Below are 57,494 nucleotides of genomic sequence, written 5' to 3'. Positions count from 1 at the left end.
GCGCCGAGGCCGAGATGCTGTTCAAGATCAATGAGCGGACAGCGGCAGCCAACAACGATCCGTCATGGAATGATCTGTTCGTCAAAGCGATCGCCAATTTCGTCATGTGCTCGGCCGGCTACGAAGCGCCGATGCGCGACGTGGCGCTGCGCCGGGATTCTTTCTTCGAGCAGGCGGAACCGGAGATCGGCAGTTTCTTTGGCCGCATGGTATCGGGCGGCCTCGCCGGCATCATGGAAGCCTATCGCGCGCCGGGCGATATCGAATCCGAATGGGAATCGAAGGACAAGGCAGCCGAGGCACTGGCCCGCCGCGCCGAAACCGTGGACGCCAGCGAGGCGATGTGGCTGGCTGAGCGCATCGGCCGCGACCGGCCGCTGCGCGAGAACGAGCGCGCGCTGCTGACCCTGATCAAGCATGCCTCGCCGGAAATCCATCCGGTGCTCAAACCCCTAATCGACAAGGTCGCTTGAGCAAAAAGTACTAAAACACTGATCGGAAATGGCGGAGCTATGGCCTCAAATGCCGCCGTACCAGTCGTAGCCGTTGTCCTCCCAGTAGCCACCCCTGCCGCCGCCAATAGTGGCGAAACCGTCGACCAGTTCGATCTTGCGGAGATATTTCGGCATCTTGTAGCCGATCTGGCGCTCGACGCGGACACGCAACGGCGCGCCGTTCTCGACCGGCAGCGGCTTGCCGTTCAAGCCATAGGCAAGGATCGTCTGCGGATGACGGGCATCGAACAGGTCGATCGAACCGTAATATTTGATGTCGCCGGACAGGCTGCGGTCGATCGTGTCGAGGCAGTGGAACATGACGTATCGCGCCTGCGGCTTGACCACCGCCTGATCAAGCACCAGCGACAGCGGCGTGCCGGTCCATTTGGCGATGCAGCTCCAGCCTTCGACGCAGTCGTGGCGAGTGATCTGGGTGCGGCTTGGCATGTTCATCAACTGCTCGCGCGTCAGCGACAGCGGCTTTTCGACGAGGCCGGAAACCTCGAGCCGCCAGTCGGCGAAATTGTTGGCGAGCAGGCCCTTGTAGACATCGTCGTCCGGCGCGGTGACGCCGTTCGGCCGCTGCGGCTGGCGAATGTCGGCTTCGGTGAATTCCGGCGCCAGCGAATCGCCGGCAAGCAGGCGTTGCGCGCGCCAGGTAAGGCCGTTGGCGCCTTCGAGGAAGGAGCGCAGGCCGTCGCCGACGCCAAGCTGGCTGTCGAAAGCATCGCAACCCGAAAGCATGATGCCGGAGACGCCGAGGCTGGCCGAGGTCAGGAATTTTCTTCGGCTTATCTGTAGTTTGGGGCCGATCTCAAACTTCGCCATCTCACGCACTCCTCTGGGGCGTCTTGCTGCCATGGGCCGCCGGCGGATCGGTTCGGTACCAGCCGGTGATAATGGAACGCAACTCGTTGATCGGGCCGGCGGCGAAGATCATCACGATATGGATGATGAAGAAGGCGACGAGCAGCAGCATCACGATGAAATGAATCGTCCGTGCCGTTTGCCGGCCGCCGAGCAGATCGTTGAGGAACGGTAGCACCGCGTTCATGCTCGGCGACATGGCAAGGCCGGTGATTATCATCAGCGGCAGCAGCACGAACATGACGCCGCCATAGGCCATCTTCTGCAGCGTGTTGTACTCGCGCCTATGGTGGAACTTGAGCCTGGCATGATCGGCGATGTCTCGCGGCAAACGCCTGAGATCGTCGATGCGCGGGGCAAGATCGCGGCGCAGATGGCCATTGATCAAGCTGGCGACCAGCCAGACGACCAGTGTCGTGGTCAGTATCCAGGCGAAGAAGAAATGGACGACGCGGGCGGTGCCGAGGTCGTAGTATGACGGGATCGTCGCCCAGGACGGGAAGGCGCGGGACGTCTCCCGACCCGCCGGGCCCGACCAGCCGAGCACACCGGTGGTATCGAAGCGCTTGCCGAAGATTTCGGTGTAGCCGCGCGGACCGTTTGCGGTGTTCTCGGCGCCGATGGCGAAGATGGTGTTGTTGTATGCGAATCCCGACTCCTTGCCGATATAGAGCTGAGGGCGCGCGTTGAAGATCTGCAGGCCGGAAAGCAGCATGAAGAACAGCGAGATGGCCCAGAGCCAGTGCGTCAGCCGAGTCCAGCGCGACTGCCGGTAGATCAGCGTTGCGTCCTTCGGCGCGGCAGTATCTGGCCCGACGGAGGATTGGCTCCTGACAACCGATTCCATTTTCTCGCGTCCTTCCGGCCGCTCAGTCGGCCTTTCCGATCGTTCTCCTCCCAATACGTTGCCAGCCAAAGCGATGTTTCATCCGATCACGAAATTATTACGGCCTGCTTGGTACTACCGGCTCCCGAGACTAACGGCGAGATTGACCGCGGCGGCGACGATCACTGTATTGAAAAAGAACGACACGATCGAATGCAAGAGGACGATGCGACGCATTTGCGTGGTCGAAACCGCGGTATCGGAGGTTTGTGAAGTCATGCCGACGGTGGTCGAGAAATAGAGGAAATCCCAGCCGTCCGGCCGCTCCTTACCCGCAAACACGAGGCCGCCGACGGGCTTTCTCTGCTTCGCTTTGCTGCCGGGGTCGGTCTCTTCATCGTTCAGCCAGTAAACATGGGCGTAATGCAGCGCCGTCATGGCGTGGATGGTGAACCAGCCGAGCGGGATCGACAGCAGCGCGAAGGTGAGTTCGACAGGATGCGCGCTGCGCTCGCGATTGATCAATTGGAACAACGAGATGATGGCGACGGCGACGACAATCAGCGTCACGCCAAAGATGACCAGCACCGGCTGGTCGGTGGCGCGGGCATTCTTGCTCAGATAGCGGTCGGTGAGCAGCGGCATCTGGGCGACGACGATGACGGTGTAGGCGGCGAAAAACGCATTGGCGCCGATCGAAAAGGCCAGCGGAGTGCGCAAGAGCAGCGCGATCACCAGCGCCACCACACCGATGCAGGCCGACACCGCGAACTGCATGTGGCGGTGCAGTGGTTTCTTCAGGGGCATATCGGTCGTCATGGCCCGGCTCGGAGGCGGTCCGTCTTCTATACCGCCGCTCGTCTTTAGGACGCGCAAACAACATTGTAGCACTTTTTGATTGTGCGCATGATCCCGAAAAATCCATTCGGATTTTGCTCCGCTGACCTCCGGTTCGGGTCAAGGGCTAGCCCAGTGCGGCGGAGCTAGCCCAAGGCGGCGGATTTCAGCGCACGCCGCAGGATGCGGTCGAGCTCGCCGAGAAACCGCGAGCGGTCCTGCGGCGCGAAACCGGCATTGTAGCCCTTGCTCTCGCCGGTCTCGCGCAGATGCTGCTTGAGGTCGCGCATGGCCACCGCCATGCCGATCGTTTCCGGCGTGAACGGGCGCCCGGTCGGCCCAAGCACGTGGGCGCCGAGTGCCACCGTGCGGGCGGCAAGCGGGATGTCGGCTGTCACCACAATGTCGTTGGGCTTGGCATTATCGACGATCCAGTCGTCAGCCGCATCGGCGCCCTTGGACACGACGACGTTGCGGATCATCGGATCGCGCGACGGGCGCAGGCCGCCATTGGAGACGAAGGTGACGACGACGCCATGGCGCTCCGCGACTTTCTCGACCTCGGCCTTCACCGGACAGGCATCGGCATCGACGAGAATCTGTAGGCGGCTTCGTTCTTGGTTGATGTTAGTCGTGTTCATACGGCGTGAATTTCAGCTCGTAGCCGCGCGGCTCGGTGCCGGGCGGCTCAGTGGGCTCAGTGTCATAGACGTAAATTCTTCCAGTGGAGGAGAAACCAATGTGTTGGCCGATGGTGCGTATCACATCGATCGCTTGATCCGCGTCCGACGCCCAAAGTTTCATTCCAAAGAAAGCCGGCCCGGGCTCTGTTTCAAAGTCCTCATTGGGAGATACAACCTCGCCCTCGGCCAGAACCGTGAAGTGACGGAACGCTGTCTTCATCCGCCCGTTCCGGAGCTTCAGTTTCCAATTCTTGAGAGTCTCAGGATTCATGGGAGTGCCTGATTAACTTCGCGGTGACTGCGAACGGCAATACGAACGCGAATTTGAACCTCCTTCACCTAGTAAACCACCACGCTCCTGATGCTCTTGCCCTGATGCATCAGGTCAAAACCCTTGTTGATGTCCTCCAGCTTCAGCGTGTGGGTGATCATCGGGTCGATCTCGATTTTGCCGTCCATATACCAGTCGACGATCTTCGGCACGTCGGTGCGGCCGCGCGCGCCGCCAAAGGCGGTGCCCATCCAGGTGCGTCCGGTGACCAGCTGGAACGGCCGCGTCGAGATCTCCTGGCCGGCGCCGGCAACGCCGATGACGACCGACTTGCCCCAGCCGCGGTGCGATGCTTCAAGGGCCTGCCGCATCACCTTGGTGCTGCCCGTGCAGTCGAACGTATAGTCGGCGCCGCCGATCTGGTCGGCGCCGCGCTTGGTCATGTTGACGAGATAGGGCACGATATCGCCATCGATCTCCTTCGGATTGACGAAATGCGTCATGCCGAATTTCTCGCCCCATTCCTTCTTGTCGTTGTTCAGGTCGACGCCGATGATCATATCAGCGCCGGCAAGGCGCAGCCCCTGGATGACGTTGAGGCCAATGCCGCCGAGGCCGAAGACGGCGGCCGTGGCGCCGATCTCCACCTTGGCCGTGTTGATCACCGCGCCGATGCCGGTGGTGACGCCGCAGCCGATGTAGCAGATCTTGTCGAAGGGTGCGTCGGGATTGACCTTGGCCACCGCGATCTCGGGCAGCACGGTGAAGTTGGAGAAGGTCGAGCAGCCCATATAGTGGAAGATCTTGTCCTTGCCGATCGAGAAGCGCGACGAGCCGTCCGGCATCAGGCCTTGCCCTTGCGTGGCGCGGATCGCGGTGCACAGATTGGTTTTTCTGGACAGGCAGGACGGGCATTGCCGGCATTCCGGCGTGTAGAGCGGGATGATGTGGTCACCCTTCTTGACCGAGGTGACGCCCTTGCCTACGTCGACGACGATTCCCGCACCCTCATGGCCGAGGATCGCCGGAAAAATGCCTTCAGGATCGGCGCCCGACAGCGTGAATTCGTCGGTGTGGCAGATGCCGGTCGCCTTGATCTCGACCAGCACCTCGCCGTTGCGCGGGCCTTCGAGGTCGACCTCCAGGATCTCCAGCGGCTTTCCGGCGGCGACAGCGACAGCGGCACGGGTTTTCATCGGGAATCTCCTCTCAGGGCAAAATCTGCAATCGAGGCCGAGCATTAGCGTATCTGCAGGTGCTGGACTATGGGACGAATTGACAGTTCGTGGCCGGGCTTTGGTCGTCACTAGGCGACTTGCGCCCGGGATATGCGCCAACTTGCCTTGACCGGCCGGGCGAAGCCCATAAAAGAAAGGCAGCCGAGGGAATAAGACCCGCATGTTCGCAAAAATCCTGATCGCCAATCGCGGCGAGATCGCCTGCCGCGTCATCAAGACGGCGCGCAAGATGTGCATGGCCACCGTCGCGGTCTATTCGGATGCCGATCGCGACGCCGTGCATGTCGAGATGGCCGACGAGGCTGTGCATATCGGGCCTTCGCAGGCCGCGCAGAGCTATCTGGTGCCGGAGAATATCATCGCCGCCTGCAAGGCGACCGGTGCTGAAGCCGTGCATCCCGGCTACGGTTTTTTGTCCGAACGCGCATCCTTCTGTGAAGCGTTGGAGAAAGAAGGCATCATCTTCATCGGCCCGAAACCCAAAGCGATCAGGGCGATGGGCGATAAGATCGAATCGAAGAAATTCGCAAATGCTGCGAACGTGTCGACGGTACCCGGCTGGCTTGGCACCATCGAGAATGCGGGTCATGCCGAGAAAATAGCCGGCGAGATCGGCTATCCCGTGATGATCAAGGCCTCGGCCGGTGGCGGCGGCAAGGGCATGCGCATCGCCTGGAGCAAGGCCGAGGTGCGCGACGGGTTCGACCGGGCGCGATCCGAGGCCAAAAGCTCGTTCGGCGACGACCGCGTCTTCATCGAGAAGTTCGTGGTCAATCCGCGCCACATCGAGATCCAGGTGCTGGCCGACGCGCACGGCAACGCGCTTTACCTCGGCGAGCGCGAATGCTCGATCCAGCGCCGCAACCAGAAGATCGTCGAAGAGGCGCCTTCGCCCTTCCTCGACGCCAAGACCCGGAAAGCCATGGGCGAGCAGTCGGTGGCGCTGGCCAGGGCGGTCGACTATCAGAGCGCCGGCACGGTTGAGTTCATCGTCGACGGCGAAAAGAACTTCTATTTCCTTGAAATGAATACGCGATTGCAGGTCGAGCACCCGGTAACCGAGCTCGTCACCGGCATCGATCTGGTCGAGCAGATGATCCGCATAGCCGCCGGCGAAAAGCTCGCTATCAAGCAAAGCGATGTCAAGCTGAACGGCTGGGCGGTGGAAAGCCGGCTCTACGCCGAGGACCCGTATCGCAATTTCCTGCCGTCGATTGGCCGGCTGATGAGATACCGGCCACCGGAAGAGGGACGGTTCGGCGACGTCGTCGTCCGAAACGATACCGGCGTCACCGAGGGTTCGGAAATCTCGATGTTCTATGATCCGATGGTCGCCAAGCTGTGCACCTGGGCACCGACGCGGCTCGCCGCCATCGACGCCATGTCGGAGGCGCTCGACAGCTTCGTCGTCGACGGCATCGAGCACAACATGCCGTTCCTGGCGGCGCTGATGCAGCATCCGCGCTGGCGGGAAGGGCTGATTTCGACCGCCTTCATATCAGAGGAATATCCTGATGGCTTCGCGCCGATCGCGCCTGATAGCCAGGAAAAGGCCATTTTCGCAGCCATCGCCACCGCGGTCGAACTGCTGCGCCGCGACCGGCTCGACCGGCTGGGCGGGCGGCTGGCGCCGCATTCGGGTGCCCTGAAACGCGACTGGGTGATCAAGATCGGCGAGGATTACCTTTCGGCCTCTGTCCTTGGAGGCATGATTTCCATTCCGCTGGAGCTCCACATGTCGATCGACGGTGGCAAGGCGCTGACGGTGGCGTCCGACTGGCGGCCGGGCGATCTCATCTGGCGCGGCACGGTCGGCGACCGCAGGGTTGCCGCGCAGATCAGGCCGGTGCCGAACGGATTTCGCATCGCCTGGAAAGGCATGTCGGTGACGGCACGCGCCATGCTGCCGCGCACCGCGGAGCTCGAAAGGCTGATGCCGGAAAAAGTGGCGCCCGACACGTCGAAGATGCTGCTCTGCCCGATGCCCGGCCTCGTCGTGTCGATTGCCGTTGCCGAGGGGCAGGAGGTCAAGGCCGGCGAGACGCTGGCGGTCGTCGAGGCGATGAAGATGGAAAACGTGCTGCGCGCCGAGCGCGATCTTACCGTGTCGAAACTCAAGGCTAAGCCGGGCGACAGCCTCGCAGTCGATGCGGTGATCATGGAATTCGCGTGAGGCTGAAACCCGCCTCGACGCCCGTCAGAAGTTGGCGGGACAGCGCCCTTTCTGCATCCTACGAGATTGGCGAAAGCCGAGATGACAGCCAATCCCACCACTGGAGGGGGAGATGTCAGGCAGGACAGGGGGGCACGAAGGAACGCGACTTCCAAAGCACGCTCACTGGAGGATGGACGAGGCGAGGCGGTGAGGTATTCAAATTTTCTGCTGTCGCAACGTATTTGTTCTTGCTTTGTTCCGGCAGCTATGTTACTAATCTGGGTAAGGTGCTGGTTGGCGCCGACGGTTTTTTGTTTCAGGCTTCTTTTCGACTAACGTGGTGGGTGCTGCGGACTTAACTCGGCTCCTCGCGCCACGGCTCGACGTCGCAAAGGGCGTCAATCCACGCATGAAAACTTGGTGCAACCTCATCGACGGTTCCAAAGTCGTGATCGAAGAACCAAATTGCCCGCATGCCGGCGCTGTCACCGCCGAGCTGGTCTGCATTGAAGCAGAACTTGTTTCCGGACCCATCGCTCGCGATAGCTACAAGCCGATCAGGCATCCCGATCTCACGCCAGCTAAGCGTTTCCTCAACGATCTCCTTAGGAGAATAGAAGTCATGAAGATCGTGCAGATCCAGTTCACGCTCGACGATCGCGTCTAACAGCGCGATTGTCGGCCGAGGCAACCCGACGTCAAGTACTGCTTGTCGATAGTCTTCGGGAAAGTGGACGCCCAGCTGCTCCTCAGCAGCACCCAAATCCTCCTCTGAGACTGACTCAGGGGGATATGTAGGGATGGTCCACTTCTCAACGAATCGCGAAAGTGACATGCGCGCTACTTCCAACACGGAGTAGACTTAGCAGCTTGGGAACGCATGGCAACGCCCGCTTCCCAGCCATCTCGGTGAATCCCAGTTTATGGGTTCACGGCCTAATCACTACCGCTGGACTCGTGTTACCTCCTGCCGGACAATACATTTTCCCGGCTGAGTCCTTTCAAGCGGCGCTAAAAAATACCATGGCGAATGAGACACTTCCACGCGACCCGTTGCGGCGTGAGGCCTTCATGAAGGCATCGCGGCCGGAAGCGCCTGCGCGGCCGTTCATTCATCTGCGCGTGCATTCGGCCTATTCGCTGCTCGAAGGCGCACTGCAGGTCGGCACCGTTGTCGGCCATGCGGTGAAGGATGACGCGCCGGCCATCGCCGTCACCGACACCAACAATCTGTTCGGCGCGCTCGAATTTGCGCAAAAGGCGGTAAAGGAGGGCATTCAGCCGATCATTGGCTGCCAGACCGCTCTCGCCTTTTCCGGTGAAGCCAGCGACAGCCAGCGCGACCGCAGACGGCAAGGCCCGGAAATGCGGCCCGTGGTCCTGATCGCGGCGACCGAGGCCGGCTACAGCAATCTGGTCAGGCTGGTCAGCCGGGTCTATCTCGAAACGCCGCCCGGCGAGGCCGTGCATCTGACGACCGAGATGCTGCACGGCCATTGCGACGGCCTGATCTGTCTCAGCGGCGGGCCGCGCGGCCCGATCGGCAATGCTCTGAAAGAGGACCGCCGCGACCTCGCCGAGACGCGGCTTTTGGCGCTCAAGGCGCTGTTCGGCGACCGGCTATATGTCGAGCTGGAACGGGTTTCCGGTTATGACCGGGCCATCGAAAAATCGTCAGTCGACCTCGCCTACATCAATGACTTGCCGCTGGTTGCCACCAACGAGGCGTTTTTCTCCTCGCGCGACGACTATGAGGCGCATGATGCGCTGATCGCCATCGCCGAAGGTTCGGTGGTCGCCGTGGACAATCGCCGGCGCCTGTCGCCCGACAATTTTCTGAGAAGCCAGGCTGACATGGCGAGGCTGTTCGCCGATCTGCCGGAAGCGATCGACAACACCGTCGAAATCGCGCTGCGCTGCTCCTACTATCCCAAGACCCGCAACCCGATCCTGCCCCGCTTTGCCGGCGGCGACGTCGCCGACGCCGATGCGGCGGTGAAGGCGGAGGCGCAGGAGCTTGCCAGACAGGCGCATGAAGGGCTGGAGGCGCGGCTCGCAGCGCACGGCCCGACCGCTGGCTACACAGCCGAACAATATCGCGAAAGGCTGGATTTCGAGCTCGGGGTGATCGAGAGGATGAAATATCCCGGCTACTTCCTGATCGTCGCCGACTTCATCAAATGGGCGAAGGCGCAAGGCATTCCGGTCGGGCCGGGCCGCGGATCGGGCGCCGGCTCGCTGGTTGCATATTCGACGACCATCACCGACATCGATCCGCTGCGCTTCTCGCTGCTGTTCGAGCGCTTCCTCAATCCAGACCGCGTGTCGATGCCCGACTTCGACATCGATTTCTGCCAGGACCGGCGCGAGGAGGTCATCCGCTACGTCCAGCAGAAATACGGACGCGACCAGGTCGGCCAGATCATCACCTTCGGCACGCTGCAGGCCCGCGCAGTGCTTCGCGATGTCGGCCGGGTGCTGCAGATGCCCTATGGCCAAGTCGACAAGCTCTCTAAGATGGTGCCGTCGAACCCAGCCAATCCGGTCAAGCTCGCCGACGCCATCGCCAACGAGCCGCGCTTTGCCGAAGAGGCCGAGCGCGAGCCGATCGTGCAGACGCTGCTCGACATGGCGCAGAAGCTGGAAGGGCTCTACCGCCACGCCTCGACGCATGCCGCCGGCATCGTCATCGGCGACCGGCCACTGTGGGAGCTGGTGCCAATGTACCGCGACCCGCGCTCCGACATGCCGGTCACCCAGTTCAACATGAAGTATGTCGAGCAGGCCGGGCTGGTGAAGTTCGACTTCCTCGGCCTGAAGACGCTGACGGTGCTGGAGACCGCGGTCAAGCTGATCCGCCGCCGCGGCATCGAGATCGATCTCGCCCACATTCCGCTCGATGACCCCGATACCTATGCCATGCTGTCGCGCGGCGAAGTGGTCGGCGTGTTCCAGGTGGAAAGTGCAGGCATGCGCAAGGCGCTGATCGGCATGCGCCCTGACTGCATCGAGGACATTATCGCGCTGGTCGCGCTTTACCGGCCGGGGCCGATGGAGAACATCCCGACCTACAACGCCAGAAAGCATGGCGAGGAGGAGATGGCGTCGATCCATCCAAAGATCGACCATCTGGTGAAGGAGACGCAAGGCGTAATCGTCTACCAGGAACAGGTGATGCAGATCGCGCAGGAGCTTGCCGGCTATTCGCTGGGCGAAGCCGATTTGCTGCGCCGCGCCATGGGCAAGAAGATCCGCGCCGAGATGGACAAGCAGCGCGAGCGCTTTGTTTCGGGCGCGGTCGAGCGCGGCGTCGGCAAGCCGCAAGCCGACTTCATTTTCGACCTGCTGGCAAAGTTCGCCGACTACGGTTTCAACAAGTCGCATGCGGCCGCCTATGCCGTCGTCTCCTACCAGACGGCCTATCTGAAGGCGCACTACCCGGTCGAGTTCCTGGCCGCGTCGATGACGCTCGACATGGGCAACACCGACAAGCTCGCCGATTTCCGCCAGGATGCGCTGCGCCTCGGCGTCGACGTCGTGGCGCCGTCGGTGATATCAAGCTTCCGAGCCTTTGAAGTCGGCGAGAACCGGATCTTCTATTCGCTGGCCGCGCTCAAGGGCGTCGGCGACGCGGCGGTCGAGCACATAGTCGCCAAGCGCGGTGAAAAACCGTTCAAGAACCTCGCCGATTTCTGCGAAAGGGTCGATCCGAAAATCGTCGGCAAGCGGGTCTTCGAAAGCCTGATCATGGCCGGCGCGCTCGACTGCTTCGGCCACGACCGCGCCGCGATGATGGCGGGCGTCGAGCGGATGATGGGGCTGGCGTCGCTGGCGCAGCAGAATGCAATGTCGGGCCAGCACGACATTTTCGGTGCTTCGCTTGGCGCACAGTCGCAGGCGCTCAACCTGCCGGCGACCGACCCGTGGCTTGCCGCCGACCGCCTGCACCGTGAATTCCAGGTGGTCGGCTTCTATCTCTCCGCGCATCCGCTGGACGAATACAAGGCGGCGCTGCAGAAGATGCGGGTGCAGAACTGGGCCGAGTTCTCGGCCGCGGTCAAACGCGGTGCTGCCGCCGGGCGGCTTGCCGGCACGGTCACCACCAAGCAGGAGCGCAAGACGCGCACCGGCAACAAAATGGGCGTCGTGCAGTTCTCCGACACGTCGGGCCAGTATGAAGCGGTGCTTTTTTCCGAAGGTCTGGCGCAGTATCGCGACCTGCTCGAGCCCGGCCGATCGGTGGTGATCACCGTTTCGGCCGAGGACAGGCCCGAAGGCGTCAATCTGCGCATCCAGACCGTGCAGTCGCTGGAGGACGAGGCAAGCCGCATCCAGAAGGCCTTGCGCATCTTTGTCAGGGATGACCGACCGGCGTCGGCGATTCAATCGCAGCTTACCCAGCGCGGCGATAGCCAGGTGAGCATTATCGTCATCAAGGATGAGGCGCAGGGCGAGGTCGAGATCGAACTGCCCAACCGTTACCGCGTCTCGCCACAGATCGCGTCGGCCATGCGCGCAGTGCCGGGCGTGGTGGAAGTAGAACTGGTGTGAGCTAACGGGATTGGCACAGCCTCGTGTGTTCGGACCGTGTTCCGCCAAGCCGGCGCCAGCATGCCCAGCGCCGGATTGCCCGGTGACATTGCCACTGGTATCGTGAGGTCGGCCCGCCATGCCATCAACTCGTCTTTTCGGTTGTTGGCCTGGCTCTTTCGGCGGCCGGGGGAGAGCCTCATGGACGAGCGGACAGCTGCTGCCGAACTCCAGAAAATGGTCAATGGGTTCCAGGTATCTCAGGCGGTATGCGTCGCCGCCACACTGGGCATCGCAGACCGTCTCAAGGACGGAAAACGCACCAGCGGCGAACTTGCCGCGTTGACCAATACCCATCCGCAAGCGCTCTACCGGCTGCTGCGCGCCCTGGCATCGGTCGGCGTGTTCCATGAAGCGGAAGACCGGTTTTTCTCGCTGACCCCGGTTGGTGGCGCATTGCGATCCGATGTTCAGCATTCGGTCGCACCGTGGGCGATTCTGGCCGGACGGCCGTATTTCCGTCAGGCATGGAGCGATCTGCTGCACAGTGTCAGCACCGGCGAAAATGCCTTTCGCCACGCTCATGGCAAGGGCGTTTGGGAATACCGGGCGGAGCATCCGGAAGAGTCCGCCATCTTCGACCGGGCGATGACGGCCATGTCGCGTGGCGTCGCCGCCGCGGTGATCGCCGCCTATGAGTTCCGGCCGTTCTCTGTTGTCATGGATGTCGCGGGCGGGCAGGGCGCGCTGCTTGCCGAAATTCTCTGCCGCAATCCCGGCCAGCGCGGCATTCTTTTCGATCAGCCGCAGGTCGTGGCGAAGGCCGGCCCGGTCTTTGACGCCGCGGGCGTGGCCGATCGATGCGACATCGTCGCCGGCGATTTCTTCGTCTCAGTGCCCGAGGGCGCCGATGCGATTGTGCTTAAATGGATCCTGCATGACTGGGACGACGACACAAACATCCGGATCCTGAAAACCTGCCGCCGGGCGATGCGCCCAGACGGCAAACTGCTGGTGCTTGAGAGCATTCTGGCGCCGCCCAACGAAGGCGCCGGCGCAAAATTCGGCGATCTGAACATGCTGGTCATGCCGGGCGGGCAGGAGCGCACGGCAGAAGAATTCGAGTTGCTGCTTGCGGCGTCGGATTTCCAGGTCGCCAATATCGTTGAAGCTGGACCTCGCATCAGCATCATCGAGGCGGAACCGGTCTGATCGCTTTCCGGGTCTAAAACGCTCCGGATGTTCTCAAGCCACAGCGGCTTCACCGTGCTCTGCCCCACTGGACGGCTGTCGCAGCGAGCGTTATCGCAGTTGTCATGAAGGCGCCAGACAGGGACGGAGCTCGGGATTCAGCCTTGACGCGGCTGCGCGGCACGCTGCGCAAACTCTATCACGGGCGCACGCCCGCGGCTTTCCGGTTTCAACTGGTTGCCATCATAATCGACCTTGCCATCATCGCCTTCTTCATCGCCACACCGGTGATCCAGGAGTCGCCTTCGTTCCTCTGGCTCGATTATTCCGTGGCAGCGCTTGTCGCCGCCGACATGGTTGCGCGGCTGCTTGCCTCCAACGACATGCTGCGCCTGATGAAACAGCCGGCGTCGTGGGTCGATGCATTTATCCTGCTGACGCTGCTGATGCCTTCAGCGCTGGCCAATCTGGGTTTCCTTCGCATATTGCGGCTGTGGTCGCTGTCGCGCAGCGGCGCGCTGTGGCGGTATCTCGAGATGCGCGGCCTCAGGCGATGGCGCGAGGCGAGCCACGCAGTCATCAATCTCCTGACATTCCTCCTTGTCATCACCGGTTTTGTCTACACCTTCTTCTTCCGCACTGGGGCCGGTCTCGAAGGCTATGTCGACGCGCTCTACTTCACCGTCGCCACGGTGACCACGACCGGCTTCGGTGACATCGTTCTGCCGGGTATCGCCGGCAAGCTCACCGCCATCGTCACCATGATCATCGGCATATCGTTGTTCGTCAGGCTGGCGCAGGCGCTCTTCCGTCCCAACAAGGTGTTTTTTCCTTGCCCGCAATGCGGCCTTCAGCGGCATGAAGCCGACGCGGTCCACTGCAAGGCGTGCGGGCATATCCTCAACATCCCCGACGAAGGCGACTGAGATGCGAGGTTAGAGCGCGGTTTTGGTGGAACTAAACCGCGCTCTAACTCTTTGCTTTCACGCATTTTGTCGGACGCCAAACGAAGATCCTTGGCTGCAAAATGCTAAGACGCTGCCACTTCCGCTGGTTTGCTCGCTTTTTTCTGCAGATTGAGCAGATTGCCCAACAGGATCAGCAAGGCGCCGCCGGCGGTGAAAGCATCGATCTGCTCGTGGTAGAGCAGCCAGCCGATCAGCGCTGACAGCGGCACGCGCAAAAAGTCCATCGGCGAGATGACGGTCGCGTCGGCATAGGCGAGTGCGCGGGCCATGCAGAAATGCGACGACATGCCGGTGAAGGCGATCAGCAGGATCCACGGCCATAGTTCGAGCGGCGGGTTGCGCCATTCGTAGAGCGCCGGGATAAGGCCGAGCACCGACTGTATGACCAGCATCCAGAAGATGATGGACACGACGCTGTCCGTCCGCGTCAGCGATTTGACCACGACCACAGATATGCCGAAGCAGACCGCGGCACCCAGCACGACGATATGTCCCGGATCGACGGAGCCGACGCCCGGACGGACGATGATCACCACACCGATCAGTCCGAGCACGATGGCCGCAAGTCTTGGCCGGCTTAGTCTTTCACCAAGAAAGCCGACCGCCAGAATGGCCGTCCAGATCGGCGTCGTGAATTCGATGGAGATCAGCACGGCCAGCGGGATCAGCGTCAAGGCGTATAGCCATGCCGCCTGGCCGACAAAATGGACGACATTGCGAGCGATATGAGCCAAGGGGCGTTTGGTGCGCATTGCCGCAAAACCGCCTGATATCATCACCAGCGGCAGGAGGATGAAAAGGCCGATCACCGAGCGCAGCTCCAGCACCTGGAATACGTTGAGCTCGGCCGTCGTGGCGCGGCCGGCGACCGACATCGTCAGAAACGATGCGATCGACAGCGCCATCCAGAACGCGGCCTTGGGGATCGAGGGTGAGGGTGCCATGCGCGCTATGTCGCAAGCCGGGACTTTCACCGCAACCGCTAGTCGACGCATTCGGCTGGGCCAGAAGCGTCGTGTTGCAAAACGGTCATGTTGAAGGCGGAACCTGCCGTCACGGCGGGCGTTGGTCCAACAGCCAGTTCATTGGAAATATCGTCGTTCCGATATCAACGAGGAGAGATCCCATGAAATCATTTGCACGATTTGTACTTGCCGGCTGCCTGACGGCTGCGGCTGGCGCGGCTCATGCCGACGAGGCCGATTTTCTCCGCTCGTTCGAGGGAAACTTCGCCGGCAAGGGGACCGTCAAGGTAACCACCGAGGCGCCGACGGTGAGCGTCTCCTGCCGCTTCAATTCCGACGCGACATCGAGCTCATTGTCGCTGGACGGCACCTGCCGCGGTCTCGTCGTGGTGACGCGCGCCATCAGTGCCGATCTGAAGTCCCGCGGGACGAAGTACACCGGGACCTATGTCGGGTCCCGCACCGGGCCGGCGCAGCTCAGCGGCAGGCGCTCAGGCAATGCGATCAATCTCGGCATCCGTTGGGCGAAGGAGGTCAACGGCGATCGCACGGCGCAAATGACGGTCGAGAAGAACGGCGAGGACGGCATGCGGCTGACCGTTATCGACGTCGATCCGAAAACCGGCGAGCGCGTTTTGACCAGCCGGATCGACTTGAGGCGCATCTGACAGCCGCTCTATCTTTTGTTGAGCATGATCTTTTCCGAACCGGATTCCACTTTTCGCTTAAGCGGAGCTCTCGGTTCAGAATCATGCTCAGTCCTCGATCAGCTCGGGCGGGTGGGCGTTGCGGCCCTTGCCGAAGGTGTAGCCGGTCTCCACCGCCCTGCGGCCGAACTTGTCGCGCAGCGTGTCGATGGCGCCTTCGGCCATGGCGCGCTTGCGCGACTGGATATCGACGAGGTCGGGCGGATCAGCCTTTTCATCATTCGAAAGGTCGCTGACACCGATGCCGAGCAGCCGGTATCTCGTGCCATCCGCCTCCTTGCGCAGCAGCTCGAGCCCGGTCGAAAAAATGCGGTCGGCCAGCCGTGTCGGGTCGCCGAGCTGGCGGTTGCGCGTGCGGGTCTTGAAATCCTGGGTCTTCAGCTTCAGCACGACGGTGCGTCCGGCAATGCCGGATTTCTTCAGCCGCCCGGAAACCTTTTCCGAAAGCGCTCTCAGCACCGAAACCAATTCATCCAGGGAAGCGATATCGGTGTCGAAGGTGGTCTCCGCCGATACGCTCTTCGCATCCTGGTCGGGATGGACGCGGCGGTCGTCCTCACCGCGTGACAGATGGTAGAGCCGGTTGCCCATCACGCCATAGCGGCGCATCAGGTCGCCGCGCTCCATGCGCTGCAACTGGCCAATCATCCGGACGCCGTCCCGTTCAAGCGTGGCGGCGAAAGCTTTTCCCACACCCCAGATCAGCGTCACCGGCTGCTCGGCCAAAAAGCCTGATGCCTCAGCCTCGCCGATCACCGAAAAGCCGCGTGGCTTGCGAAAGTCCGATGCCACCTTGGCCAGGAACTTGCAGTAGGAAAGGCCTGCTGAAACGGTGATGCCGATCTCCTTCTCCACGCCAAGCGCGAAGCGGGCCAGCACCACCGCCGGCGGCAAGCCATGCAGACGCTCGGTGCCGGCAAGATCCAGAAATGCTTCGTCGATGGAGATCGGCTCGACCAGCGGCGTCAGCGCCTGCATCATGGCGCGCACCTCGCGGCCGACGCGTGCATATTTTTCCATGTCCGGGGGGATGACGACCGCTTCCGGACAGGCTTCGAGCGCCTTGAACATCGGCATCGCCGAGCGCACCCCGTTGATGCGCGCGATATAGCAAGCGGTGGAGACGACGCCGCGCTTGCCGCCGCCGATGATCAACGGCCGGTCCTTCAGCGCTGGGTTGTCGCGCTTTTCGACCGCCGCGTAAAACGCGTCGCAGTCGATATGGGCAAGATGCAGCCGGTAGAGCTCCGGATGGCGGGCAAGCCGTGGACTGCCGCAGCGTTCGCAGCGCCGTGCCTCGCTGTGCTGGAAGGTCAGGCAGTCGCGGCAAAAACCGTGATCGGGATTGTTGACAGAGGCCGACATCGCTGCGAACATAAAGAGAACAAAGGCAATGGTACGTCAGGACGGACGCCACGGCAAGGCGGTGGGCCGGGAGAGAGCTCATGAATACGACCATAGCGCCGCTGGTGCCTGAACTTTGGGCTGATTTCGAAGATCTTTTCGGTAAGCAAGGCGCCTGCTACGGCTGCTGGTGCACACATTTCCGGCTGTCGCCGGCAGCGCGCCGCGCCAGCAACCGGGAGCGCAACAAGGACCACATCAAGGCGCGGATCGAGGCCGGGCCACCACCGGGCCTGCTGGCGTTCGAGGATGGCAAGGCGGTCGGCTGGATGCAGATCGGCCCGCGCGCCGACGTGCCCGAATGGAACAATAAGGGCAGGGGATCGGCGCCGGTCGATCCTGCCGACGCCACGGATCCGGGCGTCTGGGCGATCTCCTGCTTCTTCATCCGCGTCAAGGCGCGCGGCAGGGGCGTGACGCACCGGCTGGTCGAAGGCGGCATCGAGTTTGCTCGCCAGAATGGCGCGCGGCTGGTCGAGGCGTGTCCGATCGACCTGTCGAAAGATTCGCGTTCGATCGGGCTGTTCGTCGGCTCGTCGCGGGTCTTCGAGAAAGCCGGCTTCGAGAGGCTGGTCGAGCGCAAGGCGGGCCGACCGCTGATGCGATTGGTGCTTTAATCAGTGTGCTGTGCGCGCCGCTGCCGCGACGGTCGCTCGACGGCGGCCAAATCTCGTAGCCGGCCTGCATAATCAGACGGTTGACATCCAGCAGGAATAAATCCGCCTGCGGCCCGTTCCTCCTCGGATTTTTCCTTGGAGGCTATCAATGTTTCATTTTTCCCAGACCACTCGCTCGATCCGGTTTGTCTGTCGGCCGGAAGATTATGGCGTCATCGCGCCGCCAGTAGCAGCCAAGACGGTTCTGCCGGACTGGTTCCGCAAATTGCCGGCAGTCGATTCGCAGCAAGCGTCGGCCACCAACAATGGTCTGACCGTCAAGCGCTGCATGCCGTTTCTCGATGCGATGACAACCGGCTGGATCCTGCCGCTCGCGGCGACCGTCCGCCTTGAGATCAAGGACGGCGGCCGCGCCGTCGATGCCGGCTGGGAGTTCGACAGGGTGATGGTGAGCAATCATGGCGCCCATCAGGTCGCCGGCAACCCGAAGGAGCCGGCACCCCCATGCAAATTTCACAATTACTGGTCGATCCGGACCCCGCCGGGCTGGAGTTGTTTGTTCCTGCCGCCGCTCAACAGGCCGGCTCAGCCTTTCGAATGCGTCGCCGGCATCGTCGATACCGATAGGTACGCAGCCGACATCCATTTTCCGTTTTTCGCGACCGCGCCCGACGGCCTCTACGTCATCGAAAAGGGCACGCCGCTCGTCCAGGTCATACCGGTTCGCCGCGAAGATGCCGCACTCAAGGCGGAAATCCGGGCGGAGACCGGAGCCGAGGCGACGGAGCGCGAAACTGTTTATCGCAACACGATTGCGGGCGAAGGCTGGTATCGCAAATGGGCCCGCGCGGCCCGCTAGACCTTTTTGCGGAGAAGAATGCGAAACGGGGCCGCTAGGCCCCGTTTCCTGGTGAATTGCTAGCGGAACCGCCAGTTGCGCGGACCGCGATCCGAACTGTTCGAGTTCGAATTGGAGGAGCTGTTCGACGATGAGTTCGAATTCGAGTTGCTCGACGAATTGGAGCTGGAGTTCGAACTCGAATTGCTCGACGAGTTGGAGCTGGAATTCGATGAACCGTTGGACGACGAATTGGAGCTCGAATTTGACGAACTGTTGCCCGCGACGATGAAGGCACCTTCGCTTTGGCTGGTCATTGCGGCCGGCGGACCCTCGGTCTCCGGTGACGCCGCGGGATATTCCTTCGCCTGCGCCGCGGTGCTCGCGAGCGCTGCCATTCCTGCGACCAGTGTCGACTTGAGTTTCCAGTGTCTTGTCATGGTAGTTACTCCTTGTTTCAGACTGGACCGGCAGTTGCGGTCCGGCGGAGTAACGGGCGATTGCCGGCTTTATTCCATTCAGAGAAAGCCGGATTCCATTTAGAGAACGGGGGCCGTTGCAGCTTCACTTCCGGTCCTTCTGACGGACCTCGGTCAACGCTTGGACTTCCTCCTCGGCTGACATCGGAGCGCCCGCTTCGATCGCCGAAAGATAGGCGTCGAGGGCTTCGGTCGACGAGGCCGGGGCATAGCCTCCGGCGTCGCCGGGGGCCACGACCGCGAAGCTGACGCGCCATTCGTCGCCGGAACGGCAGGCGACCGACACCACCGTGGAGCGGTCCTGCGAGTCAACCTCGAATTCTCGGCACAAATCCTGCGAATTGTTGCGAAAGGTAGCGATAGCCCGGAATCGGTCACTGATCCCGGCGAGCCTGATTTCCTTGCCGGATTCGACCGTTTCAAGGGCTTGGGCCAGGGCCGGCCTAATGACGCCGGCAACCCATAGCCCGCCTTGCCTGCGTTCGTTGGTACCTGCTGCCCAATACCCGGTGAGCGCGCCGACGACGGCCGCCGCGAGAGAGGCGGCAATCGGCAGCCTCCAGTGAGACCTCGATGGAGGCGCCGCTATGCGCCCCCCGCTGAAGCGCAATACCGATGCCGCCTTCTCGCCGGCGGGCCTGGCCTCGATCATTTGCTCAACGGCGGCGACAAGATTTTCGGGAACCGGCTCGTCGAGCAGCGGCTTCAGCGCGGCCTGCGCCTGCGCTCTGGTTTCGATGAACATGGCAACCCTGGTAACCAGACCGTCATCGATCTCCATCGCCTGCTCGATCCTGGCGACCGTCTCCGGATCAAGCTCACCATCGGCGAACCGCATCAGGATCTCGTCCGAAAAGGTCTCTTCGGTCATTTGCTAGCCCCTTTTGTGACCGCAGAACGGGTGGGAGCCATGGATATTCCCGTCGCCTCCGCCAGATTCTTTCTCGCCCGGGCCAGTCTGCTCATCACCGTCCCGATCGGCACGGCAAGGACTTCCGCGGCTTCCTTGTAGGAAAGCTCTTCGACACAGACCAGAAGCAGCACGTCGCGCTGATCGCCGGCAAGTTCGCCAATGGCTTGCGCCACGCTGTTCAGCGCCAGCCGCGCCTCCATCTCGCGCTCACCGGAGATGCCGGCGATGTCATGGCGCTCGTCGACATCGTCCTGCGGGCCGGCGACCTTGCGCCTGCGGATGTCATCGATCCACAGATTTCGGAGAATTTTGAACATCCACGCGTCGAAGCGCGTTCCTTGCTCGAAACGCTGCTCGTTGGCGAGCGCCCGTTCGCAGGCTCGCTGAACGAGATCGTCCGCAATATCGCGGGACCGGCAGAGCGCAATCGCGAACCGGCGGAGATTCGGGAGAAAAGCGACAAGCTGGTCTTGGACGCGGTCGGTTTTTTCCGGCATGTTGCTCCAAGTTATTTTGGAATAAAGCGGCCCCGCACCCGTTTCCTCGCAAAGCTAGCTTATTGCCGGATAGGTCCGCTAGCCTCGCGATGTTGAAAATCGGCAACGGCGGAAATGTGAGGGAGATATGGGCGCCACCTCCTGGCTGAGACCAAGAGCCCTGCTGCCTTTCTGGGTAGCCGTCGCGTTAATGGTCGATCTTCATCCGACGGGCGGCCTGCTGGTGCTCGGAGAGTTCGGACCAAAATCGGCGTTCGCCGATGATGACGGTGGTGGTGACGATGGTGGTGGTGATGACGGTGGCGGCGGTCAACCCGGCTCGTCGTCTGGTGGATCGGGAGCGATTCCCCGCCGGTCGACCGGAACGAATCTGTTTCGCACGCTTACCGATCGGTTTCTTCCGCGTCCGCCAAGACGCGGCGGCAGACGCGCGCAACGGCCCGCCGTCCCTTTGCCGTCTCGGGCGCCGGACCAGATCGTAGCGACCGGGCTGAGTTCGGCTGAAATCGGTCGGCTTCAGGCAACGGGCTTCACCGTCCTTGACCGCACCGACATCCAGCTTCTGGGGTCGGAGCTGGTCCGGCTGCGCATACCGCCCAACATGCCGCCGGAGGCTGCGCGCGATCTTGTCATCGACGCCGCTCCGCAGTCGACAGCGGATTTCGTGCATTACTACCGGCCCGGACAAGAAGCCGAATGTGCCGGATCCCACTGCGGCGCCGCAGGCCTGATCGGCTGGCCGACCGATACCGGTCTTCCCGCCGGTTGCGGTGGCAATGTCACGATCGGCCTCATCGACACGGCGATCAATCCTGCGCATGCCGCCTTCGCGAATGGCCGGGTCGAAGTTCTTCGCCTTTCGGACCACGGCTTTCCCGAGTCCGGCCGCCAGCACGGCACCGCCGTCGCGGCGCTGCTCGTCGGCGGCGCCGACAGCCGTACCCCGGGCCTCCTGCCGCACGCTAGGCTCATCGCGGTCGATGCGTTTCACCGGGGCGATCGCCAGGATGACCGCTCGGACGTCTATGATCTTCTTCGCGCACTTGATCTTCTTTCCGTGCGCGGCGTGCAGGTGACGAATATGAGCCTGTCGGGTCCTGCGAATGCCCTTCTCGAGCAGTTTGTCCGAAAACTTTCCGAAGGCGGCATGGTGATCGTCGCCGCTGCCGGCAATGGAGGTCCCAAGGCCGGACCTGCCTATCCGGCGGCCTACGCGGAAGTGATCGCGGTGACGGCGGTGGACCGCATGAAACGCCCCTACAGGCGTGCCGGCCGCGGCGAGCATATCGACCTGGCCGCCCCCGGCGTCGAAGTATGGACGGCCGCGTCGGTCAGCGGCGCACGGCCGAAGACCGGTACCTCCTTCGCGGCGCCGTTTGTTGCCGCCGCAGCGGCGTTGATGAAGTCGGCAAACAGCAGCGCCACCGCAGCCGACATTCATGATGCGCTCGGCAAGTCGGCGGAAGATCTGGGCGCGCCCGGCAAGGACGCCGTCTTTGGTTGGGGCCTGCTCAATGCCCGCGCCGCTTGCGTCGTCACGCCGAAGAAGGCGATGTGAAGCTCCGATGACGCGAGCTCTTGCTGGGGCGACAGGCTGATGCATCGTCGATGCTGGCGAACACCGCGATCGGGCAGGGCGCATTGCATCAACCGCGTCGCGCCGCGCCGCTGCTTCATGAACGGTGACCGGGACCTAGCGCTCAGGAGGGATTGCACCTCACCCGTTTCGGCTTACGGTTGCGATTGGAGTTTTCTACCAGAAGAATAGCAACGGAGATTCTGCGTGAACCGTGTTCTGCCGGCCGTCTTTGTTCTCGCGCTCAGCGCGCCTGCCTTAGGCCAGACCGTCGATGGCGAGGGTGCGAAGCAGCTATCCGAAAATTTGTCTCGCTACATCGGCAGCAAGGCGATCGACAGCGGTTTCCTGAAGGTTTCCGTGGAAGGCGACGCTTACAAACTCGCCGTCGACTTCAAACCTGTCGTGAACCTGTTGGCGACGCAGCATTCCTTCAAGTTCGACTTCAGCCCCTACGCATTCCTCGTCAAGCCAAGCAGCAACGGGACGTGGAATGTCTCTGCGGATTTGTCGCCAAGCGGGTCCTTCGAGTTCATGGGGCCGGAAGGCCCGCAGAGCATGCAATTCTCGATCAAAGACAGCAAGTTCACCGGCGTCTATGACACCGAACTGGCGGCTTTCACCAGCGCCACACACTCGACGGCCGGGATGACGATGAAAACCCGGGACACCATGCAGCGCGCGGAGGTGAGCACCGGCGCCGGTACTGCCACTATGAACGCAAGCCAAGCTGCGAATGGCGGCGTGGATTTCACCGCGACGCAGACGATCGCCGATTTTGCCGAAACGCTTGATTTTGACGATCCCAAAAGCGGGCTGAAATTCCCGCTTACAATCAAATCGCCAGAACTGTCGGTGAATGCGACCGGCAAAGGAATGCGGACAAAGCCATTTCTCGACCTGCTGGCATTTGCCGTCGCCAATGAAGACGAAGCCAAGCTGAAGGCCAACCAGGCGCAGCTCAAATCGCTTTTACTCGCCGCGCTGCCGCTGTGGGAGCGGATCGACGGAAGCTACGGATTCAAGGATGTCACTGTCGAAAGCCCGGTCGGGCATTTCGGAGCGACGGAGCTGGGCACCAGCTTCGGGACCGACGGCATCGCCCAGAACGGAGCAGTCAACTATACGATCAAGGCCGCAGGATTGACGATCCCTCAGAATCTTGTGCCCGCCTGGGGTACGGCGCTGCTGCCCACGGACATCAATCTGAATTTCGGCGGCGCCAACATCGGTCTCGACAGCATGGCGAAAAAGGCGATCGAGGCCTTTGATCTCAACAAGAATCCGCCGTTGCCGGCCGACTTTGGCGATCAGATCAAGGCTGATTTCATGGCCAAGACGCCGAAATTTGTCATCGGCCACAGCACGATGAAGAAGGGCGACATGGAAATCGCGATGGAAGGCGAGATAACGTTCCCCGGCATGAAGCCCGAGGCAAATGTGACGATCGATATCGCAGGCTATGACAGAATTGTGGAAAGCCTGCACGCGGCGGCGAAGTCGGAGCCGGAAGCCGCGCAATATGTGCCGGTGGCGCTTGCGATCAAGGGCTTCGGCAAGACGCTGCCGGACGGTCGCATCGAATGGGTCGTCAACGGCAAGCCGGACGGTTCGGTCACGGTCAATGGTGTCATGGTGAAGCCGGCCGATCCGGTTGCGAATGATGAAGGCGACGACAGCGAAGAAGAAACGACGCCGTAGGCGTTTTCGCGATCCGGTCGTCGCTCATATCGAATGTTCATGGTCGTCGTCGCCAAGCGGCAGTGCCCGCAGCGCCTTGCCGACGGAAGCCGGCGGCGTGCCGGTCTCCGCCGCGAACCGCATGAGCGTCGGCTCGTGGGCGAGGATGAACTGCAGCACGCCGGCCAAGAAACCCGGCTCGCCGGCTGCCTGGCGGATGGAATGCGCCTCGATGCCGGTGATCGCCAGAAAACGGGGCAGAAGTTCCGGATCGGCGGCGACGAAGCCTAATGCCTTCACGGCAATGGTCTCCGCTTCCTCGCGCATTGACGCTGCGTTTGCCATCACTACCTTCTTGCGCGGTGGAATGAGTCTCTTTTTGGCAGTAATCGCAAGCGTCGCCTGCGGCAAGCCATCTAACTCTGCAATGCGGTGTCCGAGGTGAAATCCGAAGCTTTTCCGGCAGCCGGTTTCCGTTTCGTCAATTATATTGCCGTAGAGTCGAGCAGTGTTTGGTGCGTACCGGCGAGGGCGCATGACGGCAACCTTCGAGCGGAAGGCAGGCCGAGACGGGAATTTGATGCCTAAGAAGGTCATGATCGTCGAGGACAATGAGCTCAACATGAAGCTCTTTCGGGACCTCATCGAAGCGAGCGGTTACGAGACGGTACGCACGCGCAACGGCCTGGAAGCGCTGGATCTGGCGAGACTGCACAAGCCGGACCTTATTTTGATGGACATCCAGTTGCCCGAAGTGTCGGGGCTGGAGGTGACCAAATGGCTGAAGGAAGACGACGACCTCCATGTCATACCGGTCATTGCCGTCACTGCGTTCGCGATGAAGGGCGATGAGGAGCGTATCCGCCAGGGTGGCTGCGAAGCGTATATTTCCAAGCCGATCTCGGTTCCGCGTTTCATCGAAACCATCAAATCCTACCTGGGCGACGCCTGATGCGCCCTTCCAGCCGAGCCGGAGCTTTATGAGATGACTGCACGGATCCTCGTCGTCGACGACATCCCTGCCAATGTGAGGCTGCTCGAGGTCCGGCTGCTTGCCGAATATTTCGAGGTGCTGACCGCCACGAACGGGCTGGACGCGATCGAGACCTGCGAAAACGGCAAGGTCGATGTCGTGCTGCTCGACGTGATGATGCCTGACATGGACGGGTTCGAGGTCTGCCGGCGGCTGAAGAGCGACCCGGCGACGTCGCACATCCCCGTCGTCATGATCACCGCGCTCGACCAGGTTTCGGACCGGGTGCGCGGCCTCGAGGCCGGTGCCGACGATTTTCTGACCAAGCCGGCCAACGATCTGCAGCTGATGACGCGCGTCAAAAGCCTGGTCAGGCTGAAGACGTTGACCGACGAGCTGCGCTTGCGCGCCTCGACCACGCGCAATATCGGCATCGAGGAGCTGTTGAGCCGCAACTTCGCGTCCGCAGACACCACGCCGAAGGTTCTGCTCATCGACGAGCGCAAATCCTCCTTCGAGCGCGTCCAGAAAATGCTCCGCGGCACCGCCGAACTCGACATCGCCACCGATCCGCATGCCGGCTTCTTCCAGGCCGCCGAGACGCCCTATGAATGCGTGATGATCTCGACGGCCTTTGCCGATTTCGATCCGCTCAGGCTCTGCTCGCAACTGCGTTCGCTCGATCGCACCCGTTTCGTGCCGATCATCCTTCTGGCGCAGGAGGGTGAGGAGGGGCGCATCATCCGCGGCCTCGAACTCGGCATCAACGACTATCTGATGCGGCCGATCGACCAGCAGGAGCTGACCGCTCGGCTACGCACGCAGGTGCGCCGCAAGCGCTACAACGACCAGCTGCGTGCCAGCGTCACCCAGACCATCGAGATGGCGGTGACCGACGCGCTGACTGGGCTGCACAATCGCCGATACCTCGACAGTCACCTGCAGACGTTGTTCGACCGTGCCGTAGCGCGGCGACGGCCGCTGTCGATGATGATCACCGATCTCGACCGCTTCAAGACGATCAACGATGCACATGGCCATGACGGCGGCGACGAGGTGCTGCGCGAATTTGCGCGGCGGCTGCGCAAGAATGTGCGCGGCATCGATCTCGCCTGCCGTTTCGGTGGCGAGGAGTTCGTCGTGGTGATGCCGGACACGGACGGCGCCGTCGCCGAAAAGGTCGCGGAGCGCATTCGCGCCGAAATCGCTCTTATGCCGTTTGCAGTCGGTCACGACGGCAAGACGATCGAGGTTACCGTCAGCGTCGGCGTGTCGTCGGTGCTGAAGGGCGTGGACACGGTTGCCGGGCTGATGAAGCGCGCCGATCTCGCGCTCTACGAAGCCAAGAGCGCCGGCCGCAACCGCGTCGTCGCCAAGGCGGCGTAAGGCCAATTCTCCATTCAGTGCGACAGGGTTACGAATTTACCTTAATGCAAGCGATTCGCCGGCCTTGGTTAAGAAATTGTTGATTTTCACAGGCTGTTGCGCAAATGTGCAGATCAATGACGGAACCGGCGCGAGGTAGATAGCCGGATCGATCCGAAGAATACCCCATGATTCAGGTCCGCCGCATCTCCTGGGTCCGTGGGGTCGGCCGGCCGGCGCTGGCACATAGTGGCCTCCTCGTACCGCTGCCAAACGCCGACCGGCCCCCAAAATGCATCAAGACTCTGCGACAAGCATTGGACATTTTGGACTTTTTCGAGCCTTGAAAACCAAAACGCCGCCCATAGGGGCGGCGTTTTGGCTTTAAAGCAGGAAACCAGATTACTTGATCTTGGTTTCCTTGAACTCGACGTGCTTCTTGGCAACCGGATCGTATTTGCGGAACGACAGCTTGTCCGTCTTGGTGCGGCTGTTCTTGCTAGTCACGTAGAAGAAACCGGTGTCGGCGGTCGACAGAAGCTTGATCTTGATGTTTGCGGCTTTGGCCATTGTGTTCGTCCGTTATGTTCGTGGAGTTTTGGCCGCTGGAGCACGGGGAAACACCCGGACGCGGGAAACTTGGCGCGACACATAAAGAACGCGCCCGGAAAGTCAACCCCGTGAGGCTTCGGTGCAGTCGCTTGTGCAAGCCGTGGTCAATATCAGAGCGAGCCGGCAGCCGAGAATGTTCCTAACTATGCGTCTTCCCTAACCGGCGGAGCGGCCTTCTTCAAGTCTCCCGTGGTGTTCCACCAGCGGTTCGGGTTGGAGCGGTCGTCCAAGCCCTTGGAGCGGCTGGCGAGGATCGGCTGAATGCGGATCACCGGCTCCTGATAGCTGTGGGCCTGGAATATCGCTTCGACAATGCGGGCGGCCAACGCCTGGTCGTCGGGCAGTTCGAACGACACCTCCACCGTGCCATGCCGTCTGCGCAATTCCGTCTCGGCGCCTGCAGCCGCGCCTTCGAGTGGCCGGTAGCGCTCGATGCCGTGCGCCGACTGGTAGGCATTGCTGTTGTATTTGCCCATGGTCAGCGGAGCGATCGCGACCACAGCTTCCATGATGCGGTCGACATCGGAGGCCGGCGCTTGAAAGGTCACAAGCAGCAGCAATTCCATCCGCACCGATTTCGTTTCAAACCCGGAGTCGATCATGGCGGCATCCTCAAATTCGTGGCGTGTTGCTGACAATCTACCCAGGTGCTGCTGACACGGTCATGTCAGCAGCCTTGCGCCACATGAGGCATCGATTGGGTCTTTCTACAGGATTTTTCGGGCGAGCCTGGCGCCGACCAGCGCGATATAGAAGGCGAAGAACACGCCGAGCGCCCAGCCGAAGCCGGAGGGTCCGAAAAGGTCCATGCCGATGCCGATCGCCTGCGGGCCGAGCACCATGCCGACGCCATAGCAGAGCACGAAGGCAGCGTTGGCCGAGGCCAGGTCGTGACCGGAAAGCTGCGAGCCGAGATGGGCCAGGCCGATCGTGTACATGGCTGCGACCACGCCGCCCCAGACGAACAGAAGCGCCGCCATCAGATGCCAGTCCTGCGCGAAGTGCGGCATGAAGATAGTGCCGGCAAGCCCGATGGTTGCACACACCAGAAGCAGATAACGGCGGTCGCTGACACGGTCGCTGATCATGCCGAGCGGGATTTGCAACAGCACGTTGCCGAGGCCGATCATGGTGAGCAGGAGGGCGGCATCGGCCTCGGAATAGCCGATGCGGTTGCCATAAACGGGGAACAGCGCAAAGCCGCCGGTCTCGACCGCGCCGAACACCAGCACCGCGGCGGTCGCCGTCGGCACCAACCAGATGTAGCGCAGGAAGTTGCTGGTTTCGCCATTGGAGACGATCGTCGGGCTCTCGTTGCGTGCCGCCAGAACTGGGATGGCGGCCAGCGTCACCAGCGCCATGATCACGCCGAAGGGCAGGAAGCCGGTGCTGCCGAGCTGGGCGAACAGCCACGGCCCGGCGGCAAATCCGAGCGACAGCACGGTGGCGTAGATGCCGAGGACGAGACCGCGCCGGTGTGGCGGCGCCGATGTGCTGATCCAGAATTCCGACAGGATGAACAGCACCGTCAGCGCGATGTGCAGCAGGACGCGCAGCGGAAACCACATCCAGAAGTCCGGCGCGAAATGGAAGCCGACAAAGGCCAGCACTCCCGTTGCGATCATGGCGAGCATCGTCCAGGCGACGCCGAACCGCATGGCGAGCGGGGTGGCGAGCGGTGCGCCGATGATCGAGGCGAGGCCGGCGACAGCGGTGTTGAAGCCGATCATCGACGCCGAATGGCCGCGCGTTTCGAGAATGACGCTGAGCAGCGGCATGCCGAGGCCGATGGCGATGCCGACGACACTGATCGACGAGATCGCCGCGATCATCGGCAGCCAATGTACGCGTTCCTCGACCTCTTGCTGGGTATCGACCGTCATGGGATGTGAATGCTCTATGCTCTACAGAATTTCGCGAACGAAGCGATTGCGGACAAGCCGGTAGAACGGCACGGAACCACCGGGACGCAGCAGCGGATCATCGACGAGCCGCTTTTCCAGCTCCTCGAGGATGGCCCTGGTGATGTCGGGAATATCAGCTTCTCTGGCCTTGGCGAGCGGCAGCCAGACCAGTTCCTCCAGCTCGTTGGTCGGACCGCCGTCCGGCAACTCCACGGCGACATCTTCGCGCCAGGCGCTGAAGAAGCGCGTATCGAAGCGCCGCACCCGGTTTGGCGGCGTGATAGCGCGCGCGATGAAGCGCAGCGCTTCCAGCGAGGGTCTTACGCCGTGCTCGGCAAAACCCTGCCAATCGCGCCTGGTCGTGGCGAAGGCGCCTTTTTGGCCGATCAGCAGGCCGGCTTCTTCATAGGTCTCGCGAATCGCCGACAGGGCGATGGCGCGGGCGCGGGCCGGGCTGGTGCGGCCGACGCCGGCGGTCAGCCTCGCCTGTTCCTCATGGTGCAACGCTGTGGCAACGGGAATTCGGCTGTCGGCCGGATCGGTACGACCACCGGGAAAGACGAATTTCCCCGGCATGAAGGCGTGACGGGCGTGGCGCCGGCCCATCAGCACCAGGAACTCGTCGCCCTTGCGGTCGAGCAGGATCAGCGTCGCGGCGTCGCGCGGGCGTATAGGCTTGGCGTCGAGCGCGATCCGCTGAACCTTGTCGACTTCCGCCTTGGTCATAACGTCCATGCGCACGACCTAGCGGAATCTTCTCCGATGCGAAAGTGGCGTCCAGCCATGCCGATTTGCGCCAGCCTCGGTTTCAAGCCTCGGGATGCGACTCGATCAGATCTTCTTCCCCACCGAAGCCGTGCATATAGAACGCCCATTGCAGGCCGATGACGGCGCCCTTGACCGGCTGCAGCAAGACGATCGCCATGAGGATGGTCAGCGGCACCCAGATGGCGATGTGCTGCCAGGTGGACAAAGTGGAGGTCGCTTCGACACCCATGAACGCGCCGAGCACGATGTGGCCGACGATAACAACCACCAGATAGGCCGGCAGGTCGTCGGCGCGGTGGTGATGGAGCTCCTCGCCGCAATGATCGCATTTATCGACGGTCTTGACGAAAGCGCGAAACAGCTTTCCCTCGCCGCAATGGGGGCAGCGGCTAAGCGCGCCACGCTTCATCGCCGTCCACAGCGGGCGGGCGATGCGGCCCGAATGATGTTCGCCGCCGAAAACCTGTTGGTTCATGTTCAAATCGCTTGGCATTATCGTCTCCTGCCGCGCGAGCCTGGACGCGATTGCGACGCGCGGGCGCGGCCTTTGGCCTTGTGAAACGACCGTTTGGAGCCGGGCAGCGGCTTTGGGTCGGTCAGCATCTCGAAACGCATCGCGCCGGCCATAGGCGCCACCTCGATCAGGCGAACCTCGACGCGGTCGGCAAGCTGATAGCCCTTGCCGGTGCGCTCTCCGAAAAGCGATCGGGCAGTTTCGTCGTATATATAGTAATCGCCGTCCAAGCTTGACACCGGGATGAAACCATCTGCGCCATACTGCGGCAATTGGACAAATAGTCCCGATTTGGTGACGCCCGAAATGCGTGCATCGAAACGATCGTCGACACGTTCGGCCAGATAGGCGGCGATCAGCCGGTCGACCGTGTCGCGCTCGGCGGCCATGGCGCGGCGCTCAGTGGCCGAGATCAGTGCTGAAACCTCTTCCAACCGCTCCGCCTCATCTTGCGTCAGTCCGCCCGCACCAAAGCCGAGGGCGGCAATCAGCCCGCGATGCACGATCAGGTCGGCATATCTACGGATCGGCGAGGTGAAATGCGCATAGCGTTTCAGGTTGAGGCCGAAATGGCCGATGTTGCTGGGCGAATATTCGGCCTGCATCTGGGTGCGCAGCACCACCTCATTGACCAGACCCTCATGGTTGGCGCCGCGGACGCGATCCAGAATCCCGTTGAACTGGTTGGGCCGCATCTGCGCCCCGCGTGCCAGCGACAGGCCAAGCGTCTGCAGGAATTCGCGCAGCGATTCCTGCTTGGCGAGCGAAGGCGCGTCATGGATGCGATAGACCAGCGCCTGCCGTTTCGCCTCCAGCGTCTCGGCCGCCGCGACATTGGCCTGGATCATGAATTCTTCGATCAGCTTGTGTGCGTCGAGCCGCTCCGGCACGACGACCCGGTCGACGGTGCCGTCCTCCTTGAGCAGGATTTTCCGCTCAGGCAGTTCAAGCTCGAGCGGCTGGCGCGTCTCACGGCCGCGCTTGACGACGGCGTAGGCATCCCACAGCGGCTTCAGCACCGTGTCGAGGATCGGGCCGGTCTTGTCGTCCGGCGCGCCGTCGATCGCGGCTTGCGCTTGCGGATAGGCGAGTTTCGCCGCCGATTTCATCATGATGCGGTGAAATGAATGCCTGAGCTTGCGGCCATCGGCCGAGAAGGTCATGCGGACCGCCAGCGCCGGGCGGTCCTGGCCGTCGCGCAGCGAACAAAGGTCGTTGGAGATGCGCTCCGGCAGCATCGGCACGACGCGATCCGGGAAATAGACCGAATTGCCGCGCTTCAGCGCCTCGCGATCGAGCGCGGTGCCATAGCGCACATAAGCGGCGACATCGGCAATCGCTACGGTAACCACCACGCCGCCGGGGTTCTTTTCGTCCGGATCCGATATGGCGAACACCGCATCGTCATGGTCCTTGGCGTCGGCTGGATCGATGGTGACCAGCGGCAGCTTGCGCCAGTCCTCGCGGCCGGCCAGCGTCGCCGGTTTGACCGCCTCTGCCTCGGCAATGACGTCTGCCGGGAAAATATGTGGAATGTCATGCGCGTGGATGGCGATCATCGAGACCGCCTTTTCGTTGGTCAGCGAACCGAGCACCGTCAGCACCTTGGCTCTGGGCAGTCCATAGCGGGAGGCCCGCGCCGGCTCGACCTCGACCAGATCGCCGTTCTTGGCGCCGTTCTGGAATTCCTTGTCGACGACCAGCTCCGGCTGACGTCTTTCGACAGGCTCGATGCGGAAGGTGCCGTCCTGCAGAACGCGAAAAACGCCGAGAACGGCATCGGTGCGCTTCTCGAAGATCTTCATCACCCGCCCAGTGTAGGCGGGGCCCGTCGCGTCATCGATTGGAAAGGTCTTGGCCAGCACGCGGTCGCCGATGCCCGGTGTCGGGCCGCCGCCGCGCGACACGCGGATCGCTATGACAGGAGGCTCGCCGTTGCCCACGGCTTCGGTTGGGTGCGCCAGCAGCACGCCGTCGGCGTCTCGGCCAAATATGTCGAGCACGGCGACATGGGCGACGGCGCCGACGCGGGCCAGCCGCTTGCGTTCCTTGGTCAGCAGGCCCTCATCCTGCAGGTCGCGCAAAATGTCTTTCAGCCAGATACGGTCCTCGCCGCGCAGCGCAAACGCCTTGGCGATGTCGCGTTTTCCTGAGCGATCCGGATTTTCGGCGATGTAGCGCAGGATCTCGTCGCGGGACGGCCGGTAGTTATCCCTAACCTTGGCTCTCGTGTCGGCGGTGCGCAGATCGCCATGACTTCTTCCGGATACCCTGCGCGCCACGATGCTCTATCCCTTTTTGTTGGCCACTTTCTTGGCCGCTGGTTTTTGGGCCGCCGGTTTTTTGGCCGCCGCAGGCTTTTTGGCAGGTGCGGCCGCTTTGCGGAAGGGCTTTCTGCCGCCATTGCCGCCCTTGGCTTCCTTCTCGGCAATCAGCGCCAACGCGTCCTCGATCGTCACCGACTGCGGGTCCTTGCCCTTCGGCAGCGTCGCGTTGACCTTGCCGAAATTAACATAAGGCCCGTATTTGCCGTCACGCACGACGATCTTACCGCCGCCAGCCGGATGCTCGCCGAGCTCCTTCAAGGCGGCGGGCGTGCCGCCATTGCGGCCGCCCGGGCCCTTCAACTGCTTCTCGGCAATCACAGACACGGCGCGGTTGAGACCGATCGAGAACACGTCCTCGATATTGTCGAGATTGGCGTAGGTGCCGTCATGCAGCACGAACGGGCCGTAGCGCCCCAGCCCGGCCGAGATCATCTTGCCGGATTCCGGATGCTTGCCGACGTCGCGCGGCAGCGACAGCAAGGCGAGTGCCTTTTCGTGGTCGATCGAATCGACCGTCCAGCCCTTGGGCAGGCTGGAGCGCTTGGCTTCCTTTCCGTCGCCGCGCTGGATATAGGGGCCGAAACGACCGGTGCGCAGCGTGATTTCCTCCGCCGTGTAGGGGTCCTTGCCAAGCACCTTGGTGCCGTCCTCGCCATTGCCGTTTTCGCCATTGGGATTGGCGGCGTCGCCGAGCTGGCGGGTGAAGGAGCATTCGGGATAGTTCGAACAGCCGACAAAGGCGCCGAATTTGCCGAGCTTCAGCGACAGGTTGCCGGTGCCGCATTTCGGGCAGATCCGGGGGTTCGAACCGTCTTCCCGCGCGGGAAACACGAGCGGCGCCAGTTCTTCGTTCAATGCATCGAGCACGTCGGTGACGCGCAATTCCTTGATGTCGGCGACGGCGCCCGAAAAATCCTTCCAGAAATCGCGCAGCACATCCTTCCAGGCGAGCTTGCCGTCCGAGATTTCGTCCAGTTTTTCCTCGAGCGAGGCGGTGAAATCATATTCGACATAGCGCTCGAAGAAGCTTTCGAGGAAGGCCGACAACAGCCGCCCCTTGGCCTGCGGTACAAGCTTGCGCTTGTCGATGGCGACATAGTCGCGGTCCTCGAGCGTCTTCAGGATCGCCGTATAGGTCGATGGCCGGCCGATGCCGAGCTCTTCCAGCTTCTTGATCAGCGAAGCCTCCGAATAGCGCGGCGGCGGCTCAGTCGTGTGCTGGGTGGCGTTGATCGCCTCGCGGTCGAGCTGTTCGCCGGCACGGATCTCGGGCAGACGGCGGTTTTCCTCGTCTTCCGAATCCTCGTCCTTCTGCTCGGTATAGGCGGCAATGAAACCGTCGAAGCGAACGACCGAGCCGACGGCGCGAAGCTCGGCCGTGCGGGCGCCATTGACCGCCTCGATCTCGACCGTGGTGCGCTCGATCTCGGCCGGCTGCATCTGGCTGGCGATGGCGCGTTTCCACACCATCTCGTAGAGCCGGGCCTGGTCGGCATCGAGATATTGCCTGACCGAAGCCGGCGTGCGCATGAAATCGGTCGGGCGGATGGCTTCGTGCGCTTCCTGGGCGTTCTTGGCCTTGGTGGTGTAGTAGCGTGACTTTTCGGGCAGGTATTTTGGGCCGAATTCCTTGGCAATGGCATCGCGGGCGGCCGAGATCGCTTCAGGCGCCATCTGCACGCCGTCGGTGCGCATATAGGTGATCAGGCCGGCAGTCTCGCCGCCGATATCCATGCCTTCGTAGAGCCGCTGCGCCACCTGCATGGTGCGGCTGGCCGAGAAGCCGAGACGCGAGGAGGCGGCCTGCTGCAGCGTCGAGGTGGTGAAGGGCGGACCTGGATTGCGCTTGGTCGGCTTGGCTTCGACCGACAGCGCCTTGAAGGTCGCGCCTTCGAGCATCGCCTTGATATCGTCGGCCTGCGCCTTGTTCGAAATGTCGAGCTTTTGCAGCTTCTTGCGGTCGAAGGCGGTCAGCCGCGCCTCGAAATTTTCCTTGCGCGGCGTGCCGAGGAGAGCTGATATCTGCCAGTATTCCTCGCGAATGAAGCGCTCGATCTCCAATTCGCGGTCGCAGACGAGGCGCAATGCCACCGACTGGACGCGGCCGGCGGAACGGGCGCCGGGCAGCTTGCGCCACAGCACGGGCGACAGCGTGAAGCCGACGAGATAGTCGAGCGCGCGGCGAGCGAGATAGGCGTCGACCAGCGGCGCATCGATCTGACGCGGAGTGGCCATAGCTTCCAGCACCGACGATTTGGTGATGGCGTTGAAGACGACGCGGCTGACCGGCTTGTCCTTCAGCGCGCGCTTCTGCTTCAGCACTTCCAGAACGTGCCAGGAAATGGCTTCGCCCTCGCGATCCGGATCGGTGGCGAGGATGAGGCCGTCGGCGTCCTTGACCGCCTTGGCGATGTCGGCAAGACGTTTGCTCGAGGCGGTGTCGACAGCCCAGGACATGGCAAAATCCTCGTCCGGACGCACCGAGCCATCCTTGGCCGGCAGATCGCGGACGTGGCCGAACGAGGCCAGGACCTTATAGTTCTTTCCGAGGTACTTGTTGATTGTCTTCGCTTTGGCCGGCGATTCGACGACGACGACGTCCATGAGGTCTCATATCAGCTGTGGTGCGGCAGAAGAATTCCGCTGCGCGCGACGAAATCTCGTACAATTGTCGCTCACATGACCGCGCTTTTGCATCCGGTCAAGGGGAAGCGCCCAAAATGCAGTCCTGCATTCAGCCCGCAGCCCAAGGGTGCGTCATGTGATATCCGCAATCCCGGATAGGGGGAGCGGCTGCCCTACCGTTGGACAAGCCGGCAATGGATCCGGGAGAAACGGGACAAAATCTTCCGCGGATATAAGAGAAACATCGATCGTGCGCCAGCCCCCGCTGAAGAGACGTTCGGTAGGATGCTCTGTTGGCGGGCGGGCCAGGCGTGGCGAGTGGGGCTCGTATGTCCATCGGGACAGTACAAGAAGCTGGCCGCCGGAAGGCCTGCAGGGATACGCGGCAGTCAGCGATTTCGCGCCGGTCAAGGCGGGATGCAGGTTCGGGACTAGTCGGCTTTGGCTATGTGCCAGACGCCGCCGACGCCAGCCTTCTTATCCTCGATGAACATGTACAGCGGCTTGCCTTCATAGGCCCACATCTTGGTGCCCTCGGTGCGGTCGACGATCGTCCATTCGCCCTCGGCCTTGGCGTCGGCCTCCGTCTTCAGCGGCGGCCAATTGGTGGCGCATTTGTCGGAGCAGTTCGACTTGCCGTCTCGTCCTTGTCGTAGGTGTAAAGGGTCATGCCGTTGGCATCGGTATAGATCTTGGTGCCGCCTACATCGGCTTCCTTCCATGCTTCGGCGGCATAGGAGGCGGCGGTGCCGAGTAAAAGCACCGCCAGCCCAACTGTGATCGATTTCATGGGTTCCCCCTGATATGATCGAGAAGCGCGCGGAAAGCCGCCGCCTCGTTGCATCAACGCGCCTGGTGTGTCGTTTCTTCGTCGATGCAGGGCGGCAACTTGCCACGCAATGGTGATTGGCGGACAAACCCGTGCGCCGCTATATCGGCGCCGATACAGTTGGAGTTTCGGGAAATGGCATTGGATATCGGCTATGTCAGCGCGGTCGGGGCGGGGGCGATCTCGTTCCTGTCGCCTTGCGTGCTGCCGCTGGTGCCGCCCTATCTCTGCTACATGGCCGGCGTGTCGGTCGATGATTTCCGCGGCAATGCCGGCGTCGCGGCCAAGGCCGACGCACGCGCCGCGCTGCTTTATGCTTCGATTGCCTTCGTTCTCGGATTCTCGACCGTGTTCGTGGCGTTGGGCGCCGGCGCTTCGACTATCGGACGGCTGCTGCGCGTCTGGCAGGAGCCGCTGGCCATGGCGGCCGGCGTGCTCATCATCCTGATGGGGTTGAACTTCCTCGGCATATTGCGCATCCCGCTGCTGTCGCGTGAGGCGCGCTTCCAGTCGCAGGGCAAGCCGGCCAGTATCGTTGCCGCCTACGTCATGGGACTGGCCTTCGCCTTCGGCTGGACGCCGTGCATCGGACCGGTGCTGGGGCCGATCCTGACGCTTGCCGGCGGCCGGGAGACGGTGGGCGAGGGCGCGGCTCTGCTCGCCGCCTATTCGCTCGGGCTCGGCATACCGTTCCTGATCGCGGCGCTGTTTTCCGGCGCCTTCATGCGCTTTCTCTCGAAATTCCGCGTCCATCTCGGCCGGGTCGAAAAGGCGATGGGCGCGCTGCTGGTCGTCGCCGGCGTCTTTTTCCTGACCGGCGGGGTGCAGGCAGCGTCCTATTGGCTGCTGGAGAATTTCCCGATGCTGGGGCAGCTGGGATAGGCTTGTTGCCCATATAAGCTGGAATTGCGCGCACAGGATTGAATTGCGGACCCGCTAACCTGGAGTCAGCTGCTCCACCACCTCACCGGAATTTAACCGCATTGGTGCAGCATGGCGCCAGTGCTAGACATGCCTTGATTTCCAACCCTTTTTATATGGTTGCCCTTCCATGAGCCAGAGAACCTGCCTGTCCGTCATCCTCGCCGCCGGCGAAGGCACGCGCATGAAAAGCGCTGTGCCAAAAGTACTGCACCCGATCGCCGGTTTGCCGATGGTCGCCCATGTCGTGAGGGCTGCGGAAGCCGCAGGCAGCGGTGATCTGGCGCTGGTGATCGGTCATGGCGCGGACGAGATGCGCAAGGCCACGCAAAAGTTGGCGCCGAAGGCGGAGACTTTCGTACAGGACAAGCGGCTCGGTACGGCGCATGCTGTTCTGGCTGCTCGCGACGCGATATCAAAGGGTTACGACGACATCCTGGTGATGTTCGGCGATACGCCGCTGATCGATCCGGAGGTGCTGACCGTTGCGCGCCGGAAGCTGGCGGAAGGCGCTGCCATCGTTGTGGTCGGCTTCCGCACGTCAAATCCTTCCGGCTATGGCCGGCTGATCGAAAAGGGCGGCAAGCTCATCGCCATCCGCGAGGAAAAGGACTGCACCGACGAGGAGAAGAAAATCACCTTCTGCAATGGCGGGCTGATGGCGGTTGCCGGCAAGCACGCGCTGCAGCTGCTCGACCAGGTCGGCAACGACAACGCCAAGGGCGAATATTACCTGACCGACATCGTTGAGATCGCCGGCGGGCAGGGTTTTGATGTCGTTGCCGCAGAAGCCGGCTTCGAGAATGTGCTCGGCATCAACAACCGCGCCGAACTCGCCGCGGCGGAAGGCATCTGGCAGACGCGCCGGCGGCGCGAGGCGATGCTCTCCGGCGTCACATTGATTGCGCCAGAAACCGTGTTCTTCTCATACGACACCCAAATCGGTGCCGACACGATCGTCGAACCCAATGTCTGGTTCGGACCGGGCGTGAAGATCGCGACGGGCGCCAAGATCCATGCCTTCAGCCATCTTGAAGGCGCGACGATCGCTTCCGATTGCGACGTCGGGCCGTTCGCGCGGCTGCGGCCGGGCGCCGATCTCAAGCAAAAGGCCAAGGTCGGCAATTTCTGCGAGGTCAAGCAGGCGACGATCGAGGAGGGGGCCAAGGTCAATCACCTGACCTATATCGGCGATGCCCGCGTCGGCGCCGGCGCCAACATCGGCGCCGGCACCATCACCTGCAACTACGACGGCTACTCGAAGTTCTTCACCGACATCGGCGAGGGCGCCTTTATCGGCTCGAACTCCTCGCTGGTGGCGCCTGTTACAATCGGCAAGGGCGGCTACATCGCTTCGGGCAGCGTGATCACCGAAAGTGTCCCGGACGATGCGCTGGCCTTTGGCCGCGCCCGCCAGAGGACGCTTGCCGGCAAGGGCAAGGAATTGCGCGAGCGTTTTGCTTCGGCCGCGGCGGTCCGGAAAAAAGCCTAGCCGCGACGACTGCATCATGTCTTTGACGGATTTCAGGCACCGCTGAGCGCGATAGGATGCCCGTACGGAGAAACTGAGCGATTGCGGTAACCGGATTGCAAGAGCGCCCTGTCATGGTGCATCTGTGCAAGACCGTTGCGGCTGCTACGCAACGAAATGCAATGTGATTTTCGCGGCAGACCGGCCATCCCTAAATAGCGCCGGGTTTCTGCGGGGAAACGGGGAAAACGGCAATGTGCGGTATCGTAGGAATTGTTGGTCATTCGCCGGTCGCGCCGCTCATTGTCGACGCGTTGAAACGGTTGGAGTATCGCGGCTACGATTCGGCCGGCGTTGCCACTGTCGAGGACGGCCAGCTCGGACGCCGTCGCGCAGAAGGCAAGCTGGTCAATCTCGAGCGCCGGCTGAAGGACGAACCGCTCAATGGTATGATCGGCATCGGTCATACGCGCTGGGCAACGCATGGCGTGCCCAACGAGACCAATGCGCATCCGCATTTTTCCGATGGCGTCGCCATCGTCCATAATGGCATCATCGAGAATTTCGCCGAATTGCGCGACGAGCTGATGCGCGACGGCTACACATTTTCATCACAGACCGACACCGAGGTCGTCGCACATCTGGTGGGGCGCGAATTGGCCAAGGGCCTGAAGCCGGTCGAGGCCGCGCACCAGGCGCTGAAGCGGCTGGAAGGCGCCTTTGCGCTGGCCATCATGTTCAAGGGCGACGAGGACCTCATCGTCGGGGCACGCAACGGCCCGCCGCTGGCCGTCGGCCATGGCGACGGGGAGATGTTCCTAGGCTCCGACGCCATCGCGCTTGCCCCCTTCACCAATTCGATAACCTATCTGGAGGACGGCGACTGGGCGGTGGTGCGCCGCAACGAGGTCGCCATCTTCGACATGGACGGCAACAAGGTCGACCGCAAGCGCCAGCAGTCGCTCAGCACCAGCTTCATGGTCGACAAGGGCAACCGGCGCCATTTCATGGAGAAGGAAATCCATGAACAGCCCGAAGTGATCTCGCACACGCTGGCGCATTATGTGGATTTTGTCGGCGGCGTATCGAAGCCGCTCGACCTGCCGTTCGATTTCGCCAAAATCGACCGGCTGGCGATCTCGGCCTGCGGCACTGCCTATCTCGCCGGCCTGATCAGCAAATACTGGTTCGAGCGCTATGCGCGGCTGCCGGTCGACATCGATGTCGCTTCGGAATTCCGCTACCGCGAGATGCCGCTGTCGAAGACAGACGCCGCCTTCTTCATCTCGCAATCGGGCGAGACCGCCGACACGTTGGCCTCGCTGCGCTATTGCCGCAAGGCGGGCATGAAGATCGGCGCGGTCGTCAATGTCCGCGAATCGACGATGGCGCGCGAGTCCGACGTCATCCTGCCGACGCTGGCCGGGCCGGAGATCGGTGTCGCCTCGACCAAGGCCTTCACCTGTCAATTGTCGGTGCTGGCCTCGCTTGCCGTGCGGGCCGGCGTGGCGCGCGGAACGATCTCGCGGGAGCAGGAAACGACGCTGGTACGTCAACTGTCGGAAGCGCCGCGCTATGCCAACCAGGTCTTGAAGCTCGACGGGCAGATCGAAAAGGTCGCACGCGACCTCGCTCACTATAAGAATGTGCTCTATCTCGGCCGCGACACCAATTTCCCGCTGGCCATGGAAGGCGCGCTGAAGCTCAAGGAAATCTCCTATATCCATGCCGAGGGCTACGCCGCCGGTGAGCTGAAGCACGGGCCGATCGCGCTTATCGACGAGAACATGCCTGTCATCGTCATCGCCCCGCATGACCGCATCTTCGAAAAGACCGTATCGAACATGCAGGAAGTGGCGGCACGCGGCGGCAAGATCATCCTGATCACCGACAGCAAGGGTGCCGCACACGCCACGGTGAAGACGATGGAGACGATCGTGCTGCCGGACGTGCCGGAAATCATCTCGCCGATCATCTACGCGCTGCCGATCCAGATGCTGGCCTATTTCACCGCCGTGTTCATGGGCACCGACGTCGACCAGCCGCGCAACCTGGCGAAATCGGTGACTGTGGAATAGGCGTGGTTTAAAAAATTTCGCGGTTCCAAAGCGGATTGCGGTTCATTAATGTTGCGCCGCAATCAGTGCTGCGGTGAACCATGTCCGATGCGCCCAAGACCTCAGGCATGACCCGGCTGCGGAATTACTTCCTGACAGGCTTTGTCGTCTGCGCGCCGCTGGCGATCACCGCTTACATCGCCTGGTCCTTCATCGGCTGGGTCGATTCCTGGGTGAAGCCCTATATTCCGGCGCGCTACAACCCCGATAGCTATCTGCCGGCGCCGGTTCCGGGGTTCGGCCTGATCGTCGCCTTGATCCTGATCACCCTGATCGGTTTCTTGACCGCCAATATAGTCGGCCGCGCTATCGTCTTGTTCGGCGAACGGCTGCTCGGCCGCATGCCGCTGGTGCGCGGCATCTATGGCTCGTTGAAACAGATCTTCGAGACCGTGCTGTCGAACAAAGGTGACATGTTTCGCCAGGTCGGGCTGGTCGAATATCCGCGCAAGGGCGTCTGGTCGCTGGTCTTCGTCGCCAGCGACAAGGAAACCGAAATCAACCAGAAGCTCGACCAGGAAGGTGATCCGCTAATCGCGGTTTTCATGCCGTGCGCGCCCAACCCGACCACGGGCTTTCTTATGTATGTGCCGAAATCCGACATCGTGCTGCTCGACATGACGGTCGAGGACGGCGCCAAGTTGATCGTTTCGGCAGGCTTGGTGGCGCCGGCCGTCAAGACGAAAATGGTGACGTTGAACGGCAAATCGATCGGCGGTCAGATCGGCAGTCCGCCTGTGGATGCCGAGCCTCAGCCGGCGCGCAAGAGCCGCACCGCCTCGTCGCGGCCGAACAAATAAAGCAGCATGCGAAGGGCGGCGCCGCGTTTGGATTGCAGCTCGGGATCGCGCGACAGGATCAGCCGCGCGTCGTCGCGGGCGGCTTCGAGCAGGTCGGCATGCGCTTCGATGTGCGCCACCTGGAAACCCGGCGTGCCGGACTGGCGGGTGCCCAGCAGCTCGCCTTCGCCACGCAGCTTCAGGTCCTCCTCGGCGATGCGGAACCCGTCCTCGGTCTCGCGCATCACCGACAGCCGGCGCGTTGCCGTCTCGCCGAGCGGATCCTTGTAGAGCAGCACGCAGGAGGACGGTTTGTCGCCGCGACCGACCCGGCCGCGCAACTGGTGCAACTGGGCGAGGCCGAAGCGCTCGGCATGCTCGATGACCATGATCGTCGCATCCGGCACATCGACCCCGACCTCGATGACCGTGGTGGCGATCAGAATGCGTGTCTCGCCGGCCTTGAAGGCGCGCATCGCCTCGTCCTTGTCGGCGCCCTTCATGCGCCCGTGCACCAGGCCGATCCGGTCGCCGAACAGCGGCTTTAGCGAGGCAAAGCGGTCCTCCGCCGACATCAGCCTGATCTCTTCGGATTCCTCGACCAGCGGGCAGATCCAGTAGATCTTCTGGCCGTCGGCGACGGCGTCGCGCATGCGGCCGACCAGTTCGTCGAGCCGCTCGAGCGGCAGGGTGACGGTGCGGATCGGCTGGCGACCGGCCGGTTTTTCGGTCAGCTTCGACACGTCCATGTCGCCGAAAGCGGTCAACACCAGCGTGCGCGGGATCGGCGTCGCCGTCATCACCAGCATGTCGGGGGCATCGCCCTTGGCGGTGATGGCAAGCCGCTGGTGGACGCCAAAGCGGTGCTGCTCGTCGATGACGGCGAGGACGAGGTCGTGGAACGTCACCGTTTCCTGGAACAGGGCGTGGGTGCCGACGACGATGTCGATCTCGCCATTGGCCAGACCGGCCAGCGTGTCAGTGCGCTCGCGGCCCTTTTCACGGCCGGTGAGGATGGCGATGCGCAGGCCGGCTTGTTCCGCCAAAGGCGCAATCGTCGCAAGATGCTGGCGCGCCAGGATTTCGGTCGGCGCCATCAAAGCCGCCTGGCCGCCGGCCTCGACGGCGCGCGCCATGGCGAGTAGCGCGACCACCGTCTTGCCGGAGCCGACATCTCCCTGCAAAAGCCGCAGCATGCGTTCGGGATCGGCGAGATCGGCGTTGATTTCGGCCAACGCGAATTCCTGGCTGGGAGTCAGCGAATAGGGAAGGGCGGCGCGCAGGTTTTCGACGACGCGGCCGTCGCCGACCAACGGTCGTCCGGACAAGCGGCGGACTTTTGCGCGCACCAGCGCCAGCGACACCTGGCCTGCCAGAAACTCGTCATAGGCGAGACGCCGCCAAGCCGCGCCGTCGACGGACACGTCGATCGGGTCGGCGGGATTGTGGATGCTGGCGAGCGCGTCGCCGAAGGCAGGAAAGGTGCGGCGGCGCAAAAACTCGCCATCCTGCCATTCCGGCAGCACCGGCAAGCGAGCGAGCGCTTGGCCGATTGCGCGGCGCAGTACTTTTCCCGAGAGCCCGGCGGTGAGCGGATAGACCGGCTCGACCAGCGGCAGGTTTTCCGCTTCACTGGCCAGCGCGATGTGGTCTGGGTGGACCATGGTCGGCCGGCCGTTGAACCATTCCATTCGACCCGAGACCACGACATGCTCGCCCTGGGGCATCGCCTTTTCGAGATAGGCGGCGTGTGCATGGAAGAAGGTCAGCGCGATCTCGCCGGTGTCGTCATGGGCGTACACCCGGTACGGCACCGATCTGTTGCCGCGCGGCGGCGGCTGGTGGCGGTCGATGCGTACTTCGAGGGTGACGATCGCGCCTTCGGCCGAACCGGCGATGCCCGGCCGGTTGCGGCGGTCGATCACCGTGTGGGGCAGCACGAACAGAAGATCGCCGGCGCGCGCCGCTCGGTCGCCGAGATCGGCCGGCACGATTTTCTCGATCAGTGCGCCGACCTTCGGCCCGACGCCGGCAAGCGAGGTGATCGGGACAAACAGCGGATCGAGGAGGGAAGGACGCATGATGTCAGCTTATGTCGCGACAGCCGCAGCGCAAGGCTGACACCGCCTTCTATCCACGCTATATGCCCCGCTTCAGGCAAGGATACTGGACGATGACGGGAACGGGACGATCAAGCGAGGGGCTCGACGCCCGCCGCCGCAAGCTTCTGTTTCGGTCCTGGCATCGCGGCATGCGCGAAATGGACCTCATTCTCGGCAGTTTCGCAGACGCCGAGATCGGCGCCTTGACCGGCGACGAACTCGACCAATATGAGAGGCTCCTCGACGTTCCCGACACCGAATTCCTGCCCGTGGTCACCGGCGAGCGCCCAGTTCCGGCTGATATCGAGTGTGCCGTCCTGCAAAAGATCTTGGCGTCGCGCCAGGCGATGACATTCTGAATACGTGATTTCATGAGCTTGATCCCCACCATTGGCCTGCCGAAAGGCCGCGCCGGCCAGTTCATCGTCGACGGTGTCGCCGACGGCTACGAAGCCTTTGCGCTGGTGCAGGCCGCGCACGAGATCGCGCCCGACAAGCCGGTGCTGTTCGTGGCGCGCGACGGCCAGCGCCTGCCTTCGATCGTTGAGGCGCTGTCATTCGCCGCGCCAGGCCTGCCGGTGCTCGAACTGCCAGCCTGGGATTGTCTGCCTTACGACCGCGTCTCGCCCGGGGCGGATGCTGCCGCACGGCGTCTGGATGCGCTCACCGCGATGATCGCGCTGGTGAAAAAACCGCACCGCGCCGTCATCCTGACTACCGCCAATGCGCTGCTGCAGCGCATTCCGCCGGCAAGCCTTATCGAGGCGCAGACCTTCCACGCCAAACCCGGCAACCAGATCGACATGAATGCACTGGTGTCGCGACTGGAGACGTCAGGCTTCGAGCGGGTGCCGACCGTCCGCGGCATCGGCGAGTTTGCCGTGCGCGGCGGCATTCTTGACCTGTTCGCACCCGGCTGGACGGAAGCGCTCAGGCTCGATTTCTTCGGCGACACGCTGGAATCAATCCGCGTCTTCGACGCCGCCACTCAGCGCACCACCGGCCAGCGCAAGTCGATGGCGCTGCAGGCGATGAGCGAAGTGGCGCTGACGCCGGAGACCATCAGCCGTTTCCGCCGCAGCTACATCGAAGCCTTTGGCGCGCCTTCGCGCGACGACGGGCTCTATGCGGCGATCAGCGAGGGACGGCGTTTCGCCGGCATGGAGCACTGGCTGCCGTTCTTCTATGAGCGGCTGGAGACGGTGTTCGACTATCTGCCGGACACGCCTGTCGTGTTCGACCATCTGGCGCATGAGGCGCTGGCAGAACGTCATACGCTGATCCTGGACCACTACGAGGCGCGCAGGAAGCAGGCGGACGGCGCGCTGAAGGACGCCGTTCCGTACAAGCCGGTGCCGCCGGACCTGCTATATCTGTCGCCCGAAAACCTCATCGCCTCGCTTGGGCCGCGCGAAGCGGTCGACTTCACGCCCTTCGATGCGCCCGATGCCGGCGCGAAGAAAATCTTCCATGCCGGCTCGCGGCAGGGCCGCAGCTTCGTCGAGGAACGCGCCGATCCCACCATCAACGTCTTCGACGTCGTCGTAAAACACATTGCCGATGAGCGGGCCGCCCGCCGCCGCGTCGTCGTCGCCGGCTGGACAGAAGGTTCGCTAGACCGGCTCGGCCAGATCCTGGCTGAACATCATCTCGGCAATCTCAAGCCGGTGGCCACGCTGGCCGAGGCGGAAAAGCTCGAACCAGGGCAGGCGGCACTTGCCGTGCTGCCGCTCGAATCCGGCTTCGAGACCGAGAAACTGGTCGTCGTCGCCGAGCAGGACATTCTGGGTGACCGGCTGATCCGTCGCTCGAAGCGCAAGAAACGCGCTTCGGACTTCATCGCCGAAGCCTCGGCGTTGTCCTCCGGCGACATTGTCGTCCACACCGACCACGGCATTGGCCGCTTCATCGGGCTGCGCACTATCGAGGCGGTCGGTGCGCCGCATGATTGCCTAGAAATCCATTATGCCGGCGACGACCGGCTGTTTCTGCCGGTTGAGAACATCGAACTGCTGTCACGCTATGGCTCGGATTCGGCCGAAGCGACATTGGACAAGCTTGGTGGCGGCGCCTGGCAATCGCGCAAGGCGCGGCTGAAGCGGCGGCTGCTCGACATGGCCGGCCAGTTGATCCGCATCGCCGCGGAGCGGCAGATGCGCGCCGCTCCTTCGCTGGTGCCGGCGGAAGGTCTCTATGGTGAATTCTCCGCGCGGTTTCCCTATGAGGAAACCGACGACCAGCAGACGGCGATCGATTCGGTCATGGGCGATCTGGGCGCTGGAAAGCCGATGGACCGGCTGATCTGCGGCGACGTCGGCTTCGGCAAGACGGAAGTTGCGCTTCGCGCCGCCTTCATCGCGGCGATGGAAGGGTTTCAGGTCGCGGTGGTGGTGCCGACGACGCTTCTCTCGCGCCAGCATTTCAAGACCTTTTCGCAGCGTTTCTCCGGCCTGCCGATCCGCGTCGCTCAGGCCTCGCGGCTGGTTGGCGCCAAGGATCTGGCCGAGACCAAGAAGGGCATCGCCGAAGGCACGGTCGACATCGTCGTCGGCACTCATGCGCTGCTCGGCGCCTCGATTTCGTTCAAGAATCTTGGCCTGTTGATCATCGACGAGGAACAGCATTTTGGCGTCAAGCACAAGGAACGGCTGAAGGACCTGAAGAGCGACGTGCATGTGCTGACGCTGTCGGCAACGCCGATCCCGCGCACGCTGCAACTGGCGCTGACCGGCGTGCGCGAACTGTCGCTGATCGCCACGCCGCCGGTCGACCGCCTGGCGGTGCGCACCTTCATCTCGCCCTTCGACCCGCTGGTCATCCGCGAAACCCTGCTCCGGGAACGCTACCGCGGCGGTCATTCCTTCTACGTCGTGCCGCGCATCAGCGATCTGGCGGAAATCCATGATTTCCTGCGTGAATCCGTGCCCGAGCTGAAAGTGGCCGTCGCTCACGGCCAGATGCCGCCCGGCGAGCTGGACGACATCATGAATGCCTTCTACGACGGCCAGTACGATGTGCTGCTGTCGACCACCATTGTCGAATCCGGCCTCGATATCCCGACCGCCAACACGCTGATCGTGCATCGCGCCGACATGTTCGGTCTGTCGCAGCTCTACCAGCTGCGCGGCCGCGTCGGCCGCTCGAAGGTGCGCGCCTATGCGCTGTTCACGCTGCCGGCCAACCGCAAGCTGACCGACACCGCCGAGCGCCGGCTAAAGGTGCTGCAATCGCTCGACACGCTGGGCGCTGGTTTCCAGCTCGCCAGCCACGATCTCGATATCAGAGGCGCCGGCAATCTTCTCGGCGAAGAGCAGTCGGGCCATATCAAGGAGGTCGGCTTCGAGCTCTACCAGCAGCTGCTGGAGGAAGCTGTCGCCGAGGTGAAGGATTCCGGCGAGGTTCAGGATGGCGGCTGGTCGCCGCAGATCGCCGTCGGCACGGCGGTGATGATCCCGGAAAGCTATGTTCCGGACCTGCAGCTACGGCTGGCGCTCTACCGCCGCCTCGGCGACCTCGAAAACACTGAGGAGATCGATGCCTTTGGCGCAGAACTGATCGATCGGTTCGGCCCGCTGCCGGAGGAGGTGAAGCATCTGCTGAAGATCGTTTTCATCAAGGCGCTCTGCCGCAAGGCCAATGTCGAGAAGCTCGATGCCGGACCAAAAGGCGTTGTCATCCATTTCCGCAAGCGCGAGTTTTCCAATCCTGTCGGGCTGGTCACGTTCATCGGCGAGCAGGGTTCGCTGGCCAAGATCCGGCCCGACCAGAGTGTCGTCTTCAGCCGTGACTGGCCAACACCTGAAAAGCGTCTGGCCGGGGCCGCGGTCGTCATGACGCAATTGGCTCGGCTGGTGGAGAAGGCTGCCTAGCAAGGCGTTGCTGTGCTTTGGCCAATGACTACGCCGGCAGTTCCTGGCGCATCACGGCCATTCGCCACACGTCCAAATCCGGTCTAGAATAGGAAATCGGCTTCGTGTATGGAGCCGCGAGCCACATTTTGGGGCGAAATGGCGGGCGATAGCACCCGCTGGAAAGAACGTTGGGTGCAACGATGACGAAATGGTCGCCGAATTCGTGGAGAGCAAAGCCGATCCAGCAGGTTCCTGCCTATCCGGATCTTGCCGCGCTGAAGAACACGGAAGCCCAGCTCGCCACCTTTCCACCGCTGGTTTTTGCAGGTGAAGCACGCAAGCTGAAGAAGCAGCTTGCGACCGTCGCTGCCGGTGACGCATTCCTTCTTCAGGGCGGCGATTGCGCCGAGAGTTTCGCCGAGCACGGCGCGGACAACATCCGCGACTTCTTCCGCGTCTTCCTGCAGATGTCTGTGGTGCTGACCTTTGCCGGCGCGCAGCCGGTGGTGAAGGTCGGCCGTGTTGCCGGCCAGTTCGCCAAGCCGCGCTCGTCCGACAACGAGACCAAGGGTGGCGTGACGTTGCCCAGCTATCGCGGCGACATCATCAACGGCATCGAGTTCGACGCCAAGTCGCGTGTTCCCGATCCCGCACGCCAGGAAATGGCGTACCGCCAGTCGGCGGCGACGCTCAATCTTTTGCGGGCCTTCGCCCAGGGCGGCTACGCCAGCCTGGAGAACGTGCATCAATGGATGCTGGGCTTCGTTTCGGACAGCCCGCAAGGCGAGAAATACGAGTCGCTCGCCAACCGGATCACCGAGACGATGGACTTCATGAAGGCCGTCGGCATCACCTCGGAGACCAATTACGCGCTGCGCGAGACCGACTTCTACACCAGCCACGAGGCGCTGCTGCTCGGCTATGAGGAGGCGCTGACCCGCGTCGATTCGACCTCGGGCGACTGGTATGCGACCTCCGGCCATATGATCTGGATCGGCGATCGCACCCGCCAGCCCGACCATGCCCACGTCGAATACTGCCGTGGCATCAAGAACCCGCTGGGCCTGAAATGCGGCCCGTCGCTGACGCCGGACGGCTTGCTGCAGCTCATCGACCTGCTCAATCCGGAGAACGAGCCCGGCCGGCTGACGCTGATCGCGCGCTTCGGCTCCGAGAAGGTCGCCGACCATCTGCCGAAGCTGCTGCGGGCGGTGAAAAAAGAAGGCCGGAGCGCGGTGTGGTCGTCGGACCCGATGCATGGCAACACCATCGAGGCCGCCGGCTACAAGACGCGGCCGTTCGACCGCATCCTGAAGGAAGTTCAGACCTTCTTCGAGGTGCATCGTGCCGAAGGCACGCATCCGGGCGGCATCCATATCGAGATGACCGGCAAGAACGTCACCGAATGTACCGGTGGCGCCCGCGCCATCACCGCCGAGGAGCTGCAGGATCGCTACCACACCCATTGCGACCCGCGCCTCAACGCCGACCAAGCGATCGAGCTGGCGTTCCTGGTGTCGGACCTGCTTAAGAAGAGCCACCCGGTCCAGCACAAGCAGGCCGTCAACGGCTGATTTCAGTCGCATGGAACCACGGCATAAAGTGATCAGAGCACTCAAGAATATGACAAGAGCCAAGGCAGGTAGCCCGGAGATACCCGACGCTGATGAGCCGCCAAGTGGTCCGGGTTCCTCAGAGGCTGGGGATTTCTCCGGCGCTTCTTGATCGATGGCGCAATTTAGCTCAGGGCCACATTGGCGCTTTTGGGGTCGCGGTCGGGTTCATAGCTGGCAGTTCGAACACGCCCGCTTTGTGTCGCATTTGCTCGCGCGCGGCGGCCATAAAACTGGAATCCTGCCGCAATGCCGGGGATGGCGACCGCGTTGGGAGGGGCGAGATGGACGACACTCATACCGGGTCATGCCTGTGCGGAACCGTGCGCTTTAGGACGCGGGGGCCATTGCGCGGCGTGATCTATTGTCACTGCTCGCAATGCCGGAAGCAGAGTGGTCACTTCTACGCTGCAACCAATGTCCCCGAAGGGAACATCACAATATCAGGTGTCGAGAGCATCACTTGGTACGAAGCGTCTTCGTTTGCAAAGCGCGGCTTTTGCAAGACATGCGGCTCTCTGCTGTTCTGGAAGCCACGGCAAGATGCCTACATCTCGGTTCTGGCGGGACTATTCGACGAGCCCACGGGACTTCAGGGGCAATGTCACATCTTCGTCGGCGACAAGGGCGACTACTACACGATCAACGATGGGCTGCCGCAGTTCGAGAAGTCGACGCCGTCGATCAAGGTCGCGGATGAGTGAGAAGGTCGCCGACGAATGATTTTTGAAGAGATCGCCTTATTCCCTTGATCCGGCCATTGCGCTATCCCCTGCCGGTGATTCGGAAAGGTTTGGCATGCAGCGGCTGATCGATGCTTTCTTTAATTCAGTGCGGGCATTTCGCAAATTGGCTTCCAGCGAAAAAGCCTTCCAGCAGGAGCTGATGCTGCTCGTGCTGGCGTTGCCGCTTGGCTGGTTTGTTTCGGTGTCGTGGCGCGGCTATGCGTTGTTGATCGGGGCGGTGCTGCTCCTGATCATGGTCGAAGTGCTGAACACCGGCATCGAGGCCGCATGCGATGCGTTCAGCCGGGAATTCAACGTCGATATCCAGCTCGCCAAAGACTGCGGTTCGCTGGCGGTGCTGATTTCGGTGGTGATCGTTGCCGGCGTCTGGGGCATCGCCATCATCGAGCGAATCTTGGGGCTACCGATCTAATCCCTCACCTCTCATATGGCGGTTACCAAAGGAGACCGTCATGTCGGACGCTACTGATTCTCTTCTGCTCGAGCGTGCCGGCTTGCCCGATGATTTGCGCTGGCTGACTGAGAAATATCCGCGCGAGATCTGGCAGGCGCATTCCAACCTCCATGGCATCGCCACTATGTGGCTGCAGCGGCACGACATGTTCCGCGAGCTCGGCGGCATGCTGACCAACGGTATCGGCGACTATCACGAGGGCAGGCTGACGGGGCCGGAGTTCGCTCGCTGGTTCACGCCGCGCCTCAACCATTTTCTTAGCAATCTCGACGGTCACCACAATGTCGAGGACCATCATTATTTCCCGGTATTCGCCAAAGCCGAGGTCCGGCTGAAGCGCGGCTTCGAGATTCTCGATGCCGATCATCACACGATCCATGAGGGGCTGGAGCGCAATGCCGAGACCGCGAACGCCTTCATCCGCACGCTTCAGGACAGCGAGGACAAGCAGCGCTTTGCCGCCGATGCCTATGCCGACGAGAACAGCCGGCTGATCGCCATGCTGACCCGGCACCTTGCCGATGAGGAAGACCTGATCATTCCGCTGATCCTTGATCGCGGCGACCGGGCGCTCGGCATGGACTAGGATGTGTGGATATCCAGGTGATGCCGGCCTGCAAATGGCGGCTTCCTGGCTTCCGGTGCTCACGTACCCAAAAGTACGCTGCGCTCCGGTTCTCGGGACCCACCTGTTTGGTCGCTTCGCGCCCGTCTTCGACTCCGACTCGGCCTGACCTGAATCTCAACACATCCCGGAGCAAGGTGAGGTCAGGTTTGGTCGACCCTTACGTTTCCTTGCTACGCTCCTTTTTGGCAATGGTGTGAGCGATGAACCAGGCGAGGACCGCCGCTGCCAACCCAATCGCCAGGGCGATCAGCAATCGCTCGTGACGGACCAACGCCTGGCCGACGATGCGCTCCGCGCCCAGCCCGAACACATAGCCGATGGTGGTGAACAATCCGGCCCAGACCATGGATGAAATGGCGTTGAGAATGACAAAGCGCGTCACGGCAATGCCGGACAATCCGGCCGCGATGCCGCCGACAAGGCGCAGGCCGTAAATGAAGCGGTTCGACAGCACGAATATGTCGGGATGGTTGGAGACGAGACGATAGGCGTGGCTGAAGCCTGGCCGACCTCTCAATTTGATCACAAGCGGATGATTGGCAAAGCTTCGTCCGAGGGTGAAGAATAAAGTGTCGCCGACAAAGGCGCCGATGGAGGCCGCCAGAAACGCCTGCCACAGGACGAAGACATGCTGATGGGCGAAAAACCCGCCAAGCAGGGCGGCACTTTCGCCCTCGGCGACACAGCCCAGAAAGACGGCAATCAGCCCGTATTGTTCGACGAGATGGTGGATGGCATCCGTCATGAACGCGTCCGTTGCTTCGACAGAATCTCGTCGATCCGCTTCACCTGTTCGGCCAGCTGGGCGATCTCGTCGCGCATGCCAACGATCTGGCTGTGGCGCAGTTCGTCCAGCTTCTCATGCAGCGCCATGATCTCGATCTCGGCCTTGAGATTGACCTCGTAGTCATGGGCGGCGTCGATGCGGTCGCGCTCGGTCTGGCGGTTCTGCGCCATCATGATCACCGGCGCCTGCAGCGCAGCGATCATGGACAGCACGAGGTTGAGGAAGATGAAGGGATAGGGATCGAAGGCATCGCGCGACAGGAGCCAGACATTGCCTGCCGTCCACAGGATCAGGAAGGCGATGAAGCCAAGAATGAAGGACCACGAGCCGCCGATCCGGGCGATGGTGTCGGCGAGGCGGTCGCCAAACGTCTGATGAAAAGCGACGGCCTTGTTGGTGTCCTTCGAGATCGTGGTGCGTTCGAGCGTTGATTGCAGCACCCGGTTTTCAGGTGCGCTGAGGCCGTCCGGCTTTCGCTTCAGCCAACGGTTCGCCAGTTCCTCGATCGTCTTGTTCATCGTCGCCTCCGTCGTCAGCGATAGAGGTAGAGGCTACTGGTTCGCACGGGAAGTGGTAGATTGACGCGATAAGGTGAGGAAACAATGATGGATTTTCAGAAAATCCGCGCCCGCGCGGCCAAACGCAAGGGCGGGGAAGCGGCGCTGGCGTCGCTGCTGGGACCTATCCCGGACAATGCCGCGGTGGCTGACATTACCGACGACCGCATCCTCTCGACCATGGCTGAGCGTGTTTTCGCCGCTGGTTTCGTCTGGCGTGTCATCGAGCAGAAATGGCCTGGTTTCGAAGAAGCGTTCCTCCGCTTCGAGCCGAAGCGGCTGTTGTTTCAGCCGGACGATTTCTGGCACGATCTGGCGAGGGACGAGCGTATCGTGCGCAACCCGCAGAAGATCAAATCCGTCCGCGACAACGCAGCCTTCGTCGCCCGCGTGTCGAAGGGGCATGGCGGCTTCGGCAGGTTCCTCGCCGATTGGCCTGAAGACGACCAGGTTGGACTGATGGCCTATCTCGGCAAGCATGGCAGCCGGCTCGGCGGCAACACCGGCCAGTATTTTCTGAGGTGGCTGGAGTGGGACGCCTTCATCGTCTCGGCCGACATGGCGGCGGCGCTGCGCGACGCCGGCCTGGACATCGCCGAAATCCCGACCTCCAAGAGGGATCTCGACAAGATCCAGAACCAGATCAATGTCTGGGCGGCGGAAACCAGCCTGCCGCGCCGGCATATTTCGCGCATTCTGGCGATGTCGATCGGCGAGAACCACTCGCCGGAGGCACTGCGCGAATATATGGGCGAATAGGACACGATCGATATGTCGATCGATCCGACACGATCCGTCGATCGGTCTGGACACGAATGACACATGTCATTCGGTCTGGGGTGGTCCAAGCGAACGCCATTGCCCGGCGAATTCTGTCGCGCTAAGTCAGCAGGCATGACCAACAACACCGCTTCCGACATATTGCGCATCGCCGTCGCCCAGCTCAATCCGACGGTTGGCGACGTGGCCGGCAATCTCGCCAAGGCGCGCGAGGCGAGGGCGGATGCCGCTCGCCAGGGCGCCGACCTCGTGCTGTTCACCGAGCTTTTCCTCGCCGGTTATCCGCCCGAAGACCTGGTGCTGAAGCCGGCTTTCCTGAAGGCCTGCGAGCGGGCGGCGCAGGATTTCGCCGGCGATACTGCTGATGGCGGGCCGGGCGTCATCATCGGCACGCCATTGAAGCGCAAGAGCGGCACCCACAATTCGATCATTTTCGCCGATGGCGGCAAGATCCTTGCCGAGCGCTACAAGCTCGATTTGCCGAATTACGGCGAATTCGACGAGAAGCGCGTCTTCCAGGCTGGTCCTGAAATGCAGGGACCGGTCAATTTCCGCGGCGTGCGCCTGGGGATTCCGATCTGCGAAGATATCTGGGGCGATGTCGGCATCTGCGAGACGCTGGCCGAAAGCGGTGCGGAAATCCTGCTGGTGCCGAACGGCTCGCCCTATTATCGCGGCAAGGTCGACGTTCGCCACCAGGTTGTCATCCGCCAGGTCATCGAATGCGGATTGCCGATCATCTATGCCAATCAGCTTGGCGGCCAGGACGAACTGATCTTCGACGGTGCATCATTTGCCATCGGCGCCGACAAGACGCTGGCCTTCCAGATGAGCCAGTTCGAGGAGACGGTCAACGTCACCACCTGGAAGAGAAACCGCGCCGCAGGCGGGCAAAATGGAAACAATTCCGACGGCTGGGTCTGCTCCGAAGGGCCGATGTCGAAAATCCCGGAAAAGGAGGAGGCCGATTATCGCGCCTGCATGCTGGGCCTGCGCGACTACGTCAACAAGAACGGCTTCAAGAACGTTGTGCTCGGCCTATCCGGCGGTATCGATTCGGCGATCTGCGCGGCGCTTGCCGTCGATGCGCTCGGCGAGGAACGGCTGCGCGCCGTGATGATGCCTTATCGATACACTTCGAAGGACTCGCTGAGGGATGCCGAGGACTGTGCCCGCGCGCTCGGTTGCCGCTACGATATCGTGCCGATCTTCGAGCCGGTCGAGGGATTCCTGCATACGTTAACGCAGCTTTTCGAGGGCACCAGGGAGGGCATCACCGAGGAAAACCTGCAGAGCCGCGCGCGCGGCACCATTTTGATGGCGATCTCCAACAAGTTCGGCTCGATGGTGGTCACCACCGGCAACAAGAGCGAGATGTCGGTTGGCTACGCCACGCTCTACGGCGACATGAATGGCGGCTTCAACCCAATCAAGGACCTCTACAAGATGCAGGTCTATGCGCTGTCGCGCTGGCGCAATACGCACGTGCCGCCGGGCGCACTGGGCCCCTCCGGCGAGGTGATCCCGAACAACATCATAGACAAGGCGCCGTCGGCGGAACTGCGCGAGAACCAGACGGATCAGGATTCGCTGCCGCCCTATCCGGTGCTGGACGACATCTTGGAGTGTCTGGTCGAGAATGAGATGGGTGTCGACGAGATCGCTGCCCGCGGCCACGACCGGGCGACGGTGACGCGCGTCGAACATCTGCTCTACATCGCCGAATATAAGCGCCGGCAGGCAGCGCCCGGCGTGAAGATCACCAAAAAGAATTTCGGCCGCGACCGCCGTTATCCCATCACCAACCGGTTCAGGGATGGCGGATAGATCACCGTTTCTCGCTCCTGTGAAATGGCTGCGGCCGGACGATCAGTGGGACAGCTATGCCTGACTGTGAAATCAGCTTCGACGTGTCACGGATCGACTTCCGGGCAACCTCCGACCTGTTGATGGCAAGCTACTGGGGCAGCGGGCGCAGCGATGAAGTCCACCGCCGCGCATTTGCTAATTCGCTTTGCGTCGGCGCCTATTCCGACGGCAAGCAGGTCGGCTTCGGCCGGGCAATCACCGACCGCACGGTGTTTGCCTATCTGGCCGATGTCATCATCTGGCCGGAATATCGTGGGCAAGGGATCGGCACGCGGCTTGTCCAGGCGCTTATCGATCATCCGGATTGCAAGACAGTCACGCACTGGAGCCTGTCGACCAACGATGCCCACGCGGTTTACGAAAAACTTGGCTTCGGGCCGTCCACCGATGGCCGCTACATGCGGCTCGATCGTATTCCGGTAGCCTGAGTGGACGACGACGGCGCACAACCCGCGATTGTTGCAAATCTTCTGACTGGTTGGACCAGATGCGCTTTCGGTCGCTCTCTGGCTTGGCGAGGCGTTGAGGCATCTCTATAAGAACGGTTCCGCGATTCCCCTTTTCGGGAGGACCGAATGCCAGGATTTGACATCGTTATGCGAGGCCGCGAAGCCTAGGTCTCAGGTGGCGCGCCGGAAGGTTTTCACCTTCATGGCCAAGCCAATCTGACAACAGGCCTTCGTCGATGCCGGTCGCCGCCCGTATTCGGGTGAGCCGCCAAATATGCCGAACCTCCGCATTCCCGGGCGCTAATTCGCCCCACGCGGTTTTTTCAATTTTCGACCTTACCGGGACCGGGCTCGTTTGCGCCCGAATGACATCATGGCTCGTTTTCAGATAGATTTGCGCGCGGGCGCCTTTCGCAGCGTTCTTGGCTTCACGCTCGGTCATTGGCGGCGTCAGCCGTGGCGGCTTTCGGTCATCATGGGCACGTTCCTGCTGTCGACGTTGACCGACGTGCTGACGCCGCTCTATTCCGGCCGACTGGTCGATGCCGTTGCCAGCAGTGCTGCAGCGGACGATGTCGCGTGGAATGCGGCGATGGCGGCCTTTTCGATGCTGGTAGCCCTGGCGCTCACCGGCGTCGTGCTGCGCAATCTCGCCTTCATGGCCATCGTCGAACTGACCCTGAAGATGATGGCGGATATCGCCGCCGACGCCTTCCATCGCGTCCAGCGCTTCTCGACCGACTGGCACGCCAACAGCTTCGCCGGATCGACCGTGCGCAAGATAACCCGCGGCATGTGGGCGCTCGACCTGCTCAACGACACGATCCTGATCGCGCTGCTGCCGTCCGTCGTCATGCTCGTCGGCTCGACGCTGTTGCTCGGCTGGTTCTGGCCGCTGATGGGTGCTGTCGTCGCCGCAGGTTCGGTGCTTTTCATCGCGGTGACGGCGCTGCTGTCGCTTGGCTATGTCGCGCCTGCCGCAAGGCTTGCCAACGCGTGGGACACGCGCCTGGGCGGTTCGCTGGCCGATGCGGTGAGCTGCAACGCCGTGGTCAAGGGTTTTGGCGCCGAGGAGCGCGAGGAGACGCGCCTTGCCAAAGTCGTCGCCAGATGGCGCGCGCGTACGCGCCGCACCTGGGTGCGGGGCACCATCAACGGCACCACGCAAGGGTCGATGCTGCTGCTTCTGAGAGCAGCGGTGATCGGACTTTCGCTGCTTTTGTGGTCGTGGGGGCAGGCGAGCGCCGGCGATGTCACCTTCGTGCTGACCTCGTTCTTCGTGCTGCAAGGCTATTTGCGCGACATCGGCACGCACATCCGCAATTTGCAGCGGTCGATCAACGACATGGAGGAACTGGTCGACTTCCAGTCCGAGCCGCTCGGTATCGAGGATGCGCCCGGCGCCACACCGATCCGCATCACCGACGGTCGCATCAGCTTCGACAACGTCACCTTCCATTATGGCAGCCATCGACTGCCGCTCTATCGCGACTTTTCGGTGGATATCGCGCCGGGCGAACGCATCGGGCTGGTCGGCCATTCGGGCTCGGGCAAGACGACCTTCGTCAAGCTGATCCAGCGCCTTTACGACGTGAACGCGGGAACGATCCTGATCGACGGCCAGGATATTGCTGGGGTGGCGCAGGCATCGCTGCGCGGGCAGATAGCCATCGTCCAGCAGGAGCCGATTCTGTTCCACCGGTCGCTGGCCGAAAACATCGCCTATGCCCGGCCGAGCGCCACGCAAGCCGAAATCGAGCACGCAGCACGGCTGGCAAGCGCGCACGACTTCATCGTCGGCCTGCCGAAGGGTTACCGCACGCTGGTCGGCGAACGCGGCGTGAAACTATCGGGCGGCGAGCGCCAGCGCGTGGCGATCGCGCGGGCTTTCCTCGCCGACGCGCGGATCCTCATTCTGGACGAGGCGACATCCAGCCTCGATTCGGAATCGGAGGTGCTGATCCAGCAGGCGATGGAGCGGTTGATGGTCGGCCGCACAACACTCGTCATCGCGCACCGGCTTTCGACGGTACGGGCGCTGGACAGGCTTCTGGTGTTCGATCGCGGCCGCATCGTCGAAGAGGGTTCGCATGACCAACTGATCCGGCTGCAGGGCGGCATCTACCGCCGGCTGTTCGAGCGCCAAGCGCTCGAATTGACCAAGGGGCTGGCGATCTGACGCTTACAGCGCCGCATGTATTAATGGACGCGCGGCGCTGCCGCCTTTTCATCGCCTTCGTCATGTTCTATGTCTGCGGCCAAGCGCGGGGGCGTGTCTTGTCAACAGCAAAACCATCCGGTACGCCCCGTTCATGACAGTTACCGTCCGTTTCGCCCCATCACCCACCGGCCGCATTCATATCGGCAACGCGCGCACTGCGCTGTTCAACTGGCTGTTCGCCATGAACAACAAGGGCCGCTTCATCCAGCGTTTCGACGACACCGACGTCGCCCGCTCGACGCAGGAATTCTCCGACGCCATCCTCTACGACCTACATTGGCTAGGGATATTTCCGGACGCGACGGAATTCCAGTCACGGCGCTTCGAGATCTACGATGCGGCGGTGGAGAAATTGAAGGCGGCGCGCCTTCTCTACGCTTGTTACGAAACTCCGGAAGAGCTCGATCTCAGGCGCAAGGTGCGCCGCACGCGCGGCCTGCCGCCGGTCTACGGCCGCGAAGCGCTGACGCTGACCCCTGAGCAGATCGCCGAA

Annotated in this window: 51 protein-coding genes and 1 pseudogene (2 of these 52 only partly in view); 28 read left to right on the top strand and 24 right to left on the bottom strand. The window is 62.3% G+C overall.

Annotation, left to right across the window (positions count from 1 at the left end; genetic code table 11):
* A protein-coding gene (locus tag CIT31_RS23130) for a hypothetical protein (protein ID WP_095520519.1) crosses the window boundary here: on the top strand, positions 1–473 show its final stretch. Its footprint begins 529 nt before the window's first position; the window shows 473 of its 1,002 coding nt (coding positions 530–1,002); its start codon lies beyond the left edge, outside the window; it ends in the stop codon at positions 471–473.
* 45 nt (positions 474–518) lie between these two features.
* Here the strand turns inward: CIT31_RS23130 and CIT31_RS23125 are convergent, their stop codons facing one another.
* From CIT31_RS23125 to CIT31_RS23100, 6 genes are all read right to left on the bottom strand, one after another.
* Positions 519–1,325 carry a molybdopterin-binding protein gene (locus CIT31_RS23125; RefSeq protein ID WP_095520518.1) on the bottom strand — a complete coding sequence of 269 codons (807 nt, stop codon included), beginning with the start codon at positions 1,323–1,325 and terminating at the stop codon, positions 519–521.
* A 1-nt stretch (position 1,326) separates the two neighbouring features.
* Positions 1,327–2,211 (bottom strand): cytochrome b/b6 domain-containing protein, encoded by an 885-nt coding sequence (locus CIT31_RS23120; RefSeq protein ID WP_095520517.1) that lies wholly within the window; start codon positions 2,209–2,211, stop codon positions 1,327–1,329.
* A 114-nt stretch (positions 2,212–2,325) separates the two neighbouring features.
* A complete protein-coding gene (locus CIT31_RS23115; RefSeq protein WP_095520516.1) occupies positions 2,326–3,009 on the bottom strand; it encodes a DUF1345 domain-containing protein in 684 nt (227 codons plus the stop codon).
* Between the two features lie 164 nt (positions 3,010–3,173).
* Positions 3,174–3,668 carry a YaiI/YqxD family protein gene (locus tag CIT31_RS23110; protein ID WP_095520515.1) on the bottom strand — a complete coding sequence of 165 codons (495 nt, stop codon included), beginning with the start codon at positions 3,666–3,668 and terminating at the stop codon, positions 3,174–3,176.
* Positions 3,655–3,930 carry a hypothetical protein gene (locus CIT31_RS23105; RefSeq protein ID WP_095520514.1) on the bottom strand — a complete coding sequence of 92 codons (276 nt, stop codon included), beginning with the start codon at positions 3,928–3,930 and terminating at the stop codon, positions 3,655–3,657. The genes CIT31_RS23110 and CIT31_RS23105 overlap by 14 nt, the downstream gene beginning before the upstream one ends.
* A gap of 119 nt (positions 3,931–4,049) precedes the next feature.
* Positions 4,050–5,177, bottom strand: a complete 1,128-nt coding sequence (locus tag CIT31_RS23100) for an S-(hydroxymethyl)glutathione dehydrogenase/class III alcohol dehydrogenase (RefSeq protein WP_095520513.1) — start codon at positions 5,175–5,177, stop codon at positions 4,050–4,052.
* Between the two features lie 202 nt (positions 5,178–5,379).
* Here CIT31_RS23100 and CIT31_RS23095 point away from each other — a divergent pair, with 202 nt between their 5' ends.
* Positions 5,380–7,392 carry an acetyl-CoA carboxylase biotin carboxylase subunit gene (locus tag CIT31_RS23095; protein ID WP_095520512.1) on the top strand — a complete coding sequence of 671 codons (2,013 nt, stop codon included), beginning with the start codon at positions 5,380–5,382 and terminating at the stop codon, positions 7,390–7,392.
* A gap of 337 nt (positions 7,393–7,729) precedes the next feature.
* Here CIT31_RS23095 and CIT31_RS23090 read toward each other — a convergent pair whose 3' ends face one another.
* Positions 7,730–8,209 (bottom strand): SMI1/KNR4 family protein, encoded by a 480-nt coding sequence (locus tag CIT31_RS23090; RefSeq protein ID WP_095520511.1) that lies wholly within the window; start codon positions 8,207–8,209, stop codon positions 7,730–7,732.
* Between the two features lie 236 nt (positions 8,210–8,445).
* Between CIT31_RS23090 and dnaE the strand changes: the two genes are divergently transcribed.
* From dnaE to CIT31_RS23075, 3 genes are all read left to right on the top strand, one after another.
* Positions 8,446–11,925 (top strand): DNA polymerase III subunit alpha, encoded by a 3,480-nt coding sequence (dnaE, locus tag CIT31_RS23085; RefSeq protein WP_206073402.1) that lies wholly within the window; start codon positions 8,446–8,448, stop codon positions 11,923–11,925.
* Positions 11,926–12,105: 180 nt separating this feature from the next.
* A complete protein-coding gene (locus tag CIT31_RS23080; protein WP_095520562.1) occupies positions 12,106–13,116 on the top strand; it encodes a methyltransferase in 1,011 nt (336 codons plus the stop codon).
* A 104-nt stretch (positions 13,117–13,220) separates the two neighbouring features.
* A complete protein-coding gene (locus CIT31_RS23075; protein WP_095520509.1) occupies positions 13,221–14,021 on the top strand; it encodes a potassium channel family protein in 801 nt (266 codons plus the stop codon).
* 104 nt (positions 14,022–14,125) lie between these two features.
* On the opposite strand, the gene CIT31_RS23070 is transcribed toward CIT31_RS23075, so the two are convergent.
* The gene (locus tag CIT31_RS23070; RefSeq protein WP_095520508.1) at positions 14,126–15,007 is read right to left on the bottom strand and encodes a DMT family transporter; all 882 of its coding nucleotides are present in this window, start codon (positions 15,005–15,007) and stop codon (positions 14,126–14,128) included.
* A gap of 182 nt (positions 15,008–15,189) precedes the next feature.
* On the opposite strand from CIT31_RS23070, the gene CIT31_RS23065 reads away from it, so the two are divergent.
* The gene (locus CIT31_RS23065; protein WP_029353042.1) at positions 15,190–15,696 is read left to right on the top strand and encodes a hypothetical protein; all 507 of its coding nucleotides are present in this window, start codon (positions 15,190–15,192) and stop codon (positions 15,694–15,696) included.
* Positions 15,697–15,783: 87 nt separating this feature from the next.
* Here CIT31_RS23065 and CIT31_RS23060 read toward each other — a convergent pair whose 3' ends face one another.
* Positions 15,784–17,112 (bottom strand): DNA polymerase IV, encoded by a 1,329-nt coding sequence (locus CIT31_RS23060; protein ID WP_095520507.1) that lies wholly within the window; start codon positions 17,110–17,112, stop codon positions 15,784–15,786.
* Positions 17,113–17,180: 68 nt separating this feature from the next.
* On the opposite strand from CIT31_RS23060, the gene CIT31_RS23055 reads away from it, so the two are divergent.
* The 3 genes from CIT31_RS23055 to CIT31_RS34375 all read left to right on the top strand — a co-directional run bounded on the left by CIT31_RS23055 (position 17,181) and on the right by CIT31_RS34375 (position 19,137).
* Positions 17,181–17,756 carry a GNAT family N-acetyltransferase gene (locus tag CIT31_RS23055; protein ID WP_095520506.1) on the top strand — a complete coding sequence of 192 codons (576 nt, stop codon included), beginning with the start codon at positions 17,181–17,183 and terminating at the stop codon, positions 17,754–17,756.
* A 148-nt stretch (positions 17,757–17,904) separates the two neighbouring features.
* On the top strand, positions 17,905–18,615 hold the full coding sequence (locus tag CIT31_RS23050) for a DUF6065 family protein (RefSeq protein ID WP_095520505.1): 711 nt from the start codon (positions 17,905–17,907) through the stop codon (positions 18,613–18,615).
* A gap of 111 nt (positions 18,616–18,726) precedes the next feature.
* Positions 18,727–19,137 (top strand): hypothetical protein, encoded by a 411-nt coding sequence (locus tag CIT31_RS34375; protein ID WP_165778532.1) that lies wholly within the window; start codon positions 18,727–18,729, stop codon positions 19,135–19,137.
* Positions 19,138–19,158: 21 nt separating this feature from the next.
* Here the strand turns inward: CIT31_RS34375 and CIT31_RS23040 are convergent, their stop codons facing one another.
* The 3 genes from CIT31_RS23040 to CIT31_RS35765 form a co-directional block, all read right to left on the bottom strand.
* Positions 19,159–19,944, bottom strand: a complete 786-nt coding sequence (locus tag CIT31_RS23040) for an anti-sigma factor family protein (protein ID WP_095520503.1) — start codon at positions 19,942–19,944, stop codon at positions 19,159–19,161.
* Positions 19,941–20,483, bottom strand: coding sequence for an RNA polymerase sigma factor (locus CIT31_RS23035; protein WP_029353034.1), 543 nt, complete (start codon positions 20,481–20,483; stop codon positions 19,941–19,943). Before CIT31_RS23035 ends, CIT31_RS23040 begins: the two co-directional genes overlap by 4 nt.
* A gap of 187 nt (positions 20,484–20,670) precedes the next feature.
* A complete protein-coding gene (locus CIT31_RS35765) occupies positions 20,671–20,796 on the bottom strand; it encodes a hypothetical protein (RefSeq protein WP_280950354.1) in 126 nt (41 codons plus the stop codon).
* A gap of 138 nt (positions 20,797–20,934) precedes the next feature.
* Between CIT31_RS35765 and CIT31_RS23030 the strand changes: the two genes are divergently transcribed.
* Complete coding sequence (locus CIT31_RS23030; RefSeq protein ID WP_245316430.1) at positions 20,935–22,041, top strand: S8 family serine peptidase; 1,107 nt, start codon at positions 20,935–20,937, stop codon at positions 22,039–22,041.
* 225 nt (positions 22,042–22,266) lie between these two features.
* Entirely contained in the window at positions 22,267–23,760 is a 1,494-nt protein-coding gene (locus CIT31_RS23025; RefSeq protein WP_095520501.1) for a hypothetical protein, read from the top strand.
* Between the two features lie 24 nt (positions 23,761–23,784).
* Here the strand turns inward: CIT31_RS23025 and CIT31_RS23020 are convergent, their stop codons facing one another.
* Positions 23,785–24,084 (bottom strand): DUF3572 domain-containing protein, encoded by a 300-nt coding sequence (locus tag CIT31_RS23020; RefSeq protein ID WP_095520561.1) that lies wholly within the window; start codon positions 24,082–24,084, stop codon positions 23,785–23,787.
* Positions 24,085–24,334: 250 nt separating this feature from the next.
* Between CIT31_RS23020 and CIT31_RS23015 the strand changes: the two genes are divergently transcribed.
* Positions 24,335–24,691, top strand: a complete 357-nt coding sequence (locus CIT31_RS23015; RefSeq protein ID WP_287247952.1) for a response regulator — start codon at positions 24,335–24,337, stop codon at positions 24,689–24,691.
* 33 nt (positions 24,692–24,724) lie between these two features.
* Positions 24,725–26,098: a PleD family two-component system response regulator gene (locus CIT31_RS23010; RefSeq protein WP_065009485.1), complete on the top strand. Its 1,374-nt coding sequence runs from the start codon at positions 24,725–24,727 to the stop codon at positions 26,096–26,098.
* A gap of 381 nt (positions 26,099–26,479) precedes the next feature.
* Here CIT31_RS23010 and rpmG read toward each other — a convergent pair whose 3' ends face one another.
* From rpmG to CIT31_RS22965, 8 genes and pseudogenes are all read right to left on the bottom strand, one after another.
* The gene (gene rpmG, locus CIT31_RS23000; protein WP_006201775.1) at positions 26,480–26,647 is read right to left on the bottom strand and encodes a 50S ribosomal protein L33; all 168 of its coding nucleotides are present in this window, start codon (positions 26,645–26,647) and stop codon (positions 26,480–26,482) included.
* 185 nt (positions 26,648–26,832) lie between these two features.
* On the bottom strand, positions 26,833–27,291 hold the full coding sequence (locus CIT31_RS22995; RefSeq protein ID WP_029353014.1) for a YqfO family protein: 459 nt from the start codon (positions 27,289–27,291) through the stop codon (positions 26,833–26,835).
* Positions 27,292–27,396: 105 nt separating this feature from the next.
* Positions 27,397–28,572 carry an MFS transporter gene (locus CIT31_RS22990; protein WP_095520500.1) on the bottom strand — a complete coding sequence of 392 codons (1,176 nt, stop codon included), beginning with the start codon at positions 28,570–28,572 and terminating at the stop codon, positions 27,397–27,399.
* A 21-nt stretch (positions 28,573–28,593) separates the two neighbouring features.
* On the bottom strand, positions 28,594–29,328 hold the full coding sequence (locus CIT31_RS22985; RefSeq protein ID WP_095520499.1) for an NUDIX hydrolase: 735 nt from the start codon (positions 29,326–29,328) through the stop codon (positions 28,594–28,596).
* A 73-nt stretch (positions 29,329–29,401) separates the two neighbouring features.
* Positions 29,402–29,854, bottom strand: a complete 453-nt coding sequence (locus CIT31_RS22980) for a DUF983 domain-containing protein (protein ID WP_095520498.1) — start codon at positions 29,852–29,854, stop codon at positions 29,402–29,404.
* Positions 29,854–32,157, bottom strand: coding sequence for a ribonuclease R (gene rnr / locus CIT31_RS22975; RefSeq protein WP_095520497.1), 2,304 nt, complete (start codon positions 32,155–32,157; stop codon positions 29,854–29,856). The genes CIT31_RS22980 and rnr overlap by 1 nt, the downstream gene beginning before the upstream one ends.
* Before the next feature lie 6 nt (positions 32,158–32,163).
* Positions 32,164–34,806, bottom strand: coding sequence for a type I DNA topoisomerase (topA, locus tag CIT31_RS22970; protein ID WP_095520496.1), 2,643 nt, complete (start codon positions 34,804–34,806; stop codon positions 32,164–32,166).
* A gap of 452 nt (positions 34,807–35,258) precedes the next feature.
* Positions 35,259–35,617 (bottom strand): annotated as a pseudogene (locus tag CIT31_RS22965) (COG4315 family predicted lipoprotein).
* 174 nt (positions 35,618–35,791) lie between these two features.
* Between CIT31_RS22965 and CIT31_RS22960 the strand changes: the two are divergent.
* The 4 genes from CIT31_RS22960 to CIT31_RS22945 all read left to right on the top strand — a co-directional run bounded on the left by CIT31_RS22960 (position 35,792) and on the right by CIT31_RS22945 (position 40,965).
* Complete coding sequence (locus tag CIT31_RS22960) at positions 35,792–36,538, top strand: cytochrome c biogenesis CcdA family protein (protein WP_095520495.1); 747 nt, start codon at positions 35,792–35,794, stop codon at positions 36,536–36,538.
* A 169-nt stretch (positions 36,539–36,707) separates the two neighbouring features.
* Complete coding sequence (gene glmU / locus CIT31_RS22955; protein WP_095520494.1) at positions 36,708–38,069, top strand: bifunctional UDP-N-acetylglucosamine diphosphorylase/glucosamine-1-phosphate N-acetyltransferase GlmU; 1,362 nt, start codon at positions 36,708–36,710, stop codon at positions 38,067–38,069.
* A gap of 233 nt (positions 38,070–38,302) precedes the next feature.
* A complete protein-coding gene (glmS, locus tag CIT31_RS22950; RefSeq protein ID WP_095520493.1) occupies positions 38,303–40,126 on the top strand; it encodes a glutamine--fructose-6-phosphate transaminase (isomerizing) in 1,824 nt (607 codons plus the stop codon).
* 80 nt (positions 40,127–40,206) lie between these two features.
* A complete protein-coding gene (locus CIT31_RS22945) occupies positions 40,207–40,965 on the top strand; it encodes a DUF502 domain-containing protein (RefSeq protein WP_095520492.1) in 759 nt (252 codons plus the stop codon).
* Here the strand turns inward: CIT31_RS22945 and recG are convergent.
* On the bottom strand, positions 40,917–43,025 hold the full coding sequence (gene recG, locus CIT31_RS22940) for an ATP-dependent DNA helicase RecG (protein WP_095520491.1): 2,109 nt from the start codon (positions 43,023–43,025) through the stop codon (positions 40,917–40,919). The genes CIT31_RS22945 and recG overlap by 49 nt on opposite strands.
* Before the next feature lie 92 nt (positions 43,026–43,117).
* On the opposite strand from recG, the gene CIT31_RS22935 reads away from it, so the two are divergent.
* From CIT31_RS22935 to CIT31_RS22910, 6 genes are all read left to right on the top strand, one after another.
* Complete coding sequence (locus tag CIT31_RS22935; protein WP_029353000.1) at positions 43,118–43,405, top strand: FAD assembly factor SdhE; 288 nt, start codon at positions 43,118–43,120, stop codon at positions 43,403–43,405.
* A 12-nt stretch (positions 43,406–43,417) separates the two neighbouring features.
* On the top strand, positions 43,418–46,915 hold the full coding sequence (gene mfd / locus CIT31_RS22930; protein WP_095520490.1) for a transcription-repair coupling factor: 3,498 nt from the start codon (positions 43,418–43,420) through the stop codon (positions 46,913–46,915).
* Between the two features lie 182 nt (positions 46,916–47,097).
* Positions 47,098–48,471 carry a class II 3-deoxy-7-phosphoheptulonate synthase gene (locus tag CIT31_RS22925; protein ID WP_095520489.1) on the top strand — a complete coding sequence of 458 codons (1,374 nt, stop codon included), beginning with the start codon at positions 47,098–47,100 and terminating at the stop codon, positions 48,469–48,471.
* Positions 48,472–48,794: 323 nt separating this feature from the next.
* Positions 48,795–49,214 carry a GFA family protein gene (locus CIT31_RS22920; RefSeq protein ID WP_095520488.1) on the top strand — a complete coding sequence of 140 codons (420 nt, stop codon included), beginning with the start codon at positions 48,795–48,797 and terminating at the stop codon, positions 49,212–49,214.
* A 94-nt stretch (positions 49,215–49,308) separates the two neighbouring features.
* Positions 49,309–49,668, top strand: a complete 360-nt coding sequence (locus CIT31_RS22915) for a diacylglycerol kinase (RefSeq protein WP_029352991.1) — start codon at positions 49,309–49,311, stop codon at positions 49,666–49,668.
* Between the two features lie 40 nt (positions 49,669–49,708).
* Entirely contained in the window at positions 49,709–50,296 is a 588-nt protein-coding gene (locus CIT31_RS22910) for a hemerythrin domain-containing protein (RefSeq protein ID WP_095520487.1), read from the top strand.
* 199 nt (positions 50,297–50,495) lie between these two features.
* Here CIT31_RS22910 and CIT31_RS22905 read toward each other — a convergent pair whose 3' ends face one another.
* Both CIT31_RS22905 and CIT31_RS22900 read right to left on the bottom strand, forming a co-directional pair.
* The gene (locus tag CIT31_RS22905) at positions 50,496–51,083 is read right to left on the bottom strand and encodes a DedA family protein (RefSeq protein ID WP_095520486.1); all 588 of its coding nucleotides are present in this window, start codon (positions 51,081–51,083) and stop codon (positions 50,496–50,498) included.
* Complete coding sequence (locus CIT31_RS22900; RefSeq protein ID WP_095520485.1) at positions 51,080–51,643, bottom strand: DUF1003 domain-containing protein; 564 nt, start codon at positions 51,641–51,643, stop codon at positions 51,080–51,082. Before CIT31_RS22900 ends, CIT31_RS22905 begins: the two co-directional genes overlap by 4 nt.
* Before the next feature lie 84 nt (positions 51,644–51,727).
* On the opposite strand from CIT31_RS22900, the gene CIT31_RS22895 reads away from it, so the two are divergent.
* The 5 genes from CIT31_RS22895 to gltX all read left to right on the top strand — a co-directional run.
* Positions 51,728–52,441, top strand: coding sequence for a DNA-3-methyladenine glycosylase I (locus CIT31_RS22895; RefSeq protein WP_095520484.1), 714 nt, complete (start codon positions 51,728–51,730; stop codon positions 52,439–52,441).
* Positions 52,442–52,576: 135 nt separating this feature from the next.
* Positions 52,577–54,289 (top strand): NAD+ synthase, encoded by a 1,713-nt coding sequence (locus CIT31_RS22890; RefSeq protein ID WP_095520483.1) that lies wholly within the window; start codon positions 52,577–52,579, stop codon positions 54,287–54,289.
* Between the two features lie 56 nt (positions 54,290–54,345).
* Entirely contained in the window at positions 54,346–54,759 is a 414-nt protein-coding gene (locus CIT31_RS22885) for a GNAT family N-acetyltransferase (protein WP_095520482.1), read from the top strand.
* Positions 54,760–55,153: 394 nt separating this feature from the next.
* Positions 55,154–56,959 carry an ABC transporter ATP-binding protein gene (locus tag CIT31_RS22880; RefSeq protein ID WP_095520560.1) on the top strand — a complete coding sequence of 602 codons (1,806 nt, stop codon included), beginning with the start codon at positions 55,154–55,156 and terminating at the stop codon, positions 56,957–56,959.
* Positions 56,960–57,092: 133 nt separating this feature from the next.
* Positions 57,093–57,494: the 5' end (the start) of a glutamate--tRNA ligase gene (gene gltX, locus CIT31_RS22875; protein ID WP_095520481.1), read on the top strand. 972 nt of this gene lie beyond the right edge of the window; 402 of the gene's 1,374 nt are visible here — the first part of the coding sequence; it begins with the start codon at positions 57,093–57,095; its stop codon lies off the right edge, out of view.

It is taken from the genome of Mesorhizobium wenxiniae (genome assembly GCF_002284535.1).
In the GTDB taxonomy this organism is placed as follows: domain Bacteria; phylum Pseudomonadota; class Alphaproteobacteria; order Rhizobiales; family Rhizobiaceae; genus Mesorhizobium; species Mesorhizobium wenxiniae.
Note: the sequence above shows the minus strand (reverse complement) of the source record. Positions and strands in the feature narration are given on the sequence as shown.

Coding starts and splice junctions, on each gene's coding strand:
- CIT31_RS23125 (WP_095520518.1), bottom strand. CDS start 1,325: ATGGCGAAGTTTGAGATCGGCCCCAAACTACAGATAAGCCGAAGAAAA.
- CIT31_RS23120 (WP_095520517.1), bottom strand. CDS start 2,211: ATGGAATCGGTTGTCAGGAGCCAATCCTCCGTCGGGCCAGATACTGCC.
- CIT31_RS23115 (WP_095520516.1), bottom strand. CDS start 3,009: ATGACGACCGATATGCCCCTGAAGAAACCACTGCACCGCCACATGCAG.
- CIT31_RS23110 (WP_095520515.1), bottom strand. CDS start 3,668: ATGAACACGACTAACATCAACCAAGAACGAAGCCGCCTACAGATTCTC.
- CIT31_RS23105 (WP_095520514.1), bottom strand. CDS start 3,930: ATGAAGACAGCGTTCCGTCACTTCACGGTTCTGGCCGAGGGCGAGGTT.
- CIT31_RS23100 (WP_095520513.1), bottom strand. CDS start 5,177: ATGAAAACCCGTGCCGCTGTCGCTGTCGCCGCCGGAAAGCCGCTGGAG.
- CIT31_RS23095 (WP_095520512.1), top strand. CDS start 5,380: ATGTTCGCAAAAATCCTGATCGCCAATCGCGGCGAGATCGCCTGCCGC.
- CIT31_RS23090 (WP_095520511.1), bottom strand. CDS start 8,209: ATGTCACTTTCGCGATTCGTTGAGAAGTGGACCATCCCTACATATCCC.
- dnaE (WP_206073402.1), top strand. CDS start 8,446: ATGAAGGCATCGCGGCCGGAAGCGCCTGCGCGGCCGTTCATTCATCTG.
- CIT31_RS23080 (WP_095520562.1), top strand. CDS start 12,106: ATGGACGAGCGGACAGCTGCTGCCGAACTCCAGAAAATGGTCAATGGG.
- CIT31_RS23075 (WP_095520509.1), top strand. CDS start 13,221: ATGAAGGCGCCAGACAGGGACGGAGCTCGGGATTCAGCCTTGACGCGG.
- CIT31_RS23070 (WP_095520508.1), bottom strand. CDS start 15,007: ATGGCACCCTCACCCTCGATCCCCAAGGCCGCGTTCTGGATGGCGCTG.
- CIT31_RS23065 (WP_029353042.1), top strand. CDS start 15,190: ATGAAATCATTTGCACGATTTGTACTTGCCGGCTGCCTGACGGCTGCG.
- CIT31_RS23060 (WP_095520507.1), bottom strand. CDS start 17,112: ATGTTCGCAGCGATGTCGGCCTCTGTCAACAATCCCGATCACGGTTTT.
- CIT31_RS23055 (WP_095520506.1), top strand. CDS start 17,181: ATGAATACGACCATAGCGCCGCTGGTGCCTGAACTTTGGGCTGATTTC.
- CIT31_RS23050 (WP_095520505.1), top strand. CDS start 17,905: ATGTTTCATTTTTCCCAGACCACTCGCTCGATCCGGTTTGTCTGTCGG.
- CIT31_RS23040 (WP_095520503.1), bottom strand. CDS start 19,944: ATGACCGAAGAGACCTTTTCGGACGAGATCCTGATGCGGTTCGCCGAT.
- CIT31_RS23035 (WP_029353034.1), bottom strand. CDS start 20,483: ATGCCGGAAAAAACCGACCGCGTCCAAGACCAGCTTGTCGCTTTTCTC.
- CIT31_RS23020 (WP_095520561.1), bottom strand. CDS start 24,084: ATGGCAAACGCAGCGTCAATGCGCGAGGAAGCGGAGACCATTGCCGTG.
- CIT31_RS23015 (WP_287247952.1), top strand. CDS start 24,335: ATGATCGTCGAGGACAATGAGCTCAACATGAAGCTCTTTCGGGACCTC.
- CIT31_RS23010 (WP_065009485.1), top strand. CDS start 24,725: ATGACTGCACGGATCCTCGTCGTCGACGACATCCCTGCCAATGTGAGG.
- rpmG (WP_006201775.1), bottom strand. CDS start 26,647: ATGGCCAAAGCCGCAAACATCAAGATCAAGCTTCTGTCGACCGCCGAC.
- CIT31_RS22995 (WP_029353014.1), bottom strand. CDS start 27,291: ATGATCGACTCCGGGTTTGAAACGAAATCGGTGCGGATGGAATTGCTG.
- CIT31_RS22990 (WP_095520500.1), bottom strand. CDS start 28,572: ATGACGGTCGATACCCAGCAAGAGGTCGAGGAACGCGTACATTGGCTG.
- CIT31_RS22985 (WP_095520499.1), bottom strand. CDS start 29,328: ATGGACGTTATGACCAAGGCGGAAGTCGACAAGGTTCAGCGGATCGCG.
- CIT31_RS22980 (WP_095520498.1), bottom strand. CDS start 29,854: ATGCCAAGCGATTTGAACATGAACCAACAGGTTTTCGGCGGCGAACAT.
- topA (WP_095520496.1), bottom strand. CDS start 34,806: ATGGACGTCGTCGTCGTCGAATCGCCGGCCAAAGCGAAGACAATCAAC.
- CIT31_RS22960 (WP_095520495.1), top strand. CDS start 35,792: ATGGCATTGGATATCGGCTATGTCAGCGCGGTCGGGGCGGGGGCGATC.
- glmU (WP_095520494.1), top strand. CDS start 36,708: ATGAGCCAGAGAACCTGCCTGTCCGTCATCCTCGCCGCCGGCGAAGGC.
- glmS (WP_095520493.1), top strand. CDS start 38,303: ATGTGCGGTATCGTAGGAATTGTTGGTCATTCGCCGGTCGCGCCGCTC.
- CIT31_RS22945 (WP_095520492.1), top strand. CDS start 40,207: ATGTCCGATGCGCCCAAGACCTCAGGCATGACCCGGCTGCGGAATTAC.
- recG (WP_095520491.1), bottom strand. CDS start 43,025: ATGCGTCCTTCCCTCCTCGATCCGCTGTTTGTCCCGATCACCTCGCTT.
- CIT31_RS22935 (WP_029353000.1), top strand. CDS start 43,118: ATGACGGGAACGGGACGATCAAGCGAGGGGCTCGACGCCCGCCGCCGC.
- mfd (WP_095520490.1), top strand. CDS start 43,418: ATGAGCTTGATCCCCACCATTGGCCTGCCGAAAGGCCGCGCCGGCCAG.
- CIT31_RS22925 (WP_095520489.1), top strand. CDS start 47,098: ATGACGAAATGGTCGCCGAATTCGTGGAGAGCAAAGCCGATCCAGCAG.
- CIT31_RS22920 (WP_095520488.1), top strand. CDS start 48,795: ATGGACGACACTCATACCGGGTCATGCCTGTGCGGAACCGTGCGCTTT.
- CIT31_RS22915 (WP_029352991.1), top strand. CDS start 49,309: ATGCAGCGGCTGATCGATGCTTTCTTTAATTCAGTGCGGGCATTTCGC.
- CIT31_RS22910 (WP_095520487.1), top strand. CDS start 49,709: ATGTCGGACGCTACTGATTCTCTTCTGCTCGAGCGTGCCGGCTTGCCC.
- CIT31_RS22905 (WP_095520486.1), bottom strand. CDS start 51,083: ATGACGGATGCCATCCACCATCTCGTCGAACAATACGGGCTGATTGCC.
- CIT31_RS22900 (WP_095520485.1), bottom strand. CDS start 51,643: ATGAACAAGACGATCGAGGAACTGGCGAACCGTTGGCTGAAGCGAAAG.
- CIT31_RS22895 (WP_095520484.1), top strand. CDS start 51,728: ATGATGGATTTTCAGAAAATCCGCGCCCGCGCGGCCAAACGCAAGGGC.
- CIT31_RS22890 (WP_095520483.1), top strand. CDS start 52,577: ATGACCAACAACACCGCTTCCGACATATTGCGCATCGCCGTCGCCCAG.
- CIT31_RS22885 (WP_095520482.1), top strand. CDS start 54,346: ATGCCTGACTGTGAAATCAGCTTCGACGTGTCACGGATCGACTTCCGG.
- CIT31_RS22880 (WP_095520560.1), top strand. CDS start 55,154: ATGGCTCGTTTTCAGATAGATTTGCGCGCGGGCGCCTTTCGCAGCGTT.